General features: G+C 38.1%; 58 protein-coding genes, 1 tRNA gene and 1 riboswitch (2 of these 60 cut by a window edge). Of the genes, 28 read left to right on the top strand and 31 right to left on the bottom strand.

All coding sequences use genetic code 11. From position 1 onward, the window contains the following. The 3 genes in view from A9970_RS24695 to A9970_RS24685 are tightly spaced (at most 55 nt apart) and all read left to right on the top strand, a layout consistent with a single transcriptional unit that may run on beyond the window. Nucleotides 1-167, top strand: the 3' portion of a protein-coding gene (locus A9970_RS24695) for an undecaprenyl-diphosphate phosphatase (RefSeq protein WP_153846391.1). Its footprint begins 628 nt before the window's first position; only the last 167 of its 795 coding nucleotides appear in the window; its start codon lies beyond the left edge, outside the window; it ends in the stop codon at nucleotides 165-167. Between the two features lie 9 nt (nucleotides 168-176). After that, nucleotides 177-899 carry a tRNA pseudouridine(55) synthase TruB gene (gene truB, locus A9970_RS24690; protein WP_182984068.1) on the top strand — a complete coding sequence of 241 codons (723 nt, stop codon included), beginning with the start codon at nucleotides 177-179 and terminating at the stop codon, nucleotides 897-899. 55 nt (nucleotides 900-954) lie between these two features. Beyond that, a complete protein-coding gene (locus tag A9970_RS24685; RefSeq protein ID WP_075993316.1) occupies nucleotides 955-1,929 on the top strand; it encodes a bifunctional riboflavin kinase/FAD synthetase in 975 nt (324 codons plus the stop codon). Nucleotides 1,930-2,022: 93 nt separating this feature from the next. Here A9970_RS24685 and aroQ read toward each other — a convergent pair whose 3' ends face one another. Together aroQ and A9970_RS24675 are read right to left on the bottom strand one after the other, a co-directional pair. Continuing rightward, complete coding sequence (aroQ, locus tag A9970_RS24680; protein WP_182984067.1) at nucleotides 2,023-2,442, bottom strand: type II 3-dehydroquinate dehydratase; 420 nt, start codon at nucleotides 2,440-2,442, stop codon at nucleotides 2,023-2,025. Between the two features lie 277 nt (nucleotides 2,443-2,719). After that, complete coding sequence (locus tag A9970_RS24675; RefSeq protein WP_259655472.1) at nucleotides 2,720-4,393, bottom strand: gliding motility protein RemB; 1,674 nt, start codon at nucleotides 4,391-4,393, stop codon at nucleotides 2,720-2,722. 195 nt (nucleotides 4,394-4,588) lie between these two features. Here A9970_RS24675 and A9970_RS24670 point away from each other — a divergent pair, with 195 nt between their 5' ends. The 4 genes from A9970_RS24670 (at nucleotide 4,589) to A9970_RS24655 (ending at nucleotide 8,606) form a co-directional block, all read left to right on the top strand. Continuing rightward, complete coding sequence (locus tag A9970_RS24670; RefSeq protein WP_182984066.1) at nucleotides 4,589-6,004, top strand: glycoside hydrolase family 125 protein; 1,416 nt, start codon at nucleotides 4,589-4,591, stop codon at nucleotides 6,002-6,004. Between the two features lie 53 nt (nucleotides 6,005-6,057). Beyond that, nucleotides 6,058-6,882, top strand: a complete 825-nt coding sequence (murI, locus tag A9970_RS24665; RefSeq protein WP_153846395.1) for a glutamate racemase — start codon at nucleotides 6,058-6,060, stop codon at nucleotides 6,880-6,882. A 70-nt stretch (nucleotides 6,883-6,952) separates the two neighbouring features. Beyond that, a complete protein-coding gene (locus A9970_RS24660) occupies nucleotides 6,953-7,198 on the top strand; it encodes a hypothetical protein (protein ID WP_075993320.1) in 246 nt (81 codons plus the stop codon). Nucleotides 7,199-7,352: 154 nt separating this feature from the next. Beyond that, nucleotides 7,353-8,606 carry a PQQ-dependent sugar dehydrogenase gene (locus A9970_RS24655; RefSeq protein ID WP_182984065.1) on the top strand — a complete coding sequence of 418 codons (1,254 nt, stop codon included), beginning with the start codon at nucleotides 7,353-7,355 and terminating at the stop codon, nucleotides 8,604-8,606. 606 nt (nucleotides 8,607-9,212) lie between these two features. On the opposite strand, the gene rlmH is transcribed toward A9970_RS24655, so the two are convergent. Further along, nucleotides 9,213-9,686 carry a 23S rRNA (pseudouridine(1915)-N(3))-methyltransferase RlmH gene (rlmH, locus tag A9970_RS24650; protein ID WP_182984064.1) on the bottom strand — a complete coding sequence of 158 codons (474 nt, stop codon included), beginning with the start codon at nucleotides 9,684-9,686 and terminating at the stop codon, nucleotides 9,213-9,215. A gap of 476 nt (nucleotides 9,687-10,162) precedes the next feature. On the opposite strand from rlmH, the gene A9970_RS24645 reads away from it, so the two are divergent. After that, nucleotides 10,163-11,056 (top strand): DUF3078 domain-containing protein, encoded by an 894-nt coding sequence (locus tag A9970_RS24645; protein WP_153848784.1) that lies wholly within the window; start codon nucleotides 10,163-10,165, stop codon nucleotides 11,054-11,056. A 128-nt stretch (nucleotides 11,057-11,184) separates the two neighbouring features. Here A9970_RS24645 and dnaB read toward each other — a convergent pair whose 3' ends face one another. Continuing rightward, a complete protein-coding gene (gene dnaB / locus A9970_RS24640) occupies nucleotides 11,185-12,798 on the bottom strand; it encodes a replicative DNA helicase (protein WP_182984063.1) in 1,614 nt (537 codons plus the stop codon). A gap of 382 nt (nucleotides 12,799-13,180) precedes the next feature. On the opposite strand from dnaB, the gene ubiE reads away from it, so the two are divergent. The 6 genes from ubiE to A9970_RS24610 all read left to right on the top strand — a co-directional run bounded on the left by ubiE (nucleotide 13,181) and on the right by A9970_RS24610 (nucleotide 17,478). Next, complete coding sequence (gene ubiE / locus A9970_RS24635; RefSeq protein ID WP_153848785.1) at nucleotides 13,181-13,921, top strand: bifunctional demethylmenaquinone methyltransferase/2-methoxy-6-polyprenyl-1,4-benzoquinol methylase UbiE; 741 nt, start codon at nucleotides 13,181-13,183, stop codon at nucleotides 13,919-13,921. A 64-nt stretch (nucleotides 13,922-13,985) separates the two neighbouring features. Continuing rightward, the gene (locus A9970_RS24630; RefSeq protein ID WP_153848786.1) at nucleotides 13,986-14,747 is read left to right on the top strand and encodes an SDR family NAD(P)-dependent oxidoreductase; all 762 of its coding nucleotides are present in this window, start codon (nucleotides 13,986-13,988) and stop codon (nucleotides 14,745-14,747) included. 10 nt (nucleotides 14,748-14,757) lie between these two features. Continuing rightward, nucleotides 14,758-15,207, top strand: coding sequence for a GatB/YqeY domain-containing protein (locus tag A9970_RS24625; protein WP_120332659.1), 450 nt, complete (start codon nucleotides 14,758-14,760; stop codon nucleotides 15,205-15,207). 88 nt (nucleotides 15,208-15,295) lie between these two features. Then, nucleotides 15,296-15,748, top strand: a complete 453-nt coding sequence (locus A9970_RS24620; protein WP_182984062.1) for a GNAT family N-acetyltransferase — start codon at nucleotides 15,296-15,298, stop codon at nucleotides 15,746-15,748. Between the two features lie 11 nt (nucleotides 15,749-15,759). Then, on the top strand, nucleotides 15,760-16,134 hold the full coding sequence (locus A9970_RS24615) for a DUF423 domain-containing protein (protein ID WP_182984061.1): 375 nt from the start codon (nucleotides 15,760-15,762) through the stop codon (nucleotides 16,132-16,134). 6 nt (nucleotides 16,135-16,140) lie between these two features. Next, nucleotides 16,141-16,203: riboswitch (Fluoride riboswitch) on the top strand. Nucleotides 16,204-16,239: 36 nt separating this feature from the next. Continuing rightward, entirely contained in the window at nucleotides 16,240-17,478 is a 1,239-nt protein-coding gene (locus A9970_RS24610) for a voltage-gated chloride channel family protein (protein WP_182984060.1), read from the top strand. A gap of 225 nt (nucleotides 17,479-17,703) precedes the next feature. Here the strand turns inward: A9970_RS24610 and mgtE are convergent, their stop codons facing one another. The 4 genes from mgtE to A9970_RS24590 form a co-directional block, all read right to left on the bottom strand. Continuing rightward, nucleotides 17,704-19,020: a magnesium transporter gene (gene mgtE, locus A9970_RS24605; protein WP_153848790.1), complete on the bottom strand. Its 1,317-nt coding sequence runs from the start codon at nucleotides 19,018-19,020 to the stop codon at nucleotides 17,704-17,706. Nucleotides 19,021-19,190: 170 nt separating this feature from the next. Beyond that, nucleotides 19,191-19,901, bottom strand: coding sequence for a dipeptidase PepE (gene pepE, locus A9970_RS24600; protein ID WP_153848791.1), 711 nt, complete (start codon nucleotides 19,899-19,901; stop codon nucleotides 19,191-19,193). 103 nt (nucleotides 19,902-20,004) lie between these two features. Then, a complete protein-coding gene (locus A9970_RS24595) occupies nucleotides 20,005-20,181 on the bottom strand; it encodes a ribbon-helix-helix domain-containing protein (protein ID WP_153848792.1) in 177 nt (58 codons plus the stop codon). Nucleotides 20,182-20,191: 10 nt separating this feature from the next. Then, on the bottom strand, nucleotides 20,192-21,055 hold the full coding sequence (locus tag A9970_RS24590) for an SPFH domain-containing protein (protein ID WP_159731014.1): 864 nt from the start codon (nucleotides 21,053-21,055) through the stop codon (nucleotides 20,192-20,194). A 97-nt stretch (nucleotides 21,056-21,152) separates the two neighbouring features. Here A9970_RS24590 and A9970_RS24585 point away from each other — a divergent pair, with 97 nt between their 5' ends. The 5 genes from A9970_RS24585 (at nucleotide 21,153) to A9970_RS24565 (ending at nucleotide 27,259) form a co-directional block, all read left to right on the top strand. After that, nucleotides 21,153-21,635: a DNA-deoxyinosine glycosylase gene (locus A9970_RS24585; RefSeq protein WP_182984059.1), complete on the top strand. Its 483-nt coding sequence runs from the start codon at nucleotides 21,153-21,155 to the stop codon at nucleotides 21,633-21,635. A gap of 53 nt (nucleotides 21,636-21,688) precedes the next feature. Further along, nucleotides 21,689-22,867: an AIR synthase related protein gene (locus tag A9970_RS24580; RefSeq protein WP_182984058.1), complete on the top strand. Its 1,179-nt coding sequence runs from the start codon at nucleotides 21,689-21,691 to the stop codon at nucleotides 22,865-22,867. A gap of 62 nt (nucleotides 22,868-22,929) precedes the next feature. Further along, nucleotides 22,930-23,367: a RimK/LysX family protein gene (locus A9970_RS24575; protein WP_153848285.1), complete on the top strand. Its 438-nt coding sequence runs from the start codon at nucleotides 22,930-22,932 to the stop codon at nucleotides 23,365-23,367. A gap of 57 nt (nucleotides 23,368-23,424) precedes the next feature. Beyond that, nucleotides 23,425-24,360: a 30S ribosomal protein S6--L-glutamate ligase gene (gene rimK / locus A9970_RS24570; protein ID WP_070565651.1), complete on the top strand. Its 936-nt coding sequence runs from the start codon at nucleotides 23,425-23,427 to the stop codon at nucleotides 24,358-24,360. Nucleotides 24,361-24,517: 157 nt separating this feature from the next. Next, nucleotides 24,518-27,259, top strand: a complete 2,742-nt coding sequence (locus A9970_RS24565) for a DUF3857 domain-containing protein (protein WP_182984057.1) — start codon at nucleotides 24,518-24,520, stop codon at nucleotides 27,257-27,259. A gap of 41 nt (nucleotides 27,260-27,300) precedes the next feature. On the opposite strand, the gene A9970_RS24560 is transcribed toward A9970_RS24565, so the two are convergent. The 5 genes from A9970_RS24560 to thrS all read right to left on the bottom strand — a co-directional run bounded on the left by A9970_RS24560 (nucleotide 27,301) and on the right by thrS (nucleotide 31,183). Further along, nucleotides 27,301-27,750 carry a DUF3060 domain-containing protein gene (locus tag A9970_RS24560; protein WP_182984056.1) on the bottom strand — a complete coding sequence of 150 codons (450 nt, stop codon included), beginning with the start codon at nucleotides 27,748-27,750 and terminating at the stop codon, nucleotides 27,301-27,303. 252 nt (nucleotides 27,751-28,002) lie between these two features. Continuing rightward, entirely contained in the window at nucleotides 28,003-28,347 is a 345-nt protein-coding gene (gene rplT, locus A9970_RS24555) for a 50S ribosomal protein L20 (protein ID WP_046674462.1), read from the bottom strand. 98 nt (nucleotides 28,348-28,445) lie between these two features. Then, entirely contained in the window at nucleotides 28,446-28,646 is a 201-nt protein-coding gene (rpmI, locus tag A9970_RS24550; protein WP_002993964.1) for a 50S ribosomal protein L35, read from the bottom strand. A gap of 39 nt (nucleotides 28,647-28,685) precedes the next feature. Further along, nucleotides 28,686-29,246, bottom strand: coding sequence for a translation initiation factor IF-3 (gene infC, locus A9970_RS24545; RefSeq protein ID WP_075993338.1), 561 nt, complete (start codon nucleotides 29,244-29,246; stop codon nucleotides 28,686-28,688). 11 nt (nucleotides 29,247-29,257) lie between these two features. Beyond that, a complete protein-coding gene (gene thrS / locus A9970_RS24540) occupies nucleotides 29,258-31,183 on the bottom strand; it encodes a threonine--tRNA ligase (RefSeq protein ID WP_153848281.1) in 1,926 nt (641 codons plus the stop codon). A 712-nt stretch (nucleotides 31,184-31,895) separates the two neighbouring features. Here thrS and A9970_RS24535 point away from each other — a divergent pair. Next, on the top strand, nucleotides 31,896-32,519 hold the full coding sequence (locus tag A9970_RS24535) for a 7-carboxy-7-deazaguanine synthase QueE (RefSeq protein ID WP_075993340.1): 624 nt from the start codon (nucleotides 31,896-31,898) through the stop codon (nucleotides 32,517-32,519). A 101-nt stretch (nucleotides 32,520-32,620) separates the two neighbouring features. Here A9970_RS24535 and A9970_RS24530 read toward each other — a convergent pair whose 3' ends face one another. The 3 genes from A9970_RS24530 to A9970_RS24520 form a co-directional block, all read right to left on the bottom strand. Next, the gene (locus A9970_RS24530) at nucleotides 32,621-33,868 is read right to left on the bottom strand and encodes a hypothetical protein (RefSeq protein ID WP_182984055.1); all 1,248 of its coding nucleotides are present in this window, start codon (nucleotides 33,866-33,868) and stop codon (nucleotides 32,621-32,623) included. A gap of 135 nt (nucleotides 33,869-34,003) precedes the next feature. Continuing rightward, nucleotides 34,004-35,080 carry a Gfo/Idh/MocA family protein gene (locus A9970_RS24525; protein WP_227550343.1) on the bottom strand — a complete coding sequence of 359 codons (1,077 nt, stop codon included), beginning with the start codon at nucleotides 35,078-35,080 and terminating at the stop codon, nucleotides 34,004-34,006. A 16-nt stretch (nucleotides 35,081-35,096) separates the two neighbouring features. Beyond that, nucleotides 35,097-35,687, bottom strand: a complete 591-nt coding sequence (locus A9970_RS24520; protein ID WP_075993343.1) for a phosphatase PAP2 family protein — start codon at nucleotides 35,685-35,687, stop codon at nucleotides 35,097-35,099. Nucleotides 35,688-36,265: 578 nt separating this feature from the next. Between A9970_RS24520 and hisG the strand changes: the two genes are divergently transcribed. After that, nucleotides 36,266-37,117 carry an ATP phosphoribosyltransferase gene (hisG, locus tag A9970_RS24515; RefSeq protein WP_120332653.1) on the top strand — a complete coding sequence of 284 codons (852 nt, stop codon included), beginning with the start codon at nucleotides 36,266-36,268 and terminating at the stop codon, nucleotides 37,115-37,117. A gap of 21 nt (nucleotides 37,118-37,138) precedes the next feature. Further along, nucleotides 37,139-38,425, top strand: coding sequence for a histidinol dehydrogenase (gene hisD / locus A9970_RS24510; RefSeq protein ID WP_182984054.1), 1,287 nt, complete (start codon nucleotides 37,139-37,141; stop codon nucleotides 38,423-38,425). A 98-nt stretch (nucleotides 38,426-38,523) separates the two neighbouring features. Here the strand turns inward: hisD and A9970_RS24505 are convergent, their stop codons facing one another. The 3 genes from A9970_RS24505 to A9970_RS24495 all read right to left on the bottom strand — a co-directional run bounded on the left by A9970_RS24505 (nucleotide 38,524) and on the right by A9970_RS24495 (nucleotide 41,329). Then, nucleotides 38,524-39,438 (bottom strand): YARHG domain-containing protein, encoded by a 915-nt coding sequence (locus A9970_RS24505; protein WP_182984053.1) that lies wholly within the window; start codon nucleotides 39,436-39,438, stop codon nucleotides 38,524-38,526. Beyond that, a complete protein-coding gene (locus A9970_RS24500) occupies nucleotides 39,435-40,004 on the bottom strand; it encodes a DUF2306 domain-containing protein (RefSeq protein ID WP_227550342.1) in 570 nt (189 codons plus the stop codon). Before A9970_RS24500 ends, A9970_RS24505 begins: the two co-directional genes overlap by 4 nt. Nucleotides 40,005-40,084: 80 nt before the next feature. After that, nucleotides 40,085-41,329 (bottom strand): ABC transporter permease, encoded by a 1,245-nt coding sequence (locus A9970_RS24495; RefSeq protein WP_182331239.1) that lies wholly within the window; start codon nucleotides 41,327-41,329, stop codon nucleotides 40,085-40,087. Between the two features lie 184 nt (nucleotides 41,330-41,513). On the opposite strand from A9970_RS24495, the gene queA reads away from it, so the two are divergent. Together queA and A9970_RS24485 are read left to right on the top strand one after the other, a co-directional pair. After that, nucleotides 41,514-42,563, top strand: coding sequence for a tRNA preQ1(34) S-adenosylmethionine ribosyltransferase-isomerase QueA (queA, locus tag A9970_RS24490; protein ID WP_075993349.1), 1,050 nt, complete (start codon nucleotides 41,514-41,516; stop codon nucleotides 42,561-42,563). An 87-nt stretch (nucleotides 42,564-42,650) separates the two neighbouring features. Next, on the top strand, nucleotides 42,651-43,334 hold the full coding sequence (locus tag A9970_RS24485) for a 2-C-methyl-D-erythritol 4-phosphate cytidylyltransferase (RefSeq protein ID WP_182984052.1): 684 nt from the start codon (nucleotides 42,651-42,653) through the stop codon (nucleotides 43,332-43,334). Nucleotides 43,335-43,338: 4 nt separating this feature from the next. Here A9970_RS24485 and A9970_RS24480 read toward each other — a convergent pair whose 3' ends face one another. The 8 genes from A9970_RS24480 to A9970_RS24445 form a co-directional block, all read right to left on the bottom strand. Further along, nucleotides 43,339-43,494: a lmo0937 family membrane protein gene (locus A9970_RS24480; protein ID WP_104382583.1), complete on the bottom strand. Its 156-nt coding sequence runs from the start codon at nucleotides 43,492-43,494 to the stop codon at nucleotides 43,339-43,341. A gap of 79 nt (nucleotides 43,495-43,573) precedes the next feature. Further along, the gene (locus tag A9970_RS24475; protein WP_182984051.1) at nucleotides 43,574-44,341 is read right to left on the bottom strand and encodes an MBL fold metallo-hydrolase; all 768 of its coding nucleotides are present in this window, start codon (nucleotides 44,339-44,341) and stop codon (nucleotides 43,574-43,576) included. A 356-nt stretch (nucleotides 44,342-44,697) separates the two neighbouring features. Then, nucleotides 44,698-45,825 (bottom strand): glycosyltransferase, encoded by a 1,128-nt coding sequence (locus A9970_RS24470; protein ID WP_182984050.1) that lies wholly within the window; start codon nucleotides 45,823-45,825, stop codon nucleotides 44,698-44,700. Between the two features lie 6 nt (nucleotides 45,826-45,831). Then, nucleotides 45,832-46,782 (bottom strand): glycosyltransferase family 2 protein, encoded by a 951-nt coding sequence (locus tag A9970_RS24465; protein ID WP_075993353.1) that lies wholly within the window; start codon nucleotides 46,780-46,782, stop codon nucleotides 45,832-45,834. 98 nt (nucleotides 46,783-46,880) lie between these two features. Continuing rightward, the gene (locus A9970_RS24460) at nucleotides 46,881-47,483 is read right to left on the bottom strand and encodes a DUF4199 domain-containing protein (protein ID WP_075993354.1); all 603 of its coding nucleotides are present in this window, start codon (nucleotides 47,481-47,483) and stop codon (nucleotides 46,881-46,883) included. A 4-nt stretch (nucleotides 47,484-47,487) separates the two neighbouring features. Further along, entirely contained in the window at nucleotides 47,488-48,162 is a 675-nt protein-coding gene (locus A9970_RS24455) for a hypothetical protein (RefSeq protein WP_182984049.1), read from the bottom strand. Between the two features lie 4 nt (nucleotides 48,163-48,166). After that, a complete protein-coding gene (locus tag A9970_RS24450) occupies nucleotides 48,167-49,435 on the bottom strand; it encodes a dihydroorotase family protein (protein WP_182984048.1) in 1,269 nt (422 codons plus the stop codon). 215 nt (nucleotides 49,436-49,650) lie between these two features. Continuing rightward, on the bottom strand, nucleotides 49,651-50,220 hold the full coding sequence (locus tag A9970_RS24445) for a UbiX family flavin prenyltransferase (RefSeq protein ID WP_182984047.1): 570 nt from the start codon (nucleotides 50,218-50,220) through the stop codon (nucleotides 49,651-49,653). Nucleotides 50,221-50,569: 349 nt separating this feature from the next. Between A9970_RS24445 and A9970_RS24440 the strand changes: the two genes are divergently transcribed. Further along, entirely contained in the window at nucleotides 50,570-51,220 is a 651-nt protein-coding gene (locus A9970_RS24440; RefSeq protein ID WP_182984046.1) for an ankyrin repeat domain-containing protein, read from the top strand. On the opposite strand, the gene A9970_RS24435 is transcribed toward A9970_RS24440, so the two are convergent. Next, nucleotides 51,217-52,500 carry a DUF2851 family protein gene (locus tag A9970_RS24435; protein WP_182984045.1) on the bottom strand — a complete coding sequence of 428 codons (1,284 nt, stop codon included), beginning with the start codon at nucleotides 52,498-52,500 and terminating at the stop codon, nucleotides 51,217-51,219. The two genes, A9970_RS24440 and A9970_RS24435, sit on opposite strands and share 4 nt — an antisense overlap. Before the next feature lie 66 nt (nucleotides 52,501-52,566). Next, nucleotides 52,567-53,613, bottom strand: a complete 1,047-nt coding sequence (ribD, locus tag A9970_RS24430; RefSeq protein WP_182984044.1) for a bifunctional diaminohydroxyphosphoribosylaminopyrimidine deaminase/5-amino-6-(5-phosphoribosylamino)uracil reductase RibD — start codon at nucleotides 53,611-53,613, stop codon at nucleotides 52,567-52,569. Between the two features lie 34 nt (nucleotides 53,614-53,647). On the opposite strand from ribD, the gene prmC reads away from it, so the two are divergent. The 3 genes from prmC (at nucleotide 53,648) to A9970_RS24415 (ending at nucleotide 56,520) form a co-directional block, all read left to right on the top strand. Then, nucleotides 53,648-54,508: a peptide chain release factor N(5)-glutamine methyltransferase gene (gene prmC / locus A9970_RS24425; RefSeq protein WP_182984043.1), complete on the top strand. Its 861-nt coding sequence runs from the start codon at nucleotides 53,648-53,650 to the stop codon at nucleotides 54,506-54,508. 115 nt (nucleotides 54,509-54,623) lie between these two features. Next, nucleotides 54,624-54,696, top strand: a tRNA-Lys gene (locus A9970_RS24420). 786 nt (nucleotides 54,697-55,482) lie between these two features. Then, complete coding sequence (locus A9970_RS24415) at nucleotides 55,483-56,520, top strand: LacI family DNA-binding transcriptional regulator (protein WP_153848264.1); 1,038 nt, start codon at nucleotides 55,483-55,485, stop codon at nucleotides 56,518-56,520. 95 nt (nucleotides 56,521-56,615) lie between these two features. Here A9970_RS24415 and A9970_RS24410 read toward each other — a convergent pair whose 3' ends face one another. Further along, on the bottom strand, nucleotides 56,616-57,461 hold the full coding sequence (locus A9970_RS24410; RefSeq protein ID WP_182984042.1) for a hypothetical protein: 846 nt from the start codon (nucleotides 57,459-57,461) through the stop codon (nucleotides 56,616-56,618). Next, nucleotides 57,458-57,671, bottom strand: partial view of a GntR family transcriptional regulator gene (locus tag A9970_RS24405; protein WP_070567719.1) — the 3' portion only. Its footprint extends 170 nt past the window's final position; only the last 214 of its 384 coding nucleotides appear in the window; the start codon falls outside the window, past its right edge — the gene reads right to left on this strand; the stop codon is at nucleotides 57,458-57,460. Before A9970_RS24405 ends, A9970_RS24410 begins: the two co-directional genes overlap by 4 nt.

Raw genomic sequence — 57,671 nt, 5'->3', positions numbered from 1 at the left:
TTATTATAGGAAATCTAATTGGTTTCGTTGTTGCAATCGTTGCTATTAAGTCTTTTATTGGCTTTTTAACCAAATATGGTTTTAAAGCTTTTGGTTGGTACCGAATCATCGTGGGTGTTATCATTCTTACCCTCCTACTTTCGGGTCATAGTTTACAAATTATCTAAAATCTTTGGATGGAAAATATAGAGGTTAGTGAAAACTCAGCAAAGTTCAATTTTGCTGAAGGAGAAATGTTGTTGATCGATAAACCTTTAACATGGACAAGTTTTGACGTTGTTGGTAAAGTTAGAAACTCAATCAAACCGTTAAAATTAAAAGTCGGTCATGCAGGAACTTTAGATCCACTTGCGACCGGTCTACTCATTGTGTGCACCGGCAAACTCACAAAGAAAATAGACAGCTACCAAGCCGAAGACAAAGAATATACGGGTTCGATCACCTTAGGAGCGACAACGCCATCTTATGATCTGGAAACAGAAATTGACCAAACCTTTTCAATCGATCATATCACAGAGGAAATGATCCTCGAAGCAGCAAAATCCTTTGAGGGTGAAATTCAGCAATTTCCTCCAGCCCATTCAGCCATAAAAATTAATGGTGAACGCGTCTATGAAAAGGCCCGTCGTGGCGAAGAGGTGGAAATAAAATCCCGCCAGGTGCGCATCAATAGCTTTCTTATTGAAAAGATCGAGCTCCCCAACGTGTATTTTCGTATATCCTGTTCAAAAGGAACCTACATCAGATCATTGGCCTACGATTTTGGAAAATTCTTACAGAGTGGATCACATCTGAGTTCTTTGAGACGCACCAAAAGTGGCGATTATAGGGTAGAAAATGCCTGGAATCTTGAACAACTTATCGCTGAAATAAAACGTCATAAAGAAATCATTAAATAACTTTACCATCCCATTTTATTGATTCTTTATCTTATTTTTGCAAAAACTCCTATAAATGAAAATCTACAGAAGTTTAGATGATTTCTCACCAGTTGAAAATGCAGTTGTAACCATCGGTACTTTCGATGGTGTTCATATTGGCCATCAAAAAATATTGGCTCACTTAAAGGAAGCAGCTCATAAAATTAATGGTGAGACAATTTTGCTTACTTTTTTTCCACATCCACGATTGATTATCAATCCAGATGATGATAGTTTACGCCTAATCAACGATATCGAAGAAAAGGTCAGTCAATTAAGCAAAGTGGGAATTGACCACTTAATTATCATTCCTTTTTCCCGTGATTTTTCAAATCAGACTCCGGAAGAATATATTAGTAATGTTCTTGTAGGCAAATTGGGTACAAAGAAGATTGTGATAGGTTATGATCACCATTTTGGAAAAGATCGAAAGGGTACTATGGGCGATTTAGAGCAGTTTGCATCTATATTTGACTACAGCGTTGACGAAATTCCAGAGCAGGATATCAATGATATTGCAGTATCCTCCACACGAGTACGTGAAGCGCTTATAAAGGGCGATATAAGAACGGCTAATCTTTATTTAGGTTATCCTTTCGAATTAACGGGAACTGTTATTAGAGGCGACCAAATTGGGCGTACAATCGGATTTCCGACAGCAAACCTGCAGGTTCACGAACCCCATAAACTAATACCAGCCTATGGTATTTATGCTGTTGAGGTATACATCTATAATCATATCCAAAACATCACTACGGGCGAGTATAAAGAGGAAAATCCGGTTTCAATTGCGAAAGGTATGGGCTATATAGGGACCAGACCCACTGTTGATGGAATGAATCGTGCGATTGAAATCAGCCTATTCGATTTCGATCAGGATATTTACGGCAAGACACTACGTGTGAAGTTCCTTCATTTTATCCGACATGATGAACGGTTTGACTCGCTTGAAGAAATGAAAGCTCAGATCAAAGCAGACGAAGTCGAAATCAGAAGTCTTATTGGTTAGAACAAGTAAGTCTGTTAGTTATAAAATAAAAAAGCGGGAATTCCCGCTTTTTTATTTTATAGCTATTTTTTCTCTTCCTTGCAAAAGAAGATATTATTTAATAAACGCCTCGACACCCAATCTGTAGCTATCCAGTCCAAAACCACAGATCACCCCTTTACAATTCTTTGCCAGAAACGAATGATGGCGAAATTCCTCTCTTTGATGGACATTGCTTATGTGAACTTCAATAACGGGTGTTGTAACTGCCGCAATTGCATCTCCAATAGCAACAGATGTATGCGTATACGCTCCAGCATTCAACACAATTCCATCAAATTCAAAACCAACTTCGTGGATCTTATCGATTAACCCTCCTTCTGAATTGCTTTGAAAATAGTGCAATTGTACCATTTCAAACTGTTGTTTAAGCTCTTCAAAGTAGCTAAGGAAATCCTGGCTACCATAAATCGATTTCTCTCTTACACCCAACAAATTCAAATTTGGGCCATTCAGTATGAGGATTTTTTTCATCGGAATATAATTATTTTTGTGCATGCCCATTGGATAAATGACCTAACTCATGCAATTATTCAGTTTAAATCGACCGTTTTAAAGTCATGACAAATCATAAATAGGGATCGTCAACCATCGGATATTTTATGCTGGCTGTATCAAAGCTGTCTTCCCTATCTTGTCAATTTGTCGTGAGCCCTCGTTTTAAAAACAAACTATATTGGTTTTTACAGCGTTTATGGCCAAATCAATATAGTTTGTCTTATTTCAGCTATAGATCAGTTTATAAAAATCTCTATAAATCGTTATAAATTGCTCGGAAACTTGAGCGAAGTCCAAATGACACAACACCGGACTTATTGACTACAGGTGTTTCGTATTGTGCTTTTGCGTAACGTTGGGTATAACCGAGTTCTAAGCGAAGGTTATACTTCGGGTTGAGCACATAAGCTGCTTTCGCATCCGCATAATAGATATTGTTCTTTATTCCTTGCGCTATATGATTTCCGTACATATTCGGTATTGTATTGTAGGACTGAAAGATGTCCCCCCCCATATTACTACCATCAGGGAGATCCAATCCATTTTGGCTGAACATACCCTGTAACGAAAAGTCCCATCTATCCCAAGCATAGTTCACAATCCCAACGAGCTCTCTAAAGTTTGCCCCTTTCGGATGAGCCAATGGTTCGGCATTGTTGCTATAGTTTGAATACGATTTAAAGTGCGCGTAAGTATAAGGTCTGGCGGTATTATATTCAGCTAAAAAGTTTAAATTCTTAACGCCAAATACATCATATCCCCTTACGCCAAGTTGTGCGCCCCATTTGTTGTGCGCATAGCCGTTACCTGCGAAGAATTCTTTTGCTGTAAATTCACCCAACAAAAACTGTCCATACGCAGTCAATCTATAAGGTAATTTATATTTGGAGGTCAATCCTAAAAACATTTTATCGGGTGAAGTACGATTATTACTTTCAACAGGCCGGATAAAGATAATTGGACTAATATAACTAAAATCAAAACCTCTTTTACCAGCTTCATCTTGAGCAGCCCAAACGACAGATTGAAAAAAGCCTATCGATAATTTATTCGTCACATTCCAATCCAAATATTGGAATGCCCCCCATTTTTTTCCGTCTCCTAAACGTGTATTATTCTGCCCTTCCATCGGAGTTGTACCCGTCAAATCCTGTCTAGGATGCGTCGGATCATTCATATAGGCCCATATCGAAGTATATTGAACATTCCCTATGGTCCCGGTCAATTTCAGATGTGCATAATTTGAGGAAAAGTCCGATAAAAGCATCGATCGATAGCCATCCCCGATAAAGTTTTTGTCGTAAGCCAAAGTTGCCTGGATATACTTATGGGCATCATAAGTCATACTAGCTGTCGCATACATCCAGTCCATTTTATTCTTGGACTGAAATTTGGTGTTTCCTTGACCCGGAATAACTTTATGCGCAACAATATAATCATCTAGGTATTTCGGAAAGACCGCCTGACTTTCAAATGCGGAAGTATTGAATGTAAATTTATTTCCTACATTCAATCCCACCTGAAATCCTCTACCGTTCATCCATGTACGGCGCTTGTCGCCCTGCATGTCCTTTCCAATATAAAGATCCGGTAGAAAATCAGCATAAAATGTGTAATCGTCTTTCTCAACCTGCACAAGATGTTCATTAAAAATTTTGCGCATAAACCAATTGGACGAGGAAACGGGTTTATTGGATTGTATTGAATCAAACTTGGCTAACAATAAAGAGTCTTTAATGACGAATGGTTTAGCAGAAGTATGCATCCTCGTTTCAGTAGAATAAACCGCATCGTTCATTTTTTGATAAAAATGATATGAATAAGGCTGACTCTTAATCTGGGCAAAACCTCCGAAGGAAATACCTACTCCCATACCTGCCAGCACAATTCGGAGTAAATTATTATTTTTTGTTATATTAAGCCTCATAAAATTATTTCAAAGATTATTTTTTCTAGCAAAATGCATTCCTAAACGCAAATTAACCGAATAAAATTGACTTTATTCATATGTTCAGTCAATTTTATCATGCTAAATCGTATTTGCTGTTCCTTTTATTCAAAAATATTTATATCTTGCATTTCAGTAAATAACCTTAAATCATAAAAAATAGCCCTAATAAGCATGAAACGCAGAACATTTATCCAAAACGCAACCCTGTTAACCGCAGGTGCACTTACAAGCAAATTTTCATTTGCTCAGGAACATTCTTTTCCCACTGTTCGGACAGCTAAAGAGAAAAGACTTTTCTCGAGCAAGGTAATCGAAGATGCAATTGTAGAATTTCAGAAAAATGTTAAAAATAAGGAACTGGCTTGGTTATTTAACAACTGCTTTCCTAATACCTTAGATACTACCGTATTTCCCTATGTCCAAAACGGAAGGAATTACACGTATGTGATTACAGGAGATATCGATGCGATGTGGTTACGCGACAGTAGTGCGCAGGTATGGCCATACCTGCCGTTTATGAAAAAAGACAAAAAACTGCAGGATCTTATTGTTGGCTTAATTCAAAAACAGAGCAAATGCATCAATATTGATCCTTATGCCAATGCATTTTATAACGATCCAACAAAGAAAGGCGAATGGTTCAGTGACCACACAAACATGAAACCTGGAATTCATGAACGAAAATGGGAAATCGATTCATTGTGTTATCCAATTCGATTAGCTTATCATTATTGGAAGGAAACGAGTGACAGTAGCCCATTTAATGATGAATGGTTGGAAGCTCAACATAAAATATATCAGACTTTCGTTGAGCAACAACGTAAAGATAGCCTAGGCCCATATAAATTTGAACGAACAACCTCCAGGGGCTCCGATACATTACAGGTAGATGGCTATGGATATCCTGTAAATCCAGTTGGTTTGATCTGCTCTAGTTTTCGACCTTCGGACGATTCTACAATTTTCTCATTTCTTATTCCATCCAATTTATTTGCGATTGTTAGTCTGAGGCAGTCTGCCGAAATTTTGAAAAAGGTTAAAAATGAACATGAACTCGCTGCAAAAATGGAAGCACTTGCGAACGAGGTCGAAACAGCAGTCAATAAATATGGTATCATCGACCACCCGACGCTGGGCCGGATTTACGCATTTGAAGTAGACGGTTTTTCGAGCCATCTTATGATGGATGACGCGAATATTCCTAGTTTGTTAGCTCTACCTTATTTAGGAGCTGTAGATCTAAATAACGAAGTTTATCAACGTACGCGTAACTTTGTTTTGTCTGATAAAAATCCATTCTTTTTTAAGGGAACAGCAGCAGAAGGCATTGGTGGACCTCACATAGGAAGAGATATGATCTGGCCGATGTCCATTATTATGCGGGCGCAGACCTCAACAAATGATGATGAGATTCGTAATTGTATTAAAACCCTGGTCAATACACATGGTGGAACCGGATTTATGCATGAGTCTTTTCATAAAAACGATCCTAAAAAGTTCACAAGACATTGGTTTGCTTGGACAAATACATTATTTGGCGAATTAATTTGGAAAATATACAAAGAGAAACCATCTTTGCTTCAATAAATCTGAAACTTGTAACACAATGTTATAAGTGAAAGAACTTATAACATTGTGTTATGGATAATTTAACAACACCCGGTCCTATTGGTATTTTTGATTCTGGTTATGGAGGACTCTCCGTATTTAAAGAAATTCAACAACTTTTACCTCAATACGATTATATCTATTTAGGCGATAACGCCCGTGTTCCATACGGTACAAGATCCTTTGAGACCGTTTATAATTACACCAAACAATGTGTTTTTAAATTATTTGACCTGGGCTGTAATCTCGTTATTCTGGCATGTAATACGGCTTCTGCAAAAGCATTAAGGACTATTCAACAACATGATCTTCCGCCTGGAAAGAAAGTCCTTGGCGTCATTAGACCCACGACCGAAATCGTACACAATTTTACGAAAACTAACAAGATCGGTATTTTAGCCACTACAGGAACGGTAAAATCTGAATCCTATAAAATAGAAATACACAAATTCAATCCAGAAATTGAGGTTTTTCAGCACGACTGCCCTTTTTGGGTCCCTTTGGTAGAAAACAACGAAATCAATACCGAGGGCGCTCATTACTTTGTAGAAAAAGATTTACGGGAACTTTTACAGCAATCCGATCAGATCGACACCATCGTGCTTGCCTGTACCCACTATCCGCTATTGCTGCCCGTAATCAAAAAATATACACCAAGTAATATAAAGATCATCTCCCAGGGACCTATTGTTGCCAATAGCTTAAAAGAATATCTAGGTAGACACCAGGAAATTGAAACACTTTGTTCTCAAAATGGCCAACTGGCCTTTTATACAACAGATGATCCGAGAGACTTTGAAAGTAAAGCAAAAATATTTTTTGGACAGCCGATAGCCGCAAGCCATATCAGTGTTTAAGAAATAAAAGGCAATAATTTTTAAAACTTTTACTTCCAAATTTTCGTTATTCTGATAAAAGGCGAGTAAAATGAAAAAGAACTTTATAACCATTGCTTATAATCAGGATACACAGCACTGCGAATCCAAAGAGTTTTCAAACATACAGGAAAGTGCAGATTATTTTAAGACTTTCGAGACCTCTGCACAACCCAACTACGTTCCCGTATGTATTTACAATTTAAATACAAACACAATTCTAGATATAAGTGATTATTATATAAACAACGATATTGAGCTCCACCGAATCGTAAGAAACTGTCTGGCGGGAAAATAACTCCTATAATACTTAAAAACAAATTAGCGGACTAGCATTCCCCTTTCTTATTAGTATGAGTTATATATTTATATTATTACATTCTGAAAAATAATATTTCATTAATTTTTAATATCTTCAAGCAGATAATCAGACCAAAAACAAGTCACAGATAATGAAAACCAAACTGACAATAAGCCTCTTAACAGTATCTTTAGGATTAACAGCATGTAATTCCAACCATGCGAATTCAAATTCAAGTTCGGATAGCAGTGCAAATTCTGCAACTGATACAACAAGTTATCCTCCCGTAGAAACACAAAAGGCAAACACAAATTATAAACCAGCATTTGCTGGACAAACCAGAATTAAAGGTGCAAAGACGAGCACGCCATTCGAAGGTAAAGTAATTGCCGAGGGATTAAAATCTCCTTGGGGTATCACTCCGCTACCTGATGGTCGATTATTAATCTCAGAAAAAGAAGGTGATTTTCGCATTGCAACGGCAGACGGCAAATTAAGTGAACCAATTAAAGGTTTACCTCAAGTCAATAGCAGTGGACAAGGTGGGCTTTTGGGATTACGTCTTGATCCAAAATTCGAGTCAAACCGTATGATATATTGGGTTTTCTCTGATAATACCGCTGCTGGAACTTTGACGGCCGTTGCAAAAGGAAAGCTCTCAGCCGATGAGAAATCAATAGAAGGCGCTAAAGTTATCTATCAGGCTACTCCTGCTCATAAAGGGAATCTGCATTATGGTGGACGAATTATCTTTGATAAAGAAGGCAACATTATTTTGAGTACGGGTGAAAGATCTGATTTGGCCACACGACCATTGGCACAAGATCTGAATGCAGCATTGGGCAAGATCCTACGTATCACCACTGATGGACAGCCTGCCCCTGGGAATCCATTTATAGGCAAGGCAAATGCACGTCCAGAAATTTACAGTTATGGACATCGTAATCCACAGGGACTTGCCTTACATCCTGAAACTGGCGATCTTTGGGAAACCGAATTTGGTCCACGGGGCGGCGACGAGTTGAACAGAATTGAAGCTGGCAAGAATTATGGATGGCCTACGATTACGTATGGTATAGAATATAAAGGAGATAAGGTTGGTGCGGGCATACAACAAAAAGACGGTCTGGAACAACCCGTCTATTATTGGGATCCTGTTCTCTCGCCTAGTGGAATTACATTCTATACCGGACAGAATATTCCAGAATGGAAGAATAATCTTTTTATTTGCGGTCTAAGCAGTATGCACATTGCCAGAATTATACTGAAGGACAACAAAGTGGTTGGAGAAGAACGTCTACTAGGTAGTGAAGGGCAACGATTTAGAGATATCACGCAAGGAAAAGATGGTGCGCTTTACGCAATCACAGATATCGGTAAATTATATAAAATTGATAAAAAATAAATACTTCGATTCGACGCAGCCCCTCTCAAATGGGCTGCGTTTTATGTTGACCTAGTCCTAAAAAACACACTTTCAACTATTTTTTATTGACCTTATTTGCTATATTTCTTTTCGAACATGACAAGCCCTATAGTTTGGCTCGATTATTGATCACTTATTAGCGAATCAATAAATTATTATATGGTAAAAAAAGAAAAAATGAAAAAACTATTAGAAATTAATCCCTTGTCATTCTACATGACCAACTGGGGATTCGTAAACAACACCGCCCCAAAAAGAACGCGCAAAACCTGCCAACCTTCTCCCAAAAATTAAGCGTTCTTGCTTAAACAATTCAATTAAAATTTATTAAAATCATCTGCTGATATCCTCCATACGGATATTAAGTAAGAGATTTATTTCTTTTACTAGATCCGTATGGAAGGGCATTAAGCTATGCGAAAAAAAATGCCAATGCGATTACGATTATAATACAAGCAATCATAATGTATTTATTCAATTGGCTATTTTTCTCTCCTTCGTCACTTTTATAGTGATAATCTCGTTTGTTGGGCAAATTCATAAGCTTGTTTTTATTCATGATGAAGTTACGGACTTTTTTCCATATTATTCGTGATGATAAGGCTCCCCTTTCATGATAGAAAAAGCACGATAGAGTTGCTCTGTAAAAAACAAACGAATCATTTGATGCGAAAATGTCATCTTGGACAACGAAATTTTTGACTTCGCCCGATCATAAATTTTTTGGTCAAACCCATAGGGACCACCAATAATAAATACCATATGCTGAACACTTTGTACCATCATTTTTTCCAGATAAGCAGAAAACTCCAAGGAGCGAAACTCTTTTCCATGTTCATCCAGCAAAACGACTAAATCTTGAAGCTGTAATTGTTTCAAAATCAGCAGAGCCTCCTTATCTTTCTGCTGCTCAGCAGAAAGATTCTTGACATTTTTGATGTCTGGAATGACCACAATACTGAAATTTACATAAAACTTTAACCGTTTAATATACTTGTCAATACCCTCAATCAGGTACTTGTCATCTGTCTTACCTATACAAAGTAGCGTTATTTTCATCGAAACATTTTGTTAGTTTTTGCTATGAATAGCTCAATAGAAGCCGCCTTTCACGATCCAAAACAATAAATATCCGCTAGCTTCCAGTTGGTGTGAAAAGCTTTCCGCGAACTTTTACCAAAAGCTGATACGCTAATAAATCGGGAATGCTTCCAAAGTGAACAAAGTTCTGATTTTATTTAAAATAAACACAATCAAAAAGACAAAAAAACATTAATCCCATTTATTCGTTTAGTTATAAAATATTTATTTTCTCGTACACGCTCAAAACATCACGTTGAAAATGTATAATAACCTCGTTTTAAGAGCATCGATCAGATCAAATTTGTTGTATATAACGATAGGAACGAAATATATTTCAACAAATCCAATACGCAGCTATAAAACCACTGCGTTAGTTGTCTAATAAGATAGAAAGCTGTACGTGCTCATTTGGATCACAATAATATGGAAATGCAAACAAATTAAGTATACACATGAAAATAATAAAATCAATCATTCTTATTGCTCTTGGCTTATTAGCACATGAAACCTACGCTCAGACAACCGCGGTAGACAGCACGAAAACCTGGATTATCAAAGGAGAAAACACGTTTTTGATCAACCAAAGTTCATTTTCTAATTGGGCTGCTGGTGGGGTGAATTCATTCTCCGGCAACCTAACTCTTAATTACGACTTCAATTACAAGAAAGGCAAATGGTCATGGGACAACAAGGTCCTTGCGGCTTATGGGCTAACCTTTCAAAAAGAGTCGGACTGGCGCAAAAATGATGACCGATTAGTTTTAAATAGCTTGTTGGGACATCAGGCATCTCAATATTGGCTTTATACCTTTTTTCTAAACTTTAACACACAATTTGCCGATGGTTATGACTACACAGCTTCACCCAAAAAAAGGATATCCAGGTTTTTAGCTCCGGCATACCTGAGCTTCGGTCCGGGTTTTGCGTATAAACGATCGGACAACCTCAGATTTAATCTTTCACCTGCGGCTGTGCGGTTTGTATTCGTAAGTGATACGCTCCTTTCCACACGATATGGACTAAATCCGAACAGCAAGTCCCGCACTGAATTCGGCGCGTCATTTGACGCTTATTATAAAGTAAATCTAATGGAGAACATTTCATTTGAAAATATACTAAAACTCTATTCAAACTATTTAGATAAACCTCAAAATGTAGATATTGACTATACGGCCAATCTTTTTATGAAGGTAAACAAGTTTATTACAGTAAACGCAGGTGTACAGATGATCTACGATGACAATACGGCTATTCCGATTATTAAAGATAATGTTGAAGTTGGAAAGAGAAATTCTGCCCTACAAATTAGGCAAATTGTCGGTGCAGGCGTGACATACAAATTTTAAAGGAAAAAAAATGGCATGAACAAGCTCGCATAAGAAACATAAATTACGAAGGCGCCGTAAACGAAAAAACCGAATTTAAATCATTCGGTTTTTTCTATTATTTAGGAATACTTATGTAAAATTAATCTCTAAAATGGCGCATCATCAGGCATGTCGTTCATTCGGGATGGCATAGTAATACCTCCACTGAAGCCCCCAGCACTAAAATCATCAGCAAAGTTTGGCGACGGATTCAATGCCGAAGCAGAAAATGTAGCCGGTGCATCACCGAATCCATCTCCACCACCCATACCCGAAAACTCATCTTCTAAATCCACAAACTTCACAAATTTACCCACAAAGCGAAGTGGGACAATTCCGGTCTCACCATTACGGTGTTTTGCAATAATAACTTCACCGACACCGGCAGTAGGACGTCCCTCTTCATCTTCTGTCAAACCATAATATTCGGGTCTATATAAGAAAAGAACCATATCCGCATCCTGCTCAATAGAACCAGACTCCCGTAAATCAGACAACATAGGACGCTTACTATTTCCTGGCCTTGACTCTACTGCACGACTCAACTGCGACAATGCAAGCACAGGAATATTTAACTCTTTGGCGACAGATTTCAAAGCCCGGGAAATACTACCGATCTCTTGTTCACGGTTCCCCCCACCTTTACCGTCTGCTTTTCCATGCATTAACTGCAAGTAATCGACGATCACCATTTGGATATCGTATTGTGCCTTTAAGCGCCTGCATTTAGCTCTAAATTCGAACACGTTCAACGCCGGCGTATCATCAATAATAATAGGTGCATCAGTTAAACGACCAATTCTCGAATGTAATTGTTGCCATTCATGATCAGCAAGATTTCCTTTTTTCAATTTCTCTTGCTCAATTTCTGTTTCACCAGCGATTAGACGATTGACAAGCTGAACAGATGACATCTCCAGCGAGAATACGGCAACTGCTTTACCGTGTTCCACTGCAGCATTACGTGCAACAGAAAGTACGAATGCCGTCTTTCCCATCGCTGGACGGGCTGCAATAATAACAAGATCGGAAGGCTGCCAACCTGATGTCATACGATCCAATGCCGTTAAGCCAGAAGGCACACCTGTCAGACCGTCTGTACGGTCACGCAGCATCTCAAGATTAGAAATCGCCTCACGCATAATATCGTCCATCTTTCTTGAATCTCTTCGCAAGTTATTCTGCGCAATATCAAACAAGCTTTTCTCGGCATGATCCAACAGATCGAAGATATCTGACGTTTCATCGTATGAGCTATTAATAATTTCAGTAGAAACTTTGATAAGCTCACGTTGGATGTATTTCTGCGAAATAATACGTGCATGGTACTCAATATTAGCTGCCGAAACCACGCGATCTGTCAATTGCGTAATATAATAGGCACCGCCGACCATTTCAAGAGCCCCCATCCGTCTAAGTTCCGAGGTAACGGTTAATATATCAATTGGGGAAGTTTTTTGAAAAAGACCAAAAATTGCTTCAAAGATCTTTTGATGTGATTCCTTATAGAACGATTCCGGTTTTAAAATATCAATAATTTCACTCAGCGCATTCTTTTCAAGCATCAAAGCTCCCAAAACAGCCTCCTCAAGATCTACTGCCTGCGGCGGAAGTTTACCCAAACCACTCACCAAATTATTTAATTTGGTACGACGTTCGCCATAATTACCCCGTTTGTTATTATCCGTGTTATTCGCTTCAAAATTACTTTCGTTCATCATGATATTATATCAGAAATATAGCTTTGCTATCCTTATAAATTTTAGATAGGATAACAAATGTATAAAAAATAAAATTCACCACCATGCGGAGTTACACACAGAGAAATTCAACGATCACACCCGAAACCTCAAAAAGCTTTGAAGGACACAGATTTACACAGTGAGTTTTCAACACTCACTGTTGAAAAGATGTTGAAAATAAAAAATCAACACTTAAAATCAACACATTAAAAAATGTTAATAACTTAAGCTATTGTGAATAAGCAAAATGGTAAAAAGCAAATCAATCCCCTCCACTATCATCAAAACAAACTGACTTTAAGATGAAAACAAATCCCTTTTTTAGCACTAAAAAATATTCATATATTGTATCTTTGTAACTATGACGCACGACTCCTCAACATTAAAACCCTATAAAGATACCAACGATGGGAAGAAGAAACAGGTAGCAGATATGTTTGACAACATCTCTCATTCCTATGATTTTTTGAACCATTTCATGTCTTTGGGTATTGACATTATATGGCGCAAAAAAGCCATCAATGCCTTAAAGTCCATAAAACCGCAACTGATGTTGGATGTAGCGACAGGAACTGGTGATTTTGCATTGGAATCAATTAAAATCTTGAATCCAAAAAAGATTATTGGTGTCGATATCTCCCAAGGAATGCTTGACGTCGCTAAGAAAAAAATTGCGAGTAAGGGCTTAGCGAATCAATTTGAGGTAGCGTTAGGAGACTCAGAGAGGCTTCAATTTGAAGATAATACTTTCGACGCTGTTACCGTAGCATTTGGTGTCCGTAATTTTGAAAACTTGGAGAAAGGCCTATCAGACATATACCGCGTATTAAAGCCTGGTGGGAAAGCTGTTATTTTAGAATTTTCGAATCCGAAGAAATTCCCCATTAAACAGCTTTATAATTTTTATTTCAAGTTTATTACACCAACCATTGGAAAATTCTTTTCAAAAGATTCCAGTGCATATGAATACCTACCAGAATCTGTTGCTCAATTTCCAGATGGACAAAAGTTCGTTGCCATAAACAAAAAAGCAGGTTTTAACGAAACGATCGTTAGACCACAGACATTTGGCATCTGCACCATCTATATTGCTACAAAATAGGGCGACCTAAGATCTGGTTTTGAGTCAAATCGGATTAATTTTTAATATCAACGAGTTACAACATATGACTAAAACAGTTTTTATTACAGGAGCAAGCTCAGGAATCGGTCAGGCCTGCGCTGAAGTTTTAGCCAAAGAAGGCTACAATCTTTTGCTTTGCGCCCGTAGGTTAAATCGTTTAGAAGAATTAAAAGATACACTACTCGCGACCTACCCTACGATTCAGATCCATATTTTTGAGCTTGATGTTCGCGATGCAGAACAAGTTGCGAATCAAATTGAGGGTCTGCCTCCGGCATGGAAGAAAATAAATGTTCTCATCAACAATGCTGGCTTGAGCCAAGGATTGGATCCTATTCAAAATGGTGATATCGGAGATTGGGACAGAATGATTGATACCAATATTAAAGGTTTACTGTATGTGAGTAAATCTGTAATACCACTTATGGACACTGAAAACGGCGCCCATATTGTTAATTTAGGATCTATTGCAGGGAAAGAGGTTTATCCAAATGGAAATGTGTACTGTGCTACCAAACATGCTGTTGATGCTTTAACTAAAGCTATGCGCATTGATTTGCTAACTCAGGGCATTAAAGTAACATCTATCGACCCCGGGATGGTGGAGACGGAGTTTTCGGAAGTTCGTTTCCATGGAGATCGGGAAAGAGCTAAAAATGTCTATAATGGTGTGCAGGCCCTGACAGGAAAAGATATTGCCGAAACGATCCTTTTTGTCATTACCAGACCTGCACATGTCAATATAAACGATCTATTAATAATGCCTACAGCACAAGCGACAGGCACAATTGTCAATCGAAAATAATTTAAATATTATGTCATTAGAAATACAAATAAATCAAGACATTAAGGCCGCAATGATTGCAAAAGACACGGCAAAATTACGTGGCTTACGTGCGATTAAAGCAGCTATTCTCCTAGCAAAAACTGAAAAAGGTCATGCCGAAGACCTTAACCAGGAGGCAGAGATTAAAGTTTTACAAAAACTTGTAAAGCAACGTCGCGAATCTGCTGAAATTTATAAGACTCAAAACCGTGAAGATCTTTATGAAATTGAAGTTGAGGAAGAAAAAGTTATTGAAGCTTATCTGCCAAAACAACTAAGCAAAGAAGAAGTTGAAACGATTGTCAAAGCAATTATCGCCGAAACAGGAGCTTCTTCCATTAAAGATATGGGTAAAGTAATGGGTGCCACAAATCAAAAGCTTGCTGGACAAGCAGATGGAAAAACCATCTCTGAAGTTGTTAAAAGTCTACTCGCATAAAACTCTCAAATCAATAGAGTCAAATTAAATTGGATATGTCTTTACAGCCATATCGATTGTATAATTTGACTCTATTTTTATTTCAATTATGGCTTTTCAGTGGAATCTAAAGAGTTTTGACGAACTCAACACGAAAGAATTATATCGTATTTTAAAGCTTCGAATGGAAGTGTTTGTTTTGGAGCAGGAATGTTTATATCCTGAATTGGACGATAAAGATTTTGCTTGTCTGCATCTTTGGACAGAACAAGCTGATCGTATTATAGCATACACGAGATTAGTTCCTCCGGGCCTTTCCTACCCACAAGCTTCCATTGGTCGGGTTATCGTCGCCGAGGAAGCGCGCGGAACCGGTCTGAGCCAACAATTAATGATTCATTCCATCGAATCTCTCTATAAAGAATTTGGTGAAGGCGAGATACAAATAGGTGCGCAATTTCATTTAAAATCCTTTTATGAAAAATTAGGGTTTAAACAAATCTCTGAGCCCTACCCCGATTACGGAATCCTTCATATCGATATGATTAAATACCCAATTTAGTAAATTTAGGCATGCAAAACGTTGTCATAATCACTGCCGCCCTATTTGGCGGCCTCGCTATTATCCTAGGTGCATTCGGAGCCCATGCATTCAAAAAAATCCTATCAGCTGAAAAGCTGGAATCCTTTGAGGTTGGCGTTCGATATCAAATGTATACTGCTCTCACCCTATTGATTCTAGGATTTAATTTCTCCTTTGAGTTTCAGTCTGAACGAGTCGCATTTTATCTGATCACACTAGGAACTATTTTATTCTCGGTAAGTATATATTTTCTATCGTTTGCGGAATACTGGAAAAAGAATCTAAAGTTTCTTGGGCCAATCACCCCAATCGGCGGATTACTTATGATCGCAGGCTGGGTTGCTATTATCATTCGCTTTTTGTAGATTTGAGATAAATATGGCAATGATGTCTGCCCTGAACCGCCTTAATAAGCTGATGACGTCTACTATTTTAGTATAAAACAACAATTTTATATAAAGTGTAGACTTATGGCTATAACACATTCAAATCAAAGCAATCTTCATTTTTTTCTTAAATGGCTTATCTCCTGTATTGCGATAGGTTTCATCGTAGGATCTATTTGTGCGTTTTTTCTCTTTTCCCTCAATTGGGTAACGCAGTACCGAGAAGCTCATCCTTGGATAATTTATGGACTCCCCCTAGCGGGATTTGCCATTGCATTGTCCTATAAGTATTGGGGCAATCCATCAAGTAAAGGAAATAACCTGCTGATTGAAGAATACCTTCATCCCCAACGCCGCATTCCGCTTATTATGGCGCCTCTTGTCCTATTCGGAACTTTACTTACACATCTGTTTGGAGGTTCGGCAGGCCGTGAAGGAACTGCCGTGCAGATAGGTGGAGCAGTTTCCGATCAGCTCAATCGCTGGTTTGACTTCGATAAAACTGAACGCCGTATCTTAATTTCAATCGGCATCACTGCAGGCTTTGCCGCTGTGTTTGGCACCCCGCTCGCCGGAACGATATTCGGACTGGAAGTCCTACTGATTGGCAAAAAAAGATATTTCGGTATCCTGCCCTGTTTATTTACCGCCTATTTTGCGAACTTCAGCTGTCAATTATGGAATATTCCACACACCCATTATCCAATTCATGATGTTATTCCAATGCTGTCTTTGACCAATATTGGATTTAGCCTTGCCGCAGGCATTCTATTCGGTGTTACAGCATGGCTTTTTACGTTTACCAGCGATTTCTTTAGCCTTCAATTCAAACGAATTAAATATCCTCTGCTTAGACCGGTAATTGGCGGTATTATTTTGGTACTCATCATTACATTATTTCACAGCAGCAGCTATATTGGACTTGGCATACCAATGATTCAGAACGCATTCGTCGATCAGTCGAATTATTATGACTTTATCATCAAATTACTTTTAACGACTTTCACCCTTTCTGCCGGATTTAAAGGCGGAGAAGTCACCCCGCTGTTTTTTATCGGGGCAACCTTAGGGAGTGCATTAAGCACCGTTATTCCGCTTCCCATCAGCCTGCTGGCTGCCATGGGCTTTGTAGCCGTATTTTCAGGCGCTACAAACACTCCGCTCGCCTGTATTGTAATGGGCTATGAATTATTTGGGATTCAACCTATTTTATTTATAGCAATAGCGTGTATAGTCGCTTTTTTATTTTCCGGAAAAAAAGGAATTTATATTGCACAAAAAGGAGGTTTGAAGGAAAAATTCTATCGTAGGCTCAATTTATAGACAAGACAAAGCGCTTTCAGCTTCTCTGTCTATCTCCTTGTATTCCATTATGAACTACTTCAAATAAAAACAAGATAGGGCAAAAAAAACATGCTAAGAAGAAGAGTGCAGACCACAATGAATGGATAGATGACTTTAATAAAGACACTAGAAAAAATTTTTTGATAAAAAAAAGCCTAAATCATAAGTATGCTTTAGGCTTTTTTTAAAATCTTATAATCTGAACTACAGTAGTTTTCCATGCAGAAAGAATGCCGCAACAGTAAAATAAATAATCAATCCTGAAACATCCACCAAGGTAGCTACAAATGGCGCTGATGCCGTCGCCGGATCTAATCCAAACCGACGTAGAATAAATGGAATAAACGACCCTGATAACGTTCCCCATAGTACAATAAACAATAAGGAAACAGCAACCGTAAAACCAATTGAAATCCAATAAGGACCATAGTCATACAGACCAAGAAAATGCCAAGCCAATATCCGTAGGAATCCGATCGACCCCAATATTCCACCTAAGATTAAACCAGAAGAAACTTCACGCTTCATCACGTACCACCAATCTTTCAGCTTTAACTCACCGAGAGCCATGGCACGAATAATTAAGGATGCTGCTTGAGACCCAGAATTACCCCCACTGGATATAATTAAAGGAACAAATAAAGCAAGAACAACTGCCTTTTCCAATTCCCCTTCAAAAAATCCCATTGCTGAGGCTGTAAGCATTTCGCTAAAAAACAAGATAATCAGCCAGCCGGCTCTTTTTTGGATCAATTGCAATAAAGGAGTTTTCGTATAGGCCAGATCTAATTCTTCCATCCCCCCAAATCGCTGTATATCTTCGGTATCGCGATCTTCAATTCGATCCAACACGTCATCAAACGTCACAATGCCGACCAATACACCCGCTTCTGTAATGATTGGCAAGGCGCTTCGGTCATATTTTTGAAAAATCTCGAATGCTTCTTCCATAGGTGTTGAAGCTTTAATCGCTGCAAAATTATAGTCGATCAAATCAGAAATTTTTGTCGAAGAATCCGATAGAAGTAACTGACCAATTTTCAAGTCATCGATCAATACGTTTTTCTCATCAACTACATAAATAAAATTGAGCGTTTCAGCTTTCCTTCCAAAAACTTTAATATGCCGAAAGACATCATCAACAGTATAATAAGGGCGAACTTGCACATACATTGGTGTCATAAGCCGGGCTATACTGTTCTCTTTATAACCAATCAACTCCAAAGCCATTTGCTTCTCGCGCTCATTCAAAAGATTGATCAGATATTTGATCAGATCATCCGGCAATTCCGACAACAATTCATTACGCGTATCCGGCTTCAAATTATTCAGCAATTCGGACAACTCATGTTCCGTCATTGATTTGATCAACGTATATTGGACATCCATTTCAAAAAAAGAAAAGATCTCCAATCTATCCTCCAAAGGATAGTCCATAAACTCTTGATGTTGCTCCCCTTTACTTAAACGCGATATTTCTTCCGCGATATCGGCCGGGTGTAATGCTGAATTTTGTTCCATTGGAAGAAAATTTTAATGGATTTAGCGCAAAAGTAGCTTATTTTGTATTATTTTCAACAATCTGAAAAACTATTTTTTCCAATGGGAATTGCTGCTAGTCTTTCATAAAATCGTCACTACTACATTGAAGAGTACATTTGACTTGATATACCCATGAACTTTACAATATCTTAAAAATTAATTAATCCAGGCGCTAGCTCCTCGGGCTCGAAACCAGCTTTAAATAGCCGGGCTGTTAAATTACCTTTCAGTTCTATGTTTCCTTCATTTACATGCAACCAGCTCCCTTCACGTAAGCCTATGACTGGCTGAGGATTAAGTTGATGAAATTCCTGGATTCGCGTTTCCCTTGTCTCTCCTTTATGTGTAGAATTTGGATCTGGATCCAAATAATGTGGATTGATATTAAAAGGTAAGAAACCAAGTGCATCAAAGCTAGGCGGATAAACAATAGGCATATCATTTGTCGTTCCAATCGTCAGTCCTGTCAAATTGGAACCTGCAGATGTACCAACATATGGAATACCCTTTGCTATTTGCACACGCAATTGCTGTACCAAATCCAGCTCATATAGCGTTTTTAACAGTAGAAATGTATTTCCCCCACCAATAAAAATAGCCCTGGCATCCTGAATAGCTTTCTTCTTATTATGAAACTCATGCAGCCCCCTAACCGTCACGCCCTCATCTTTCAGGGCATCTTGTACCTTACCGGTATAAGCATCAAAAGAAATTCCTGAAGGTCTCGCAAAAGGGATAAATAATAATTCATCTGACTGAATAAATTCGACAAAATCGTGCTTAATATAAGCTAAAAACTCACTACCATGGATCGTGCTTGTACTTACGACCAATAACTTGTACGCTGGATTAATCTTCATCTTCTATCGTTAAAACATTAAATAAAAAGTACCTTTGGCTTTGTCAATTGCAAGGCCAAAGGTACAGTTTTCATTCCTTACTATAGGCATTCCTTACTATAGGCTATTTCTTATCAGCAGTCTTTTTTTCTGCACCCAATCTTTTGTTTTCTTGCAGTGCCTTATGTAAAAGATATTCTATCTGCCCATTAACACTCCTAAACTCGTCTGCAGCCCATTTTTCCAATGCTTTGTACATTTGGTCGTCTAAGCGTAGCATAAAGTTTTTCTTATCCGCCATTTCATTTCGTTTATTGGTACAACGTACCTGTATTTACAATTGGTGTCGCTGCTTTCTCTCCACAGAGTACCACCATTAAATTGCTGACCATTGCTGCTTTTTTTTCATTATCCAGCTCTACAATATCTTTTTCAGACAGCTTTTTTAGTGCCATTTCAACCATACCTACAGCTCCATCTACAATCTTTGAACGCGCGGCAACAATTGCAGCGGCTTGCTGCCTTTGAAGCATCGCCCCGGCGATTTCGGATGCATAGGCCAAATGACTTATTCTTGCCTCCTTAATAATAACTCCGGCAGGCGCTAAACGATCCGCCAATTCTTGTTCAAGAATATGATTTACGGTATCTCCGCCCTCACGCAAAGTGATCTCCGCTCCTTCATCCTCCAAGTTATCATAAGGAAAGCTCCCGGCCAAATGTCTTACCGCCGCTTCACTTTGCGTGCGTACATAAGATGTATAGTTACTCACATCATAAGCAGCTTTGTACGTATCACCTACTTGCCATACGATAACCGCTCCAATCTCGATTGGATTTCCCATCTTGTCATTTACTTTCAGTGTCTGTCCCTGTAAGTTATCCGAACGAAGACTTACTTTAATCGTTGAATACAACGGATTGACAAAAAACAAACCGTTTTCCTTAACCGTACCTACATATTTTCCGAAGAAATTCAGCACACGTGAATGATTTGGATTAATAATCATCAATCCCTTTAAAATAAAAAAAGTAGCAATCATCAATATCACACCCAGTACAACATACAGGGAACTTGCTTCGACATTCGCGAAGGAGAATATAGCTGCCACAAAGGAGACAACAGCTATCAATAAGGCTAAATAGCCAGACATTGGTTTAATTAGTTTTTCCATAATTTGTTAATATATATTTGATATCATTTTAATATCATAAATATACTATAATAATTTTCATATTTCAAATGAAAATTTAAAATTACTATTTTTGACTATGCGCAAAAGATCCTTTCTACCCTTAGTCAATTCTACGACAGAAATACTCATCCTTGGCTCGTTGCCTGGAGATAAATCTCTGGCAGAAAATAAATATTATGCACATCCACAAAATCGCTTTTGGAAAGTAATAACCCATTTGTTCAATGGGCCGGAACAAACAAATTACACGGAGAAGATAGATCTATTACTCAAAAACAACATTGGCCTTTGGGATGTGTGCGCAGAAGCCTCTCGCCCCGGCAGCATGGACCTAGCCATACAAAATGAGCGCCCAAATCAGATTGTTGAGCTTCTGGAAACCCACCCCACAATCACACAAATTATTTTCAACGGACAAAAAGCGCACAGTTTATATTTAAAGCATTTCAACAAAAGAGAAGACATTATGTACAGATGCTTACCCAGCACTAGTCCAGCCAATGCGAAAAGTAATCTCGAAAATCTAATTCAACATTGGCGCATAATAATAAGTGATTAAATTACACGAATTAGATTCGTTAATTCAGTCCTATTGCTTATTTTTGCCCTAAGATGTCAGATTTAAAATACAATCAACGAGGCGTATCCGCAGGGAAAGAGGATGTGCACAATGCGATAAAAAATATAGATAAGGGTCTGTTTCCCAAAGCATTTTGCAAAATAATTCCAGATATTTTGGGTGGAGACCCAGACTGGTGTAATATTATGCATGCGGATGGTGCTGGCACCAAATCTTCATTGGCGTATGTCTATTGGAAAGAAACTGGTGATATTTCAGTTTGGAAAGGTATCGCACAAGACGCAATTATCATGAATATTGATGACTTGCTTTGTGTAGGCGCCATCGATAACATTCTTTTATCGTCCACGATTGGCAGAAATAAAAATCTCATTCCTGGGGAGGTGATTGCTGAAATCATCAATGGCACAGAAGAGATTCTGGCGGAACTTCGAGGTTTGGGAATTGGCATCTATTCTACTGGTGGCGAAACTGCCGACGTTGGCGACCTTGTTCGTACCATCATTGTTGATAGTACAGTAACCTGTCGGATGAAACGTGAAGATGTTATTTCAAATCATCGCATCAAAGGCGGTAACGTCATTGTTGGCTTAGCATCGAATGGAAAAGCAACGTATGAACAGTCGTACAATGGCGGAATGGGTTCCAATGGACTAACTTCTGCACGTCACGATGTATTTAACAAAAAAGTAGCTGAAAAATATCCTGAAGCGTATGATCCGGCTGTTCCTTACGAACTAGTTTTCGCAGGAAGCCAAGATCTTAAAAATGAAATCGAAGTTGAAACCGGAGAAAAAATAACTGCGGGTAAGCTTGTTCTTTCAGCGACGCGTACTTATGCGCCTGTTATCAAACAAATACTAGATAAGTATCGTTCTCAAATTGACGGGATGGTGCATTGCTCTGGTGGAGCGCAAACAAAGGTCTTACACTTCGTGGATAATGTGCATGTCATCAAAGATAATCTTTTCCCGATCCCACCTCTTTTTGAATTAATACAGAAAGAATCCAATACAGACTGGAAAGAAATGTACAAAGTATTCAATATGGGACATCGTATGGAATTATATGTACCTGAATCGATTGCATCGGATATCATTGCTATTTCAGAATCATTCGGCATTCCGGCTCAAATCATAGGTCGCGTAGAAGAATCTACGTCTAAAAAAGTAACTATAACCTCTCCTTACGGAGAATTTATCTACGAATAAAAGATTTTATCCCTGTCCGCTGCTTAAACGTTGGACAGGGCTATTTTTTCAATTTGGTATAAATGAAAGAAAAACTTCTTGTAGGCTGGAAAGAGACCCTTGATTTACCTGAATTGGGAATATATGGTATAGAAGCAAAAGTCGATACCGGCGCTGCTTCATCGGTACTACACTGCAACTCGTACAAGGTAGTTAAGGAAGATGGTCAGGACTGGATTATCTGCGAACTTATCACAAATTTTGAGACAAAAGAAACAAAAACATTAAAGTTAAAACTCTATCGAACAAAACTGGTAAAAAGTTCTTTTGGTCAAGAAGAAAAGCGTTACTATATCCGCACTACAGCAACATTATATAACCAGGTATTTAGCATTAAGATCTCTTTTAGAAACCGATCTCAGATGACCTACCCCATGCTTTTGGGTAAAAATTTTTTATACAAAAGATTTTTGGTCGATGTTTCCAAAGAAAATCTCTCGACGAAGACCCTGGTAAAATAAAACAAATAGCCAAGCAATTTTGTTATCTTAGCACAAAATATATTCAATATACAAACCGTGAAAATTGCCGTATTATCGACAGTAAAGAGTTTATACTCGACTCGTCGTCTCGTAGAAGCCGCACAACAAAGAGGACACGAATGTGTTGTCATTGATCACAGCAAGTGTTATGTCGGTATTCAGCAAGGTAAACCCAGTATCCATTACAAAGGACAGGATCTGAGTGATATTGATGCTATTATTCCCCGGATAGGAGCATCGGTAACATTCTATGGATCAGCTATTGTTAGACAATTTGAGGTGATGGATGTCATTTCCGCGAATCCCAGTCAAGCCATTACGCGATCTCGGGACAAATTAAGGTGTCTACAAATCTTATCCGGTGCAGGTATCGGACTCCCGATTACGGGATTTGCACGTACGGCCTCTGACGTAGACGATCTCATCAGTATGGTAGGTGGAGCTCCTTTAGTCATTAAACTACTCGAGGGAACGCAAGGTATCGGTGTTGTACTTGCCGAAACCAAAAAAGCGGCCTCTTCTGTTATAGAAGCGTTCTACGGACTGGGCAATAACATCCTGATCCAAGAGTTCATCAAAGAGTCTAAAGGCTCTGATATTCGCGCATTCGTAGTTGACGGCAAAGTTGTTGGAGCGATGAAACGCACGGCGAAAGAGGGTGAGTTTAGATCAAATATCCATCGGGGTGGCACCGCTCAGATTATCCGGTTAAGTAAAGCCGAAAGAGAAACAGCAATTGCGGCGGCTGCACAGCTAGGACTTACGGTTTGTGGTGTAGATATGATTCCTTCTGACAGAGGCCCTTTGGTACTGGAAGTAAACTCATCTCCAGGTTTGGAAGGCATCGAGAAAGCGACAAAAAAAGATATTGCCTCAGAAATTATACAATATATTGAGCGACAATATGAAGCAAAACAGGCTCAAATGCCTAAAGTTGTCAAGAAAAAGAAAAAAAGAGAAAGTAAATTATAATATCCTCCCCTAAGAAATAAGAAGGCTATCCATTATTGGATAGCCTTCTTATTTTCAAAATCCTTTGAATACTATCAGAGCTAATTTTATAGAACAACTAGACTCAGTTACGACGATGCCTAAAATTTTACTTATCTTAGGTTTAAATTATTAATTGATGAAAAGATTTAGCCATCTTCTATTAGCTTTTATACTATTATTAGCCACATTCTCATGGTCATTTAGCCAAACATCCGTTCAAAAAGTAGCCACACCGAGCTGGCTCCGCCCGTTGACAAAAAAAGCAGTAAAACCCAATTTGGACGATATTAGTGATGGATATTACTTTGAATTAATTGAACATCAAATAAATTTAGCAACACAAACAAAATACTACAAGGATATAAAAGTATTGTTCGATCAAAGTGGAGTAGAAAATTTAGGGCAAGTACAAGTAACCTTCGATCCTCATTTCCAAAAACTTCAATTGCATGAATTGAAAATCATTCGTAATGGGAAAGATATTGACATACTACCCAAAGCCAAATTTAATCTTTTAGCCTCTGAAACAGAGCTTCCGAGATCTATTTACAATGGAAGTCAAATGGCCCACTACGTATTGGAAGATCTACGGAAAGACGACAAAATTGTATTTGCCTATTCGATAGTAGGTGCAAATCCAGTATTTGAACAGATGTTTTTTGACAGCTACTATCTACAAGGTTATGAGCCTACAGGTTTAATTCATCTCAATTATATTGTCCCTAATCATCGTAAACTCCATTTCAAGAGCTTTAATGGAGCTCCAGAAGTTCAACAGCAATCCGTTGGAAATTCAACAAATTTCTTTTGGGAGTTGACCGAACATAAGCCCGTCCAATACGAAAACTACACGCCTGATTGGTATAGCCCATTACAGTACATCCAGTGCTCAGAATTCAACACTTGGAAGGATATTGATCAATGGAAGAATCGAATCAATCCCATACGACAGATTTCTCCGTCAAGCACGCTTCAAACTTTCGTCAATCAGCTTTGGAAAGAGTCAAATGGACAGCAGTATGAATTTATTCGGAAGGCCTGTGACTTCGTGCAAAATGAAATACGTTATATGGGTATTGAGATGGGGGAATATTCGCATCGAGCCAATCTTCCCGAAAAAGTATTCTCACAACGTTATGGCGATTGTAAAGACAAATCAATGCTATTGGCAACTATGCTCAAAAACAAGAATATTGATGTTGGCTTAGTATTAGCTAATACCTATAAAAGCCGAGGCCTTCAAAATGATCTACCTTCACCTTATGCATTCAACCATATGGTCATAGAGCTTAGTATCGAAGGTCGTCACCAATATATTGACCCAACCATAACTAATCAGGGCGGAGATATCAAGAATAGATATTTTCCTACCTATGGAAAAGTTTTATCGACCTTGAATAGGGGTCAACTTGCAGATGTACCGCAAAAAGTTGTTGGAGATATCAAAGTCAAAGAGGTCTTAGCACTTGAAGGCAAATTCGACGCTACCCTGGATGTCACAACCACCTATCGCGGAAACGAAGCGGACAACATACGCAACTATTTTCAGAGCAATGCAAAAAATGATATACAGAAGCAATATCTCGATTATTACACAAAAACTTATTCAAAAATCAATAAGGTTGGCTCCATGGATTACAAGGATGACAGCAAAAACAACATTGTGGAAATTGTCGAAAAATACAAAATAAAAAATATTGGTAAGTCTGAAAACGGATCTACCAAAAAATATATTTCATTAATAGGATCAAATATAAACGAGAAACTTCCAGAAATTATGGAAGATCGCAATGCTCCACTAGACCTCCCTTTCCCTACTGATATAGAATATGAGATCTACATCGTTAATAAAGCACAAAAAACATTCGGTGTCTACAAGGAGAATAGCTTTTTTGACCGCAAAGCCTATACATTTGGTAAAACATTAGAAATTAAAGCAGATAGTATTAAGATCCATTATACCTTGGGAATGCACGAATCATTTGTTGAACAAGCAGACCTAAAACAATATTATACAGATTTCGCTGATCGCGATAACATCTTTTATAATGGGTTTTATCTAGACACTAATGGATATGCAACAGATGGTATTCCTAGCCTAGGTACACCGACCTCATCCCATGAGGTTAATTGGTTCTCATCAATCATATTTTTAATATCGGTAGCATCCGTACTCTGGTATATTATAAAAAAGTATAATAAGAGCAAACCTATTATTATCAAGCCCTACGACCAAGTCCATCACGAACAAATTGGCGGATGGATGATCCTATTATTAGTTGTACTAATTGCAAATATATTGGCCCTATCTAGCCTATTTTTCTTTAATTTATCTCTCTTTAATTTAAATACGTGGCAAGCAATGGATCATGTCGATGGAGTTTCTTCATTTGTTTACAAAGTTTTAATCCTAGCCGAGACAGTTGCGAACACGTTGATCATCATTGGATTGATTTATAGCTGTATCCTTCTAATTAAGAGAAGGGATATTTTCGCTCAGACATTCTTTTTAATTACGCTATTTATGGCCATATTTTGTACACTAGACGCAATTGCGGGCTATTTTATGTTCAAACAATACTTTAATAAAACTGATGACATATTTACCAAATATGAAGATACGATAAGAACCATTATCTTTTTCTGTATTTGGGGTAGCTATGCTTATAAGTCTGAACGCGTAAAAGGAACCTGTCTTCGAACATATCAGCCTGCCGATACGGTCCACAAAGCTGAAAAACCTCATCCCTTTGACGAAGACTTTTTAAAGCCCTATCCGATGTCAGAACAACTTATAGAAACACGTGTCAACGAAGATAAAGTACAAAACGACAGCATGGGTCTGGATCAGAGTAGCAACCAAAATGCTGAAAAATAAATGAAATAATAAAAAGGGGGAATGTGTAGTCCCCCTTTTTATTATTTCATTTTCATCACCATATTATCCGCGCCTTCAGTAGACACTTTTACCTGACCGGATTTGTTCTTCGTAGACTTATAATGGACGTGGTTTTTGACTCCCTCAATTTGAACAGTCTCTACTGAACCAATATTAACCATATTGTCTGCCCCCTCTATCGTCACCGTTGCGATGTCACTACCTGATACAGTATTCCCCTTTCCCTCTATAATCAATTTACTCACATTGCCACGGATCACAACTTTATTGTCAGCTCCTTCTATTTGTACGACCTCTCCCCCTTTGGCCTCTATCGTACGGTTATTGTTCACCCCTTCAATCGAGATAACTTTTCCCTGTTGATTAACCACATCGTTAGTTAGAGCCTTGGAAACTGGCTCTTTGGCCGCTATCACCAAGCTTCCGATCAAAAGAAGTGAAAATCCAAATGTAATTGTTCTTAGTTTCATAATGCTATGTTTTCTACAGATCAACAAAAATCAAACCTAATTTCAAATCTAAAAGGGATATGAGCTATAATATACTACGTCAATTGCCTCAAAAGTATAGTTGGGGAATAAGGATAAAATGAAATATAGCATTGAATTGGGTTTACCTGGCGCATAACGTCCCAAAAAAGATACAGTAACGGTCATAACAAAAAAAAGGAGCCTAAAAGGCTCCTTTAATATCTCTAACAAATTGACAGCGGATTAAAAACTCTATTTTACTGCGTCTACAACTGCTTTGAAAGCTTCTGGGTTATTTAAAGCTAAGTCAGCTAAAACCTTACGGTTCAAACCAATGTTTTTAGCGTTTAATTTACCGATCAATTGGGAATAAGAAATTCCGTGTTGACGAGCTCCAGCGTTGATACGTTGAATCCATAAAGCTCTAAACTCGCGTTTTTTGGTTTTACGATCGCGGTAAGCGTATTGTAAACCTTTTTCTACTGTATTTTTAGCAATAGTATAAACTTTGCTACGTGATCCAAAGTAACCTTTTGCAAGGCCTAGGATTTTTTTGCGTCTTCTTCTAGAAGCTACTGCGTTAACCGAACGTGGCATATTTTTAAAATTAGTTTGGTAGAAGGTGTCATGTATTTCAATGAACTTACAACCTTATACCCGGTTAAAAAATTATTATTAATAAAATCGAATAAAACTTATTTACCGATAGCAAGCATACGTTTTACGTTGCCCATATCGCCATCAGATACATAACTTGTTTGTGTTAAGTTACGTTTACGTTTTGTGCTCTTTTTTGTCAAGATGTGGCTTTTGAAAGCGTTTTTTCTTGCAATTTTACCTGTTCCAGTCAATTTGAAACGTTTCTTTGCGCTGGAATTGGTTTTAACTTTTGGCATAATACTTATAAATTTTATATCAATCTGTTAGAATTCTTATTATTTTTTAGGAGCCTTTGGAGCTACTGTCAAAAACATGCGTTTACCTTCTAATTTGGGTAAAAGCTCTACTTTACCGTAGTCTTCCAAAGCCTGAGCGAAGCGCAACAACAAGATCTCACCTTGATCTTTGTGTACGATAGCGCGGCCTTTGAAGTGTACATAAGCACGAACTTTTTCTCCACTTTCTAGAAACTTAATAGCATGTTTCAATTTGAACTCAAAATCATGCTCACCAGAGTTAGGTCCGAAACGAATTTCTTTAATAACAGTCTGTTTTGCATTAGCTTTGATTTCCTTTTGTTTCTTCTTCTGTTCGTAAACAAACTTACTGTAGTCGATAATCTTACAAACCGGCGGTACAGCATTTGGCGAAATCTCCACTAAATCAAGTTCCAACTCATCAGCCAACTCTAACGCTTTGCGCGTAGGGAAAACTCCTTGTTCCACATTATCTCCTACCAAGCGCACCTCAGGTACCTTGATTAACTCATTAATGCGGTGATCTGGTTCTTTCTTTCTCATTGGTGGTCTTGGACCACCGGGTCTTTTTAATGCCAAATGTTTAAAAATTAAACGGTTATTTCCTTAATTAATATATCTCTAAATGCGTCAGCAGTCATAGTTCCTAATTCCACTGAGCCATGTTTACGTACAGAAACTGTGCCATTTTCCACCTCTTTTTCCCCTACAATCAACATATAAGGAAGCTTTTTCACTTCGGCGTCTCTGATTTTTCTGCCCACTTTCTCGTCACGTAAGTCTATCAGTCCGCGAATATCGGAATTATTTAGCGAATTCAAAACATTTTGCGCATATTCTTCGTATTTTTCTGACACTGGCAAGACGATAAATTGCTCAGGCGCAAGCCATAACGGGAATTGACCCGCACAATGTTCGATCAGTACAGCTACAAAACGCTCCAAAGATCCAAAAGGTGCGCGGTGAATCATTACTGGGCGATGTTTCATATTATCACTTCCAGTATATTCCAATTCAAAACGTTCAGGTAAATTATAATCCACCTGTATTGTACCCAATTGCCACTTCCGTCCTAAAGCATCCTTCACCATAAAGTCTAACTTAGGGCCATAGAAAGCTGCCTCGCCATATTCCACGACTGTCGGTAAGCCTTTCTCTTCAGCGGCCTCAATAATCGCCGACTCAGCCAAAGCCCAATTTTCGTCAGTACCAATATATTTTGTACGGTTTTCAGGATCACGTAATGATACCTGTGCTGTATAATCGTTAAAGCCTAACGCACCAAATACATAAAGAACCAAGTCTATTACCTTTTTGAATTCATCTTTAACCTGATCTGGACGACAAAACAAATGTGCATCATCTTGAGTAAACCCACGAACCCTTGTCAAACCGTGAAGCTCACCAGACTGTTCGTAACGATAAACAGTACCAAATTCGGAAAAACGAACTGGCAAATCCTTATACGAACGCGGTTTTACCTTATAAATTTCACAGTGGTGCGGACAATTCATTGGTTTTAACAAAAACTCTTCTCCTTCGATAGGAGTTTTTATTGGTTGAAATGAATCTGCTCCATATTTCTCATAGTGTCCAGAAGTCACATATAATTGCTTATGTCCGATATGCGGAGTAACAACAGGCTCATACCCTGAGTTTAACTGTGCTTTCTGTAAAAAGTCTATCAGCTTTTGACGTAATGCAGCTCCTTTAGGCAACCAAAGAGGCAAACCTGCACCAACCTTTTCAGAAAAAGCAAAAAGTTCCAACTCTTTCCCAAGTTTACGGTGATCGCGTTTTTTCGCCTCTTCTATAAATTTCAAATATTCTGTAAGCTCCGATGCCTTAGGGAACGTAACACCATAAATACGCGTTAACTGTTTGCGAGACTCATCGCCTCTCCAGTAAGCACCGGCAACATTAGTCAATTTAATCGCTTTGATAAATCCAGTATTTGGAATATGAGGGCCACGACATAAATCTGTAAATTCCCCCTGTGTATAGAAAGTGATCTTTCCATCTTCCAAGTCCTTGATTAAATCAAGTTTATACTCATCGCCTTTCGCTGTGAAATAAGCCAACGCATCAGATTTCGAAACAGCTTTACGCTCAAATGTTTCTTTTCGTTTAGCCAGCTCCAGCATCTTGTCTTCGATCGCTTTAAAGTCATCAGACGAGAATTCACGATCGCCAAAATCCACATCATAGTAAAATCCTGTTTCAATCGCGGGACCAATACCAAACTTAATTCCGGGGTACAATGTTTCTAAAGCTTCCGCTAACAAGTGTGCCGAAGAATGCCAAAAAGTAGATTTACCTTTGGTATCATTCCAGGTCAATAACTTGACAGTAGCGTCATCTTCAATAGCACGGGCAGAATCCCACACTTCACCATTTACTTCGGCAGCAAGCACATTTCTTGCAAGCCCCTCTGAGATTGACAACGCAATCCCCGCAGCAGTGATCCCTTTTTGATACTCTCTTACGGAACCATCCGGTAGTGTAATTTTAATCATTTACAACTATGATCTTTAAATTGTTAAAAAATAGAAAACATAAAACAACATGTACAATTATGTTATTACACTTATGTTTTCAATAAATAAATTGTGACACAAATTTAGTAAAAATTCTGATAAAATAACAGGTTTTTTGCGCTATTAAACGCATTCTATCGTCACAATTTAACAATGTTGTTTTTAGCTTTTATAATTTATGACCCAACAAAAATAGAAAGCCGAACCTACGCCCCTCTTGTCCATAGTTTAAATGCGCTAAATTCAAAAGCTTTGCACACTCTCTACATATTTATTATTGCAGTTTAAAACCGAGTAATAATCTAATCTTATTGCTCTAGAGAAACTGTTTATCGTACAGCACTCGTAGTAACAATTAATAAAAATCAGGTTATATATTAACAGGGTAATTACAGGGGGTTAACAGGGGATTAACAGGGGGTTAACAGGGGTAAATCCCTATTAACCCCTTGTTAATCCCCTGTAAAAAGAGTATTGTTTCGCTGTTAATAGCAAACATCGTATAAACCTGATACCATGTTAGCGTTAAACAATGTGCTTTGCTTAAACATCAACCTAAAAACAAAGCGATAAAAACAGATTATTACCAGCAACTATATATATAAAAATGACAGGCCAGCCACTTAAAAGCCGCAGGACAAATTGAGCATCTCATTAATATTTGCTACCTTTGCAGACTGAAATTTTAACTATGTCAAATCAAGTACCAGAAGACGGAACACTATTGCCCTTAATGGAAGAATTTTACACTATTCAGGGAGAAGGCTACCACACCGGGACTGCTGCTTATTTCATACGATTGGGTGGTTGCGATGTGGGCTGCCACTGGTGCGATGTAAAGGAAAGTTGGGATGCATCTATCCACCCCCTTACAACCGCAGATTCGATTATCGAAAATGCAAAGAAATATCCGGCAAAAACAGTTGTCATTACGGGTGGCGAACCACTTATTTATAATTTGGATTACCTAACAAAAGGACTTCATGAGGCGGGCATTAAAACGTTTATTGAAACCTCAGGTGCATATCCTTTGAGTGGCGAATGGGACTGGATATGTTTATCTCCAAAAAAATTCAAAGCTCCACGCAAAGATGTGTTAGAAGCTGCTGGTGAACTTAAAGTTATCGTTTTCAATAAAAGCGATTTCGCATGGGGAGAAGAATATGCACAACTTGTAGGACAAAACTGTAGATTATACCTTCAACCTGAATGGTCGAAATCTAAAGAGATGACACCTTCTATTATTGACTACGTAAAAGAAAACCCTAAATGGGATATTTCACTACAAACACATAAGTTCTTGAACATTCCTTAATTGTGCAAGTGCACGATTAAATAGACACAAAAAAAGGCCTTCGATAGTATCGAAGGCCTTTTTTATAAACAATAAATCTATATTAATGCATGTAATTTAAATCACTTCACATAGGTTTTTAAAAAAGCTTCCAGGTCTAACGTTTTCGTTTCTTCACCTTCCTTCTCCCGGATCAGAACATTTCCAGCATTATCAGCATCTAAAAATAATAAGTTCGCCTTTAATAAAATCTTCCCATTTTCATCCAACAATCCAACTTTTCCATTTTCAGAGAACATCAAATAATTGTCTAAAAATTTACTGATATTTTCCTTTTTGTCAAGCAGAACTTTCCCTTCCTGTGTAACCAATCCAAAATTACCATCCTTCTGAAAAATAGCCAGTTTTTGATTTGCTGGTGTAAGCCAGTCAAACCCTTCCTTATTTACCTTTCCCCCCTTCTTATCCAACAACCAGAAATAATTATCTTTATCTGAAACAATAGCAGTCTGCTCATTAAAATACGCTAAAGAGAAAAGAGAACAAGGCAATACATCTTCTCCCGCCATGTTTTTTATACCATAATATTCGTCATTGGTATCTTTATCCTTGACCATGGTCCATTTAAGTGATTTATCCAATGGGAAAGTATCTTCAAACAAACTCACATCTTCCCCTTCACTCGTATTCCCTCCCCCAGAGATATCAATCACCTTTGCATTTTTAGGAAGTGCAAAATCTGCCACAGACGATACATTGATCACTTTTGTTGTTTCAAAACCAAGGTCATTGTTTTCACCCAAAGACAATTTGAGTACACCTCCAGGCAAATCATTGATAAATGAAAATGCCGTCAGATAATAAGTGGGCACTGCTTCCGAATACCATACCGTTGCTATCGCGGAATCCGCATGGTTTTTTATAAATAACTTTGCTTTCTTACAGGTAATTCCCGCGATCGATTCGATCTCGCCCATATCTTGCAGCTGCACATAAGGCCCTTCCGACTCCCCTAACTTCGTACTGACAATCTTATAGGATGGACTGTATGCTTCGGCAGTAACAATATCATCGCCGATCGAATACGAATATGTTTTTGCTAATTTTCGATTTAAAATAGCATGTGCTTTTTGATTCACTACAGTAGAAGAATAATCGGCATCAGCCAAAATCTCCACATTCCGATAAGCCATTTTTCCTTTCAAAAATGGCTCATAAAACTCTTTTGCAAATTCCGGAACTTCATTTTCAAATTTTTCAGGGGAAACTTCACCTTTAAACACCAACTCCATCTGCCATTGCTTATCTTGTGCATAGGTTGTCGAAATTGATAATCCAAATAATAGTGCAACGTTGAGTAAATTATTCATAAGAATGATAAATATGTAGCTAAATAACAAAAGACAGACCAAAAAGCCTATCTTTTACGCTATTTTTTTATTTATTTACTTTTTTCGCTTCATATTTCCATAAAAAGCAAAAAAAAGACCACTAAGCAAAATAAACTATAATTTAATCATCCGCCTAGTTTTCACCGCTTCGTCACATGCCAAAGCAATTCGTAGACTATTAACAGCATCTTCCATCGAATCAGAAAGGTCCAAATTATCTACAATCGCCTGCTGAAAGAATAACTGCTCCCGGTTACATAATTCCTGATGATCGGGCTCATCAGATAAGTTGACCCACTCATCAACCTTCGTAAATTCATTTGCCGAATCTAAATCGGCGTAATGTACGCGAAGGCTTTCTGTTTGTGTATGGGATGCTACCGAATCCGATTTACCTTCATCGCTTGCTTTATTTGCGACAATGGAAACTGCACCTTTAGGTCCAAAAACATCCTTTACAAAAAAAGCGTTCTGACTAACCATTGGTCCCCATCCAGCTTCATACCATCCTACGGACCCATCTTCAAAATGCAGCTGCAATTGTCCGTAGTTGTAGTTCCAAGCAGGAATCTCATCGGTTAACCGCGCTCCGATTGCAGATACATACAATGGTTTCGCACCCACCATTTGACACATGACATCAATATAATGAACTCCACAGTCAACAATGGGACTTAAACTAGCCATTAGATTTTTATGCACATCCCACATATACCCATGGCTCTGTTGATTCAGATTCATACGCATAACAAGTGGTTTTCCCATCGTTTTAGCTATTTCAATAAATTTGACCCATGAGGGATGATACCTCAAAATATATCCAACAACCAATTTTTTATCATATTTCACTGCTGCATCGACGACCTCCTGCGCGGAAATCACATCTTCAGCTAAAGGCTTTTCAATAAAAACATGAGCACCAGCCTGAAAGGCCTTTATAGCATACGCTTTGTGTGTATCCGGATAGGTCGCTATACAAACGGCATCCGGTTTCGTTTCCTGAAGTGCATCCTCATAAGATTCAAACAATTTATAGTTGCCTCCCAATTGTTCATTCAGTTTACTTTTGCTTTCCCCACGAGCTACTAGACCCACAATTTGGAAGCCATCTAAATCGTGATATGCCTTCGCATGAGATGCGCCCATATTTCCACATCCAACAACCAATATTTTAATAACCTGTTGCATCATTTTTTCTATTTCTATATTATTTCTTTAATCCATCTAAAGCAAAGGCTGCTCCTGTTCCCAATACAGCACCTGCTAACACATCGGAGGGAAAATGTACGCCCAGATACATTCTTGAATACCCCACGCTACTCGCCCATAAAAGCGATGGCGCGACGACGTACCACTTTGAGTAAGCCCGAGACAAAGCAGAAGCAGTAGCAAAAGCAGATGACGTATGACCAGACGGAAAGGAATACCCACCGGCCGTACGAACCGATATGAAATTAGGATATTTTTTAAATGGCCTGCTTCGCTTAAAAATATGTTTTAACCCAACATTCACGAGCGCTGTTACAGCCGTACTGCTAGCAACATACAAGGCATTCTGACGCATTGCCTTATCATCGTTGACCGCGCCTGCAACCAGTAAACCAACCGGAACGGCTATCTGAACATAGTTATTGATATCAGAAAGCACTTTAAATGTTTGTGTTTGTGGTGCTGTCCGAGTCTCGGCTATGGACTCCAATATACGGATATCTAACGTAGACGCTGGCTTTTCCTGTCCAAGAACAGGACCATATAGACAGTTAATCCAACAAATAAAAATAAAAGCTAATCTTTTCATCAAACAAATAATCTATCTAATTTACAATCCCTTTGAAACATGTACCACTAAACACATTCCTCCTATTTATTAAACAACAACTTATACTCCCTACTACTGTAACTCTTATTCGCTACGAACTTAATATATCCCCCCAATTCCTAAAAATAAGAAAATTTATGTGAGTTATCCCCCTATAAAAAGCGTTTCGATTGGACAAGATTTCACAACTTGCTATTGGCGTGATTCAAACAGCTTACTATAGAATAGGAAATCAGCATTACCTTTTGTCTAAATTATGGTATATTCCCCCAATCAACAGCATTGTTTTCACATTTTTTTCAAGAAAATTGAATTCATTTCAACAACAAGTCCATTAGGATAAGAATTTTAAAATGATAGTCTTGCATTTCCCATTAATTTACTATACATTTGCTTGTAGTTATTAATACAAACATGGTTTATACTTACGTACATCATTTTCATTTGCATCATCGCCATTGTGGCGATATGTTAATTTAATGTGTTCTTACGTAGAATACCTTCCCTCTTGTTTGATTTCTTATTATTAATAATTTACTGCTAACATTTATAAAGCGTTGAAAAATCTTAAAATTGCTATCCAAAAATCGGGTAGGTTAAACGAAAAATCTGTTCAATTACTGAAAAATTGTGGTTTAGACTTCGAGAACTACAAAAGCTCTTTAATCACAACTGTTGGGAATTTCCCACTGGAAATATTATTTCTGAGAGACGATGATATTCCAGGATATGTGGAACAAGGCATAGCCGACCTCGGCATCGTCGGTGAAAACATCATCGATGAGACTGAATCCAAAGTAGAATACATCAAACGACTTGGTTTTGGAAAATGCACATTGAAACTAGCTATTCCCAAAGATAGCACCATCCAAGACATTAAAGACCTTAACGGCAAAGCAATCGCAACCTCTTATCCAAATATCCTAAAGAATTTTCTAGACGATTATAAGATTAATGCAGACATCCGCTTGATATCTGGTTCAGTTGAGATTTCACCTGGCTTGGGTCTTAGTGATGCGATCTGCGATATCGTATCTACAGGTGGAACATTAAAAAGCAACGGTTTGAAACCTTTTGCTGATGTCAAAAATTCAGAAGCCATATTGGTGGGAAGAAAGGGATTAGAAGGCAATGAAGTTTTGGCTGAATTAGTACAACGTATCGAATCTGTTCTTTTAGCAAAAGAAACTAAATATGTGGTATTGAATGTCGAAAAGAAAAATTTGCCAGCCATCACTTCTTTATTGCACGGTGTTAAGAGCCCTACGGTTGTTCCATTGGCAGAAGAAGGTTGGGTAGCCGTACACACCGTTATCACTGAAGATGACTTTTGGGATAAGATCAATAAGTTAAAAGCTGAAGGTGCCCAAGGTATCGTTGTGATGCCCATCGAAAAAATCATTCTTTAAACTTGATGCACTTATACAACCATGTTAAAAAAATATGATTACAAAACGTTAGGAAAAACCGAAATCCAGCAACTGGTTGCTAGGAATACGGATCCAAACAATGCAATACAAGAGGTTGTCCAGGAAATTATTCAACAAGTACGCCAACAAGGTGATATCGTATTACGCGAATATGCGGCCAAATTTGATAAAGTTGAACTTGACAGATTATATTTAGACGAGGAAGATATCGACGCACTGGCATCTACTATTGACCGCGATCAACAAAGAGCATTGGAAATCGCGTTTCAAAATATACATAAATTCCATAGTACACAATTAAAAAGGGAGCGCACTGTTGAAACGATGCCCGGCGTAAAATGCTGGCGCGAGGTTCGCCCTATTGAAAAAGTTGGCCTTTATATCCCAGGGGGATCAGCAGTGTTACCTAGCACACTTTTAATGCTCGGTATTCCTGCAAGAATAGCTGGATGTAAAGAGATTGTCGTTTGTTCTCCTCCACAATCCAATGGAAAAATCAATGGCTTTGTTGCTTTTTGTTTGAAATTACTTAAGATAAACAGAATATACCTCGTTGGAGGCGCTCAAGCTGTTGCTGCTATGGGGTTTGGAACAGAGACTATACCAAAAGTCGATAAGATATTTGGCCCAGGAAATCAGTTTGTTACAAAAGCAAAATCCATCATACAGGGCCTTGCAAATGTTAGCATTGACATGCCTGCGGGACCATCCGAAGTACTGGTCATCGCTGACGAGTCGGCCAATGCAGCTTTTGTCGCCGCAGATCTTTTGGCACAGGCCGAACACGGAGCCGATAGTCAAGCTGTCCTGGTTGCAACTTCCGCGGATATAGTTGATGCCGTCAACACAGCATTGGTAGCCCAATTAGCGGTTTTGCCTCGCAAGGAACTTGCTGCAAAAGCGATTGAAAATTCCTATGCAATAACTGTCGAGAATCTTCAGGAGGCCATACAGTTTTCAAATGACTATGCGCCAGAACACCTTATTTTGGAGACGGACCAATGGGAGTCCCTAACACGTTATATCAGTAACGCTGGTTCGGTTTTCTTAGGGCACTTAACCCCTGAAAGCGCAGGAGATTATGCCTCAGGTACAAATCACACGCTTCCTACATCAGGATATGCACGCTCCTACTCCGGCGTATCAGTAGATTCTTTTGTGAAAAAAGTTACTTTTCAACATATAAGCGAAACTGGACTTCAACAAATCGGGTCGGTAGTTGAAATACTCGCTGAACTAGAAGGCCTGCAAGCGCATAAAAATGCGATTTCTATTCGGAAAAAATGATAAAACAGAAACTCTTGATATCACAAAAAAGGCTTTACAATGTAAAGCCTTTTTTGTGATACTGACCTTTGGAATATTCATGACTAATGTTGACTGCATTACCTTCCGAAGGTGTCATAATTATCAGTTGCATATTTTTCAAATCTAGTCAGCAAAGCAATATTATCTTTTTCCAATGGACTTAAGTCTGCAGTCACATCTTTTGAAATAGGCACATACCAATCTACAGGCTCAAAAAACTGACGAATGCTAGGTTTGGTAAACGCATAGCCATGTCGGGCAAAAATCGTATTCCGAATAATCTCCAGATCTAATTTCTTGAGGTTTTTAAGGTCTTTCTCCGTCAACTTTTGTTTAGATGCATTTACAGTAAAGACCGCAGGGGATGCCGATCGATAGTATTGAATAATGTAAGTATAAGTTGAATCTCCATCCACATCAGTTTCCTCCTTTCTTTTTTCGTTAATCCAGTCGACCAAAGTTCCGTCTTCTCCATCCTGATTTTTTAGCATCAGATTTGGATTATAGGCGAACTGCTTTTTCAACAATTTAAAGCTTCGCTTTTTAATCTTTACTCCTTGGTCATATGCGGTCCAATTGCCGATTAACGTATCGTGATTAAGCTTAATTTCAAATCGTCCGTCAGACTTTTTGTCGCCGGGCTCATCCAATAATAACCGGATATCGGCACCATTTTCCTCCAATTTCCCCACAAAAGAACGCAGATTTCCTTTGACAACATTCTGTCCGAAGATATTACCCTTATCCGTAATTTTTTTTATGGTCAAATTTATCTTCGGAGAATAATCTGTCGTGGGCAGCCCTTCTCCTTCTTCAAGAGTACTTTCATCCACAACAAATTCGCCCACCCAGTTGCCATAAAGTTCCTGATGCGCTTCAGCTTCGGCCACAACAGTATCTTTTGTTTCGGTGGCTTCATTCTTTTTGCTTTTCCCGTCCTTACAACCAAGGATTGCTCCAAGCATTAACATTAAACAAAGGTTCTTCCTCATAATTTATGATTTTTTTGATAAATAATAAATTCCGCCAACAACAAATTAGGGATCCATCCCAACCAGGCAATAATTTGATAGAGATCCATCGGATTGGGCTGAAACAGGTACACTAAAGCAAGCTTCCAAAAACGTAGGGTAAGCGCTGAACAGGTTAAGGCAAAACTACGGATCATAAAATCGCGGTGTTTATCAAATTTTCGCTGACTCGCCAAACGAACTGCCCGCCAGGTGAAATAAAACCATCCAAGCCCCAATAATTCAAATGCAATAATAGAGGTTAATCCGCCATTTGCCGCGGATCCAATAAGCAACCCTGAAGGAGCGGCAAAAACCAAAATGGCGAATACATACAAATACCCGATACTTCGATGGACTCGCGGATATTTATTCAATAGATAAGTATTAAACTGCGTAAAGCCGGCAGGCAAAGCAAAGATAGCTGTGCAGACATGGACATAAAACACGTAGCGATACCACCAAAGTTCTTCAATTTCCGTTTGTTTAATCATCAGGAAATTAGCATCGAGTGAGAACCCACGGTAGCGAAATGTGATTTCTGCCATCAGCAGACAGCTATAGGCAAAAATTAAAAGCCAAAATCCATGTAATATCGAAAATTGAGCTTTTTTAAACATATCGCTTTCTATTTACTCCTGATCGCTTCTACCGGATCCAATCGAGAAGCCATTAGAGCCGGAACAATACCTGATATGAGACCAATAAACGTCGAAAGCGAAACTGTAAGCATAACCATTTTCAAACTTACGACAATAGCAACGCCAGTCGCAGCTTGCACTAGAAACGCCAAAAAATAGACAACAACGAGGCCTATCCCTCCCCCCAACAAACATAGTACGATAGACTCGACTAAAAATTGTGAAAGAATAAAGAAATTTTTAGCTCCCAGCGCTTTCTGAATTCCGATAATATGCGTACGCTCTTTGACACTGACAAACATGATATTGGCAATACCGAAGCCACCGACTAAAATCGAAAAAATACCGATTGAAAACCCCGCAAGATTAATTATCCCAAAAAGCTGATCCAGCGCACCTGTAATCATTGTTGTCTGATTAATGGAAAAGTTTTCCTCCCGTTGCGGCGATATACGACGAATCGAACGCATGAGTGTCTTCGCTTCGCTCTCCGCCTCACCAAGCTTATAGTTCGATTTAATAACCATCGCTATGCTCGGTGAAAAATTATCATAGTTGACCAAATTTCTCGCCAGCTCAAACGGAATAAAGGCGGTATCATCGGGGGAGGTATTGATCAATACACCATTTCCTTCTTTCTTTAATACACCGATAACCTGAATTTTTCGGCCTAACATATTAATATATTTGCCAACAGGCTCCTCATTAGGAAAAAGCCCTTCCGCAATATTTGCTCCCAATACAGTTACAAGAGCTCCACCCCTCGACTCGCTTTCAGCAAAGTAACGACCATCCACAATATTCAAATTTTGAATGTACAGGTTCTCATAGGTCGCTGCATTGACCGATGAACCTTGGGCCGAATTATTTTTATATTTTATAGTCGTATTACCAATATTGATCATATATGCCATATACTCGGCTGTCGTCATCCGACTTTTCAAATCCAGGTAATTATTGTATGTAGGTTCGGGTCTATTCAAGTATTTCCACCAAGGGAAATTTGGACCTCCATCCCAGGGCCATTTCTCAATATAAAGTGTTTTGCTACCGATCTTCTTTACTGATTCCTCTATATTATTCCGTAGGGTATCTACCGCAGAAAATACACCAATAATCGTAAAAATTCCGATGGTCACACCCAACAGCGATAGTAAGGTGCGAGTACGATTGTCTTTTAATGCCGAAAAAGCAAACTGACAACTCTCCAATATCAATCTAAAAAATAGCATAATTGTATTCTAAAATACAATATAGTTTTGATTTAATGTCAAAATCGTTAAAAATATATACATAAATTAGAAATAAGCCCTTTCTATACCCGAAAAAGTTATAACTTTGTATGCTTTTTGCAACCTAGTATTTGGTGCACTGTAATGCACTGAAAGGCAGACATTAAAATATATATCATTAAAGATGAAGTTATCTCAATTTAAATTCAACTTACCAGAATCATTACTTGCTTCTGAACCTTCTGAAAATCGTGACGAATCACGCTTGATGGTCCTACATAGAGATACTGGTAAAATTGAACACAAAATTTTCAAAGATGTATTGGATTATTTCGATGACAAAGATGTCATGATCTTAAACAATACTAAAGTTTTTCCAGCCCGCCTTTACGGTAATAAAGAGAAAACTGGAGCTACGATTGAAGTTTTCTTGTTGCGTGAATTGAACAATGAACTTCGTCTTTGGGATGTGTTGGTAGATCCTGCGCGTAAAATCCGTGTAGGCAACAAATTATATTTCGGTGATGATGACTTATTGGTTGCCGAAGTAGTTGACAATACAACTTCTCGTGGCCGTACAATTAGATTTTTATTTGATGGTACCGATGAAGAGTTCCGCCGTAATATTGAAATCTTAGGTGAAACTCCGCTTCCTAAATATATCAAGCGTAAAGCTACACCGGAAGATAAATTCCGTTACCAAACGATCTACGCAAAAAATGAAGGTGCTGTTGCTGCTCCTACAGCTGGACTTCACTTCTCAAGAGAGTTAATGAAACGTCTAGAGCTTAAAGGTGTTGATTTTGCAGAGGTTACTCTTCACGTTGGTCTTGGAACTTTCCGTACTGTTGAAGTCGAAGATTTAACGAAACATAAAATGGATTCGGAACAGTTCATCATCACTGATGAAGCTGCACGCGTTGTCAATAGAGCAATCGACAACAAACGTCGCGTATGTGCTGTCGGAACGACTTCTATGCGTGCAATAGAATCTTCTGTTTCTGCAGATCACCATTTAAAAGCGGCGTCTGACTGGACGAGTAAGTTCATCTATCCTCCTTACGATTTCAGTATCGCAAACTCGATGATTACAAACTTCCATACACCAGAATCCACACTTTTAGTGATGATTGCTGCGTTTGCAGGCTACGAAAATGTGATGAATGCCTATGAAGTTGCTGTAAAAGAAAAGTATAGGTTCTACAGCTATGGCGACGCTATGTTAATCGTTTAACGATGTGGCTTAAAAGATAAAATAAAAAAAACGTGGATAGCCTTAAACTATCCACGTTTTTTTAAATAATAACCTTTCAATAACAACATGAACTTTGTAATTATTGTTGCTGCCGGAACCGGAAATAGAATGAATAGCGATCTTCCAAAGCAGTTTCTTGACTTAAATGGACTGCCGATTGTTATGCATACAATTAATCGTTTTTGCCAATCAGAAACTATTTCGGAAGTTATTTTGGTCATCAGCGAGCCAATGGAAAGTTTTTGGACCGAACTGTGTTTGAAGCATCAGTTTGATCGCCCTATACATATCGCTTTTGGCGGACAAACCCGCTTCGAAAGTGTAAGGAACGGAATAGATTACATTCAGCAAAATTTTGATATCGGTCCAAAAGACTATATTGCGGTACACGACGGAGCTCGACCTATCATCACCCAGGCTCTTATTAAAAAAGCCTTCCAGGGGGCGTATGATCATCAGGCAATTGTCTTAGCACAAAAGAGCATTGAATCTGTTCGGATGGGAGACACCACATCCAACTCCGCTGTTGATAGAAATCATACCTGGTTAGTACAAACTCCACAGGTTTTTCATGGAGAATTGCTTCTAAAGTCCTATCAGCAAGCCGAAGATCCCCTTTTTACAGATGATGCGTCGGTAGTAGAGAAAATGGGCAAGCGTATCGCTATCATTGAAGGTGACTCCAGAAATATAAAAATCACCTACCCTCAAGACTTACAAATTGCCCAGTTCTATTTGAATTTGATTTAATGGATTAAGCATTGCCACGAATAACGCGCAATAAAACCACAATAATAGCAATGACCAAAAGGATGTGGATAATGTTATTGCCAGCCGCATAACCTCCAAAAAAACTTATCGCCCAAATGATAACTAAGATAACGGCGATGATATACAGTAAATTTCCCATTTCTTTATAATTTAATACCTAAATCTATTTTTTATAGGTATAACAATGAAAAAAGAACTATAGTTTTATTTTAAATGGATTAGCTAATTTCAAGCTGTAATCTATCGTAAGCTAGAAACATATTTTCGGGCAATTCTCTGGAAACAGCTTCATGCAGTCCCATTCGATGCCCTATATGTGTAAAATAGGTTTTATCGGCATGAATATCATAGGCAAATTCAATAGCCTCATCCAATGTTAAATGTGAAATATGAGATTCCTTTTGCAAAGCATTTACCACGAGAACCTTTACTCCTTCCAATAATTTCCGTGATTCTGCACTGATAAATTTCGCATCAGTAATGTAGGCGAAATCTCCGATCCTAAAACCCAAGACTGGCATTTTATAATGTAGAACCTCAATAGGCATAATTTCTTTCCCAAATAAAGACAAGGGTACACCGGCCTTTATCTCCTCCAAATCCAACCTCGGAGCTCCGGGGTATTTAACTTCAGTAAACGCATAATAAAATTCTCGCCTTAGCGCTTCATGGAGAGCTGCTGTACCGTAAATAGAAATTGAGCTATGCTGCTGATAATTAAATGCCCTTACGTCATCTAAACCAGCAATATGGTCTTTATGTGAGTGTGTCATTAACACCGCATCCAAATGCATAACTTTTTCGCGCAACATCTGATACCTAAAGTCTGGCCCAGTATCCACAACCAATGTATGTTGATTGTATTCAATAAGAATAGAAGAACGTAATCTCTTATCACGTCTGTCTTCAGATTGACAGACCTGACATTGGCATGCTATTACAGGCACCCCTTGTGATGTTCCGGTTCCTAAAAATGTTATTCTCAAGCTACAATTTTTGATTTCAATATTTCTTCATAAATCGGAAGAAGTTTTTCAGAAATGGCTTCCGAATCAATTTCAATATCCAATAATATGTTCCACAATGACTGGATTTTTATTTCAAGATTCGAAAACTTATTGACTACTACAACTTTTGTCGTCTGCAACATACAAGCGCCTGTGCGGAATGAACCTTTCTCGTATCTAACTTTATACCCTTGCTCCTTAAAAAACTCTTCTAACTTAGTTAAACTGCTTTGTGTAAACGGCAACAAAATCTCTCCTTCCTTTTAAATTTCTACCTCAGTCTTCCAAACTTAGATAAATTTGATTTTATATACAAATAAAATCACTGCTACTCATCAACGCGCCAACTTAAGAAGTTCATTGCCAAAAGTATCCCAGCTGTATTTCCTTTTTTCATCGATAATATTCGTTCTAAATTGCTCTTCTTTGTTGTAATGGTAAAATGAAAAAATACCGTCGGCTATTTGACGGGCATCAGGTTCCACAACATAACCAACGTAGCCATCTTGAACCAATTCCGGCAATCCCCCAACATTACTCACAATCATGGGAAGATCAAAATGATAAGCAACTTGGGTAATCCCACTCTGTGTAGCGCTACGATAAGGCAACACAACGCAATCCGCAGCTGAAAAATAACGCCCGACCTCCTGATTTGGAATAAAATCGGTATGCATAAAAATAAACTCTTCGAGTTTATACTTTTTTATAAGCTCCAGATAGGGAGCAGGGTCACCATAAAACTCTCCGGCAAGCAATAATTTAACACCGAGATCGCGAACCTTGGAATTAGCTAATGCTTCCAGCAAGATATCTAAGCCCTTGTATTGACGAATAAAACCAAAAAACAATACGACTTTATCCTCTTCGGCAATCTTAAGTAATCGACGTGCTTCCTTTTTACTTTGATGCGCACCATAGTTATCGTAGAGTGGATGCGGCGTATATACCGCTGGCATTTTGGGGCTTAACATTTTCAGATCTGCCAGCACACTTTTACTCATAGTGAGACAAGCATCAACAGATTTCAAAAAGTAGCGGATCAACGTCTTATCACCTATGCGTTGTTCATGAGGGATTATATTATCAGCGATACATACAATTTTAGTATGTTTATTTTTTCGAACCTGTCGCTGGATTGTTCCCAAACAAGGCCCAAAAAATGGCATCCAAAATCGCACGATAAGCAAATCGTAGCTCGCCTTCCTAAGCTCCTTACCAACCTTTATCCAATTAAGTGGATTAATAGAGTTCACTGTCGTTTTAATATGAAGACCGGTTGGTGCAGGCTCATCTGAATATTGCGACTTCCCAGGGAAAAGAAAATTGGGATACTGTAGACTAAAGGAATAGATATCCACTTCATGACCTAACTCCTGAAAATGGGATGCCAATCGTTCATTAAAAGACGCTATCCCCCCTCCCCTCAATGGATGGGCGGATCCTAAAATCACAATTCGCATAATTATTTAGATGACTTTCTCAATTTGATAATCATTCCGATCGGAGCTGCTTCTAGAGACTAACTCTGCCAAAAAACCTGTCAGAAATAATTGTGTTCCCAAAATAATCGCTGTCAGCGCAAAGAAAAATAATGGTTGATCTGTTATATCTCTAAATGGTGTACCGCTAGCTATACTCATCAGTTTGTGGCAAATCAGATAAATCGAGATAAATAAACCTGCAAGAAAACTAATCACCCCCATAACACCAAAAAAGTGCATCGGTCTTTTCGCAAATTTGCCGACAAAAAATATAGATAATAAATCCAAGAAACCTTTTACAAAACGGCCCGGACCAAATTTGGTTGTACCGTATTTACGTGGGTAATGCTGTACAACCTGTTCCTGTATATTGGTAAATCCAGCCCATTTCGCAATAACGGGTATATAACGATGCATCTCGCCATAAACCTCAATGTTTTTAACAACATCTTTTTTATAAGCTTTAAGACCACAGTTAAAATCATGCAGGTTATGAATTCCAGACATAGATCTTGTTACCCCATTAAACAATTTTGTTGGGATTGTTTTGGTCAATGGATCATAGCGCTTTTGCTTCCAACCCGATACTAAATCCGCTCCCTTGTTCACGATCCGATCATACAGTTCAGGAATCTCATCTGGACTATCCTGCAGATCCGCATCCATTGTAATAACAACATCGCCCTGTGCAGCAGCAAAGCCTACATTTAAAGCCGCAGATTTTCCGTAATTGCGTCGGAACTTTATCGCAGAAATATTCGTGTTCTTTAACTTCAACTCTTCAATAACTTTCCAAGAATTATCTTTACTCCCATCATCAACTAAAATAATTTCATAGGAAAAATGATTGGCCGCCATAACACGGTCGATCCAAGCTGTCAATTCGGGTAAGGATTCTTCTTCATTAAATAAAGGAACAACAACAGAAATATCCATGTGAATGTTAATCATGCTAAAAATGTAGTATTATTATACCAACAAAGGTATTACTTTTTCAGTAATACCTTATAGGGTCAATTTTATTTTATTAAACACTAATTGGTCTCTTGCTTAATCACCAATTTTTCTCGTTTTGTCAAGGCTGATAATAGTAATGCAAAAACAAATTGAAACATCAATGTGATTGCCAATCCTTTGAACACCTGCCCTAAGGTTATCTTTCCTATAGCATCAACTTGCTTTTCAAGTTCTGCGATTTTTGAATCTATAACTTCATCTGGCACATTGTTTTTCTCCATATACTCAATGGTAACGTTAATTGTATGCGTCACCACCTTTTCTTGTAAAGTTGGATTAATGAAATTAACATACAGTTGCGTACCAATAGTGGAAATAATCGTAGAAATAGCAAGCATCATAAAGATCGATTTCAATGCTATAGAAAAATTCCAGTATCCACCATTTGCTTTCCTAAGAGAGAAGGCGAACAGCGCAGAGATAACAACAAAAATTCCCGTATTAACAATAAATGACATCGACATTACCCCCCAAAAGGAATTTAAGTCTTTGACAACAAACAAAACAACTAATCCTAGAATAAAAGAAATTATTCCTAAAATAACACCATAGATAATACTTTTCTTTTTGTCGATTACCGCATCAAATCCTACATTACTTTGGTTGAATGATTCTGCCATAAAATTATTTGTTATAGTAAGTACTAATTATTTGGTAAAGGGCGATATCAAAAGCCTTATTGGAAGAAGCTTCAGCATACTCCTCAAATTGCTTTTCAGATGGTTTCAACTCGCTAAAGAAACTCATAATAGGATAGAAAAGTTCATAAACTTCGCTTCTCGGATTTATTCCTTTTCCTACTTTTGCAATTTCGGCATACGGGCTATCTACGACAATTTGATTAGCAATGATATCTTCATAAATTTCATGCTCATCTTGGAATTCATCTTCATCGACCAGTAAAAATTCTTTTAGGAAATCATCCAGTTCAGGTTCAATCTCATCATCCTTACATTCCCCTAAATAAAGAAAAATATTCAACAATTCTGTTCCACGATCTATTGTTTCATCTTCGATCGCTTCCCATTCCTCAGAATCCAAATAATCATCTTCCAGTTTTAATACGTCATTGGAGAAAAAGTTCATCAATAAAAGATCGACATATACTTCACGAAGTTCGTCAAACAACGGATAGTCATCAAAAGACTGATCCAACAGTTCTAATTTCTCTAGATAGCTGGCCTCCGTATTGAATACGCCAATAATCTTTTCGAGAAACTCTGGGGCTGTCGAGATTCCATCAACCTTGCCATAATTTAATATACCTGCCTCAACGGCTGCTTTAAGATTTGCTTCCATGGTTTTAATCGTTTTTTATGATTTGACTATTATTGATGACCAATTCGACAGCGCCTTTTAATGTCTGTCCGAACAATGGAGAATTTTTTGATTTGGATTTATTGGTTTTCTCATCGAAGTTCCATGTTTTCGCTGAGTCAAATACGACAAGATTGGCTACTGCCCCTTCTTCAATAAGAGGAACTTCAAGTCCTAGAATCTGTCGGGGTCTAACTGAAAGACTATTGACAATTTGTTCTTCGTTTAATCCAGCACGAACCATGAGTGGCAATACGGTCTGTAGTCCAATAATTCCATTTTTTGCAATATGAAATTCTACATTCTTAAATTCTATTTCATGTGGTGTATGTTGCGAAACGACGGCGTCAATAGTACCGTCCTTAATTCCTTTAAGTAATACCTTAAGATCTGCCTTTGTGCGTAACGGCGGGCTCACCTTATAATTGCTATCAAAACCGACAATATCTTCGTCAGTAAAGACTAATTGATGTGCAGCAACATCACATGTCACTGGAAGACCTTTTGCTTTTGCTTTTTTTATCAGGTCTACGGCTTCTGGTGTACTAATGGATGCAAAATGAATTGGAGCTCCGGTATATTCCGCCAAATACAGATCACGAGAAACCATTAACGATTCGGCAAGATTGGGAATCCCCTTCATCCCCAAATAAGTACTCATCGCACCTTCATTCATTTTGTTTCCACCTGCCATAGATTCATCTTCAGCATGTGAAAAAATCAATCCATCGAATCCCTTCGCATATAACAACGCTCTGCTCATTAATCCCGCCTGCTGTACACTCCTATTTCCATCACTGAAAGCGACAGCACCCGTTTGCTTCATATCAAATAGCTCGGCTAGTTCCTTTCCTTCTCGCTTTTTACTGATAGCTCCAATTGGATGTACATCAACAATATTTCCTTTCGCTGTATTGACAATAAGTGCAACTTCAGAACGGCTTTGAATCGCCGGTTCGGTATTTGGCATTACAGCAACTCCAGTAAATCCTCCCGCTGCTGCTGCGGCGGTCCCACTTACAATGTCTTCCTTGGTTTCTAATCCAGGTTCTCCAAAATTGGCATGTAAGTCAAAAAAACCTGGCGCTAAAATTTTTCCGGCGCCATCGATGGTCTCTATGTTTTTATCAGCTACTTTGACAGATTTTCCAATCTGTGCAATCTTTCCCTTTTCGATAAATACATCAACTTGCTGCTGATGAAATTCATTACCAGGTAAAATTACTTTAACAGAAGTAATCAATAAGCTTTTCATATATGAATGTGATTGAAATTAAAAGGATACAACTTATTTATCGAAGCATATAGCGTGCGCAGTGTTAACAGACAAACGGTGGCTTTATCACTATAAATCATATAGCTGCAAATAACTTTTTCGCGTGATGCCTGTGATTGCTTCATTTCGAGAAACAAAGTTACAAAATACAAATTTATTAAAGAACATTAAAAATAGATTTCAACGAGGAATAACTAGGCATTTTCTCCCCACTGGTAATGTTTAAATTCAAACCCAGCAAGACTCAAAATCCGATCAACCACAGTTTCTGCAACATCCTCCAAAGTCTTTGGCAAACTATAGAATGAAGGTGATGCAGGACAAATGATACCTCCGGCCTCAGTCACCAATTTCATATTTTGAATATGTATAATATTTAGCGGTGTCTCACGGGTAACCAAAATCAATCTTCGTCGTTCTTTTAGCATTACATCTGCCGCGCGAGTTGTCAGATCAGAAGAAACTCCGTGGGCTATCCTTGATAATGTCCCCATTGAACACGGACAGACAATCATCGTATCATAGCGAGCCGATCCTGATGCAAAAGGAGCAAAGAAATCACCCTTATCATAAAATTTGAACGGTACATCCTGATAACTCTCATCGCCTAACTCTGCACGCCATACATCCTTCGCATTATTCGACATTACAATCCCAACTTCTGCGATCTGTGTTTTTAATACCAATAGTTTTTTAAGCAAAACTTTAGCATAGATTGAGCCGCTAGCTCCAGTAATGGCAATAACAATTTTTCTCTTAGACATCTCTTTTAAAATAATAAAAACAAAGCTATAAAAAAAGGGTCGTAGTGAGAAACACCCGACCCTACATCTACCTATGAAAAACATGCCCTTGGGAGGGGCTTAACAAAAGTACATCTACTTTTTAATTTACAAAAACATTATGAGCATTACTACACATTTGTGTATATAAAATACCCCAAAATCAACTTTTTTCCGGATTTTAAGATCCAATTCACCCCGTAAAAACACCCTTCTTCTAAATTTCAGTTCAATCTCAAGCAAAATTAAATACAAATATTTTCGCAAATCAAACATTTATTCTCATCAATAAAGTCTATTTTAGTGACAACGTTAGACAATTTGTTAAGACATGAACCTTTCCGTTTTAGAACAATATATTGAAGAAGGCAGAAGCCATGATATCGACTTATTATTGATTGGAAATCCCGAACTTTTACAAGAAACAACGAGTCATGGAATTTCTCCCCTCCTATTGGCTTGCTATTATAACAAACCCCAGATCATTCGGATACTTTTACAACACACCAAATCCATGACTATCCATGAGGCCTGTGCGGCTGGGTTAACCTCATACCTGGAGGCTATTATTTTGCAAGCTCCATCTGTTGTCAACGAATGGTCATCACAGGGTTTTACGCCATTGGCCTTAGCAACATATTTCAACAAAGCAGACATTGTCCGTCTTTTACTATCCAAAAAAGTCAATCCGAATGTCGTAACCAAAAATGAACAACTCACCGCTGCGCTACATATTGCTGCGGCAAACAACAATGAGGAGATCGGTAAGTTGCTTATCGATGCTAATGCAGATGTCAATGCCATTCAAGCTACTGGCGAAACTCCACTTCATTTCGCTGCTCAATTTGGTAATATCGACTTTATTGTTGCCTTACTCGAAAATGGAGCCGACACCAGAGTCATCAATATTTCAGGATTAGCTCCAATGGATATGGCATATGAAAAAGGCCATAAGGAGATTGCAGAAATTTTAAAGAATTAATTTCTTTTTAAAATTTCGGATCCAATGCTGCAATGCAGGCAGCGCTTCCTATCACAATAAAATCTCTTTAACTGCAAAATTCCTTGACTTTGCAATGCGCTTTTAACATGCCAATCATATTGAGCAAATTGTCTCACAACAACATTTTTCTCTGCAGGAAGCTGCTCCAAAAGATCTAGCGCTTTATCAATATATGACTGAATACTAAAATATTTACCGTATGAAAAAAGAAATACGATAATCACATTAATAACAAGCGTGTCAATAGTTTCTTTACCCAGCCGAACCGATGTTTTTACCTTCGTTTTTGTACCAAAAGAAAAATATCCCCCAAAACAATCACCCGGCGACTCTATCTTAAATAATTTTCGAGCAGCCTCCAAATCATCCACAGCCAAAATCTTTGCAACACCCAACTCGTTCTTACTAAACAAAACAGCTAATTGCGTGATTCGCCGTTCAGGAAAATTATAAGGTCTCATTCTCATCCTTTTCCAAACCCCATAAATAGCCTCTATACCGTGAATATGTTTTTGGTACTCAAATTCACCAGCTAGCCGCTTCATATACTCGCTTTCTTGTCCTTGAATTAACAGCCTGCTTATCCCAAAGAAAAGAGCCTCTATTTTAAACAGGTTTGAACGATATTTTTGTAAAATGTTCCAAGGTAATTTTTCCCCAAGCTCCTGAAATGTATCTGCATTAACTTTTAATCCCATACATCTGCAGATCCATACCCAAAAAGTTTTTTCCCAATCCGTATTAAATTGTTTTAAAATCACCAACATTTGTTGAACTTTCATTTCTAGCCGTTCAATAGCTAAAGCACTCAGCCACATGGATTTTTTAAAAAGATCAATAGAACCAAGCTGAAATTCACAAGGTATCGAACTTTTTGTATTCATCATCGCTGAATACCGTTCCAACAGATGCTGTTCCACATATTCCGAAAGCACCAATGTCGGTATCGATGTCCCATCATTTCGGCAGATAACTTTATCATTTTTCCAAACCACATGTAAGATAACGTTATTATAAACGACATCTTCCTGATGACAATGTCGATCCCAATCCGAAGATTGGATATGCATCTCGACATGACCAAACCAATCATTACCTTTACACCTAATATGTGACATGAGAAAATCGGGGCCGGAATCTGTATTATATTGCCCCACATGAACAACGACCAAGGGTTCTCCATCAGTAGAATTCAACCCATTTGCACGGAATAGCCGAAGTTTCCAGATAAACTGCATTAAGTTTTCTGTAACTAACATAATTGTAATTTTAGAATTAAATCAACCGGCTATGGCTTATAATTCCTTAAATATACAATTTAATAATTACTCTTTCTTATAGATCTTTAAAAGATCATTGGAAACTAATTTGCTTTCTAGCAATTGTCCCTTAAATTGAGGAGCCTCAATCCCATTCAATAATGTTGTTTCAGACTCAAATACCCTTGCCTCATCCCAGAGATCCGCATCTATAAACATTTGCAGAGTAGCACACCCTCCTTCTATGATTATTGACTGAACATCCATTAAATAAAGTTGATAAAGAATATTCTGCGGCAGATACAACCCATAATTTTCAAGCTCAATATACTTCACATTTGCTGTCCATTCTGTCTTTTTAGCATTGAACACAATTGTATCAGCTTGATCATTGAGAATATTGGCATCTAGAGGAATAGCAAGATCTCTATCTAAAAGAATACGCAATGGGTTGCTACCCTGCCATTCTCTTACGGTCAGACTGGGATTATCTACGACTGCAGTATTTGTACCAACCAAAATAGCATCTTCCTCCGCTCTCCAACGGTGAACCAACTGTTGGCTTGCGGCATTACTTATCCAAACCTGCTTCCCCTCTTGCCCTATAAAACCATCCTTAGTTTGTGCCCATTTTAAAATAACATAGGGGCGGAATTGACCGATACGTGTAAAAAACCGACGGTTGAGCCACACGGCCTCTTTTTCCAGTAAACCAATTTCAACCTCAATACCAGCTTCCCGTAGTATTTCCACTCCTTTGCCATTGACCTTTGCGAAAGGATCCAAACAGGCTATAAAAACTTTCAAAGGTTTCAGCTCCGCAATCATATTAGCACAGGGTGGCGTCTTTCCATAATGCGCACAAGGTTCAAGGCTGACATAAAAAGTACTTTCCGCGATAAGCCGCTTTGCCTTTTCCCCATACTTTTGCATAACCTGTTGTACAGCATTGACCTCAGCATGTGGTCCACCATACGGAGAAGTATACCCTTCGCCGACAATTTTACCGTCCAAAACAATGACAGCCCCAACCATTGGATTGGGACTTACTGAACCTGCACCCATTTGGGCCAGTTCCAAACAACGATGCATATATTGCTTGTGCATATCCATAGATACAAATCTATGAAAATCGTACCTTTGACACATGAAAATACTTCAAGATTTCGAATTATTATTTCAACATGAGCTTCAGGAGTTATATGATGAGGATGAAATAAAAGCTATATTCTTAGTGGTTGTTGCCGAAAAGTTTGGGTTAAATAGAACCAATTATCAATTGAGAAAAACAGATATCGTCAACGAGGCGGATAAGGCTGAAGTACTTAGCATCCTTCAGGATTTAAAAAAGCACAGACCTATACAGTACATACTCAATAAAGCAGATTTTTATGGTGAAGTTTTCCAGGTCAATGAATCGGTCCTCATTCCACGCCAGGAAACTGAAGAACTTGTCGATCTGATCATCAAAAACCATAAATCCTCTCAAAACCTAAAAATTATAGATATCGGAACTGGCTCTGGCTGCATCCCTATCACCTTATCAAAGCATCTCAATAATGCCCTGGTAACCACGATAGACATCTCAAAAGAGGCGATAAAAACAGCACAGGAAAATGCTAATAATTTAAAAACTCAGGTTCAATTTATCAATGCGGATATATTTGAATGGGAATACATTTTCTCCGACCAACAATACAATATCATTGTATCCAATCCGCCCTATATAACCCCGGGAGAAAAGCAGCATATGAACCAAAACGTATTGGCTTATGAACCTGAGCTCGCATTATTTATTGAAGAAAGCGCTCCGTTGATTTTTTATGATGTTATTTCTTCCTTTGCACTGAAACATTTAGCCCCAGATGGAGATCTATATTTTGAAATCAATCAATATCTCGGTGCAGAAATGAAAGAACTTATGGTCAAAAAAGGATTTGAGCAGGTCAAACTCATAAAAGATATCAATGGAGCAGACCGAATAATCCATGCAAAAAAAGCGCGATAAAAAATAATCCGTTTATTTATTAAGCAGTTAAGGCCTTTTCGTCAAAATTTGCACGCAATAATTTGACATATATCAAAAGAAATTCTACCTTTGCATCACTTTCAAAAACAGAAAGGATTCCGTAGCTCAGCTGGTAGAGCAATACACTTTTAATGTATGGGTCCTGGGTTCGAATCCCAGCGGGATCACTAAAGAAAAGCTAATCGCAAGATTAGCTTTTCTTGTTTTAAAGATATTAGGATTCGAAAGAAGGGTCGGCCGGGTTCGATCCAATGGAGGCTCAGGGGTGTGCTTGGGAAATGAGGGGCTGAGCCAATCCCAGCGGGATCACTAAAGAAAAGCTAATCGCAAGATTAGCTTTTCTTGTTTAACACTCGCAGAAACTCCTTTTTGTTCTGTAAAAATTACCGGCAAAACCGAAAAGCTACGACAAAACCTATGTGCAATCCTATTCAGCCTATAGTTTACCGAGAATCTTATATTGCGCTGTTCTCACAAAACTATTTTCATTATCAGTTGTCTCTATTTATACAGACAAAAATTTAAATAATGAAAAGGCAATTAACATACATAATAATGTCATCCTCTTTTTTCCTTATTACAAGCTGCTCCGTAATAGAAGGGATATTTAAGGCTGGTGTTTGGACAGGCATCCTCATCGTGGTTGTTATAGTCACCCTTGTCCTTTGGCTCATCAGTAAACTTTTCGGCGGCACCAAATAACAACCTCCTCTTTTAACAAACTTTTCGATACTTTTCGCCCGAATACAAACAACATCTTATCAATTCTCATTAACAACGCTTTTCTTGATCTCCATTTGAAAACATGTTTTTTATCTTATCTTTATAATTTCAAGAATTTACGGGCTCAATACATTAAAAATAGTAACCGATAATTCAAGAATAACTCTAGTGCTATCTTACCATCGTATTAACGCTAGAACATTTGTAATCAATGAAAGAGGATCGAGCATATGAAGAGATTTACATTAAAAGAGATTGGCCAACAGTTAAACCTATCTCCAGGAACCATTTCCAAAGCACTAAACGATAGTCATGAAATAAGCGCAGAGACAAAAAAGCTAATTTTAGATTTTACGCAGAAAATCAATTATATACCAAATTTCTCCGCAAAAAGCTTAAAAACGGGGCGCTCAAACACCTTAGCAATCATTGTTCCATTTATCTCAAGCTCATTTTTCTTTGATTTCTACGAAGATATCTCGCACATTCTATCGCAGACGAATTATAAACTGATCCTATTGCAGACTTTTAACGACGAGAAAAAAGAAAAAGAAGCGCTAGAACTTTGTGTACAGAGTAATATCGAAGGAGTAATCATTTCCCCTGTAAAAAATGATTCAAGCTTATCGCTTTTGTTTTATATGATGGAACAGGTTTGTCCTGTTATTATTTTTGACCGAATAAACCATCAGCTCGATACATTCAAAATCGGAATCCAAAACAACAAGGTCATCTACCAGGCAACAGAAGAAATGATCAAAAACAGAAGAGAAAATATCATTCTTTTACTATGTAAAGATATTGGCGGAAATGTAAGCCGTATAAAAGGATATAAAGATGCACTCTTCAACGCCGGCGTACCCTTCAAAGAAGAAAATATTATAGAAATATCCTATTCCAGCCCCAAGGACAATATCGATGACGAACTGGAAAGCAAAATAAGTACGCTATTAAATAGGCCCTTTGCTCCAAATGCACTCCTCTCAACGACAGACACCTTATCACTAAAAGTTTTACACATATTAAATAAATTGAAGGTGAAAATTCCTGATGACATGAACTTAATTGGCTTTAGCAACACCCCTTTTGCCAACAGTCTCAATCCATCTCTAACAACAATCACCCAACCAACACAGCTAATGGCAGAAAAATCAGTGGAGCTCCTCTTGCAGATGTTAAAGAAAAAAAACAAAAAGAATTATTTCGAATTCGAGACGTATTTTTTGGACTGCAGTATCGAACACCGAAAATCTACATCATCCCTTTAAAGAAAAGGTCAAAATTCCGCTATGGAATTTTGACCTTTTCAGAAAATACCGATCTCTATTATTAACGATCGACCGCAACATCCACCAATTAAACCCTACTTAATCAATGATCGTAATGCATGGACAGGCAAATCTATTTTAGTGTCATTGGATAGATTTCCGTTCAATGTTCCCCATTGCAAACTATCTAAACGGACAGATGATTTGCCTTCAGTTTTGATATTCAGAAGACCAACTTTGGCTTCAGGTCCTTTCCTATTGAAATATACTTCTGAATTGTTTGCCACAATATCTGCACTTTGATAATTCGTACGCGGAAGTCCCAAAACACTATTCGTTGTGTTAACAAATAAACGACCGACAAGAGAATTCCCCTTACTGTCCGTCCCGCCAAGATCGTCAATAGTGGAGTTTGTCAGGTTCAGGTTCAACGTATTTATAACGGATTTCTCCGCAAGGGAAAATACCTCAACGCTATCACCCACAACAGTCAACTCGTTCAACTTGGCAGATAACTCGTTAATACCCGCATTTTTTAATTTTAAAACCTTAAGATCAGGTGAAAAAATATAAATTGACTTATAAAACCCCTCTCCTCCTGATAAAAGATCTAACGTAAGATTGCCAGATTGATCGACATTCGTTTTCACAAAGTCGGCTTGACTTTTATTAACTTTAACCATAAACTTATCACTTTTCACCCAATACAACCCTATACCACTTGCATTGGTACCTACAATATAAAGCTTATCGAAAGCTGCCAAGGGAAACGACCGGTAATAAACATCCTTTGCATCTGGCTTAGATACCTCCTGTTCAACATCAGCATTATATTCTTTCGCATCAACCCGATTTATACGAACAAGGTAGGATGCGACAAGCATCGGAACCGCGAATAAGCCTATTGCTAATCCCATTATTATTTTTGTACTTAATTTCATGACTCATTTTGATTAAAATTCTGACTTACAAACCGTCTATAACGTTGTTCTAACTCATCCAAACCGATTTCCAATAAATAAATATTGCGAAAAAACAAGGGAAGATCTTCTTCTAGAAAAATTGCCTTTCTATATAACTTCACATTCTTCACCGATTCTTGTGTCAGAAAAAAACCAATCCCGCGCTTATTGGCTATAATTTCTTTCTGT

It is taken from the genome of Sphingobacterium sp. UME9 (genome assembly GCF_014170215.1).
Taxonomy (GTDB): domain Bacteria; phylum Bacteroidota; class Bacteroidia; order Sphingobacteriales; family Sphingobacteriaceae; genus Sphingobacterium; species Sphingobacterium paramultivorum.
This window is presented reverse-complemented; position numbering and strand designations above follow the sequence as displayed.

Excerpts from the sequence above, each read along its gene's own strand:
- truB (WP_182984068.1), top strand. The coding sequence starts at position 177 with ATGGAAAATATAGAGGTTAGTGAAAACTCAGCAAAGTTCAATTTTGCT.
- A9970_RS24685 (WP_075993316.1), top strand. The coding sequence starts at position 955 with ATGAAAATCTACAGAAGTTTAGATGATTTCTCACCAGTTGAAAATGCA.
- aroQ (WP_182984067.1), bottom strand. The coding sequence starts at position 2,442 with ATGAAAAAAATCCTCATACTGAATGGCCCAAATTTGAATTTGTTGGGT.
- A9970_RS24675 (WP_259655472.1), bottom strand. The coding sequence starts at position 4,393 with ATGAGGCTTAATATAACAAAAAATAATAATTTACTCCGAATTGTGCTG.
- A9970_RS24670 (WP_182984066.1), top strand. The coding sequence starts at position 4,589 with ATGAAACGCAGAACATTTATCCAAAACGCAACCCTGTTAACCGCAGGT.
- murI (WP_153846395.1), top strand. The coding sequence starts at position 6,058 with ATGGATAATTTAACAACACCCGGTCCTATTGGTATTTTTGATTCTGGT.
- A9970_RS24660 (WP_075993320.1), top strand. The coding sequence starts at position 6,953 with ATGAAAAAGAACTTTATAACCATTGCTTATAATCAGGATACACAGCAC.
- A9970_RS24655 (WP_182984065.1), top strand. The coding sequence starts at position 7,353 with ATGAAAACCAAACTGACAATAAGCCTCTTAACAGTATCTTTAGGATTA.
- rlmH (WP_182984064.1), bottom strand. The coding sequence starts at position 9,686 with ATGAAAATAACGCTACTTTGTATAGGTAAGACAGATGACAAGTACCTG.
- A9970_RS24645 (WP_153848784.1), top strand. The coding sequence starts at position 10,163 with ATGAAAATAATAAAATCAATCATTCTTATTGCTCTTGGCTTATTAGCA.
- dnaB (WP_182984063.1), bottom strand. The coding sequence starts at position 12,798 with ATGATGAACGAAAGTAATTTTGAAGCGAATAACACGGATAATAACAAA.
- ubiE (WP_153848785.1), top strand. The coding sequence starts at position 13,181 with ATGACGCACGACTCCTCAACATTAAAACCCTATAAAGATACCAACGAT.
- A9970_RS24630 (WP_153848786.1), top strand. The coding sequence starts at position 13,986 with ATGACTAAAACAGTTTTTATTACAGGAGCAAGCTCAGGAATCGGTCAG.
- A9970_RS24625 (WP_120332659.1), top strand. The coding sequence starts at position 14,758 with ATGTCATTAGAAATACAAATAAATCAAGACATTAAGGCCGCAATGATT.
- A9970_RS24620 (WP_182984062.1), top strand. The coding sequence starts at position 15,296 with ATGGCTTTTCAGTGGAATCTAAAGAGTTTTGACGAACTCAACACGAAA.
- A9970_RS24615 (WP_182984061.1), top strand. The coding sequence starts at position 15,760 with ATGCAAAACGTTGTCATAATCACTGCCGCCCTATTTGGCGGCCTCGCT.
- A9970_RS24610 (WP_182984060.1), top strand. The coding sequence starts at position 16,240 with ATGGCTATAACACATTCAAATCAAAGCAATCTTCATTTTTTTCTTAAA.
- mgtE (WP_153848790.1), bottom strand. The coding sequence starts at position 19,020 with ATGGAACAAAATTCAGCATTACACCCGGCCGATATCGCGGAAGAAATA.
- pepE (WP_153848791.1), bottom strand. The coding sequence starts at position 19,901 with ATGAAGATTAATCCAGCGTACAAGTTATTGGTCGTAAGTACAAGCACG.
- A9970_RS24595 (WP_153848792.1), bottom strand. The coding sequence starts at position 20,181 with ATGGCGGATAAGAAAAACTTTATGCTACGCTTAGACGACCAAATGTAC.
- A9970_RS24590 (WP_159731014.1), bottom strand. The coding sequence starts at position 21,055 with ATGGAAAAACTAATTAAACCAATGTCTGGCTATTTAGCCTTATTGATA.
- A9970_RS24585 (WP_182984059.1), top strand. The coding sequence starts at position 21,153 with ATGCGCAAAAGATCCTTTCTACCCTTAGTCAATTCTACGACAGAAATA.
- A9970_RS24580 (WP_182984058.1), top strand. The coding sequence starts at position 21,689 with ATGTCAGATTTAAAATACAATCAACGAGGCGTATCCGCAGGGAAAGAG.
- A9970_RS24575 (WP_153848285.1), top strand. The coding sequence starts at position 22,930 with ATGAAAGAAAAACTTCTTGTAGGCTGGAAAGAGACCCTTGATTTACCT.
- A9970_RS24565 (WP_182984057.1), top strand. The coding sequence starts at position 24,518 with ATGAAAAGATTTAGCCATCTTCTATTAGCTTTTATACTATTATTAGCC.
- A9970_RS24560 (WP_182984056.1), bottom strand. The coding sequence starts at position 27,750 with ATGAAACTAAGAACAATTACATTTGGATTTTCACTTCTTTTGATCGGA.
- rplT (WP_046674462.1), bottom strand. The coding sequence starts at position 28,347 with ATGCCACGTTCGGTTAACGCAGTAGCTTCTAGAAGAAGACGCAAAAAA.
- rpmI (WP_002993964.1), bottom strand. The coding sequence starts at position 28,646 with ATGCCAAAAGTTAAAACCAATTCCAGCGCAAAGAAACGTTTCAAATTG.
- thrS (WP_153848281.1), bottom strand. The coding sequence starts at position 31,183 with ATGATTAAAATTACACTACCGGATGGTTCCGTAAGAGAGTATCAAAAA.
- A9970_RS24535 (WP_075993340.1), top strand. The coding sequence starts at position 31,896 with ATGTCAAATCAAGTACCAGAAGACGGAACACTATTGCCCTTAATGGAA.
- A9970_RS24530 (WP_182984055.1), bottom strand. The coding sequence starts at position 33,868 with ATGAATAATTTACTCAACGTTGCACTATTATTTGGATTATCAATTTCG.
- A9970_RS24525 (WP_227550343.1), bottom strand. The coding sequence starts at position 35,080 with ATGATGCAACAGGTTATTAAAATATTGGTTGTTGGATGTGGAAATATG.
- A9970_RS24520 (WP_075993343.1), bottom strand. The coding sequence starts at position 35,687 with ATGAAAAGATTAGCTTTTATTTTTATTTGTTGGATTAACTGTCTATAT.
- hisD (WP_182984054.1), top strand. The coding sequence starts at position 37,139 with ATGTTAAAAAAATATGATTACAAAACGTTAGGAAAAACCGAAATCCAG.
- A9970_RS24505 (WP_182984053.1), bottom strand. The coding sequence starts at position 39,438 with ATGAGGAAGAACCTTTGTTTAATGTTAATGCTTGGAGCAATCCTTGGT.
- A9970_RS24500 (WP_227550342.1), bottom strand. The coding sequence starts at position 40,004 with ATGGCAGAAATCACATTTCGCTACCGTGGGTTCTCACTCGATGCTAAT.
- A9970_RS24495 (WP_182331239.1), bottom strand. The coding sequence starts at position 41,329 with ATGCTATTTTTTAGATTGATATTGGAGAGTTGTCAGTTTGCTTTTTCG.
- queA (WP_075993349.1), top strand. The coding sequence starts at position 41,514 with ATGAAGTTATCTCAATTTAAATTCAACTTACCAGAATCATTACTTGCT.
- A9970_RS24485 (WP_182984052.1), top strand. The coding sequence starts at position 42,651 with ATGAACTTTGTAATTATTGTTGCTGCCGGAACCGGAAATAGAATGAAT.
- A9970_RS24480 (WP_104382583.1), bottom strand. The coding sequence starts at position 43,494 with ATGGGAAATTTACTGTATATCATCGCCGTTATCTTAGTTATCATTTGG.
- A9970_RS24470 (WP_182984050.1), bottom strand. The coding sequence starts at position 45,825 with ATGCGAATTGTGATTTTAGGATCCGCCCATCCATTGAGGGGAGGGGGG.
- A9970_RS24465 (WP_075993353.1), bottom strand. The coding sequence starts at position 46,782 with ATGGATATTTCTGTTGTTGTTCCTTTATTTAATGAAGAAGAATCCTTA.
- A9970_RS24460 (WP_075993354.1), bottom strand. The coding sequence starts at position 47,483 with ATGGCAGAATCATTCAACCAAAGTAATGTAGGATTTGATGCGGTAATC.
- A9970_RS24455 (WP_182984049.1), bottom strand. The coding sequence starts at position 48,162 with ATGGAAGCAAATCTTAAAGCAGCCGTTGAGGCAGGTATATTAAATTAT.
- A9970_RS24450 (WP_182984048.1), bottom strand. The coding sequence starts at position 49,435 with ATGAAAAGCTTATTGATTACTTCTGTTAAAGTAATTTTACCTGGTAAT.
- A9970_RS24445 (WP_182984047.1), bottom strand. The coding sequence starts at position 50,220 with ATGTCTAAGAGAAAAATTGTTATTGCCATTACTGGAGCTAGCGGCTCA.
- A9970_RS24440 (WP_182984046.1), top strand. The coding sequence starts at position 50,570 with ATGAACCTTTCCGTTTTAGAACAATATATTGAAGAAGGCAGAAGCCAT.
- A9970_RS24435 (WP_182984045.1), bottom strand. The coding sequence starts at position 52,500 with ATGTTAGTTACAGAAAACTTAATGCAGTTTATCTGGAAACTTCGGCTA.
- ribD (WP_182984044.1), bottom strand. The coding sequence starts at position 53,613 with ATGGATATGCACAAGCAATATATGCATCGTTGTTTGGAACTGGCCCAA.
- prmC (WP_182984043.1), top strand. The coding sequence starts at position 53,648 with ATGAAAATACTTCAAGATTTCGAATTATTATTTCAACATGAGCTTCAG.
- A9970_RS24415 (WP_153848264.1), top strand. The coding sequence starts at position 55,483 with ATGAAGAGATTTACATTAAAAGAGATTGGCCAACAGTTAAACCTATCT.
- A9970_RS24410 (WP_182984042.1), bottom strand. The coding sequence starts at position 57,461 with ATGAAATTAAGTACAAAAATAATAATGGGATTAGCAATAGGCTTATTC.